Source organism: Chryseobacterium sp. NFX27, assembly GCF_049887855.1.
Taxonomy (GTDB): Bacteria; Bacteroidota; Bacteroidia; order Flavobacteriales; family Weeksellaceae; genus Chryseobacterium.
The window spans coordinates 1-57,671 of record NZ_JAGEKK010000013.1; the positions used below are offsets into that span (position 1 = coordinate 1).

Below are 57,671 nucleotides of genomic sequence, written 5' to 3' on the forward strand. Positions count from 1 at the left end.
TTCTCTTACAATTTGAAGCTTTAAACTTAAATTGTAATCTCTCTGTGTACGTTTGATGTACGCGGTTTCTAAATGTTCTTCCATAACGATTCTTTTTTTGTGTATCGATATTTCAGGACTAGACATTGTAAAATAATAAAACCTCTCGCTTTGAGAGGTTTTTTTGTTTAAAATATATTGATGATCACAGCTCAGTGTCAGTCATGAGCTTCTTTAATTGTCCCCAATCTTAGAATTTATACAAGTAGAATATCATTAGGATAAAATAATCCCTTTTTTGAAAGAAGAAGTAATCTGGAAATTTTGTGCATTTTGTGAAAAAATAAATTCTGGAACTTTTCTTTAAGTTAAGTCAGATTTTATTACAAAATTTGTTTGTAGTATTTTATTTTCTATTTCTCAGTTAGTATTTCAGATTTTGTACTTCAGTTATGATGATATTCAAAATTATCTAAACATTCTCTGTTTCAGAATAACAGCTCGGTGTAATTTAACCTCTTAAAAATATTGGTAACATATGAGTTTTATGGCTGGATTTTAAAATCAAATTACTATTTTTGAATTATGATTAAAGCGAGCAATGTCCATAAATTTTATGGAAATTTAGAAGTACTGAAAGGAGTTGATATTCACATTAAAACAGGTGAAGTGGTTTCTATTGTAGGCGAATCCGGAGCAGGAAAGTCTACGTTGCTTCAAATCTTAGGAACTCTGGATCATCCCAGCAATTCCAATAAATACAATACTGAAATAAGTATTGCAGGAGAATCTTTTATTAATATGAATGATAAGCAGATTTCCAAATTCAGAAACCAGAATATTGGTTTTGTCTTTCAGTTTCACCAGCTTCTTCCTGAATTTACTGCTTTAGAAAATGTTCTGCTTCCGACAAAAATTGGAGGAGCCAACGAAAAAGAAGCTTTAGAAAAAGCATATGCTTTATTTGAAGACCTTAAAATAGAGCAGAGACTGCATCATAAACCCAACCAGTTATCCGGAGGGGAGGCACAAAGGGTAGCCGTAGCAAGAGCCCTGATTAATTCTCCCAAGATTATTTTTGCGGATGAGCCTACAGGAAACTTAGACTCAAAAAATGCAGATGATCTTCACAGGTTATTTTTTGATCTTAGGGATAAATACAACCAAACTTTTGTAATTGTAACCCACAACCCAAACCTTGCCGAGATCACAGACCGTAAACTGGTTATGAAAGACGGAATGATCATCGAATAAAAAAACTTACCCCAATGAAAAGATTTATTTTCCTGTTCCTTTTTATTGTTTCCTGCTCTAAAGCTGAGTCTCAGGAAAATAATGCTTCCGGTAGTCTTCCGGCGGCAAAGGTGCTGGAAATTAAAAATTTTGTAAAAGGGAAGAACTATAACCAGGATATTGCTGTTTTTATCAATTTTAAGATCCATTCCGGGAAATACCGTTACTTTGTTTATGATCTGAAAAATAATAAAATACTGCAGAAAGCAATTGTTTCTCATGGCTCAGGATCAGTTATTAAGAATTCTGATGCCCTGAATTTCAGTAATACAGAAGGCTCATATCAGTCTTCACTTGGGAAATATGAGATATTGAACAGCTATAATGGGAAGTTTGGAAAAGCTTACAGGCTGAAAGGTCTGGATAAAGGTAACAGCAATGCAATGCAAAGGGCAGTAGTACTGCATTCTTTCTGGTGCATCCCAGATCAGGAAACTCCGGCTCCCGCCTGCTTAAGTTTGGGTTGCCCAATGCTCTCCGCCAATGCATTCGTGGAGACTGCAAAATATCTTGACCAATCAAAACATCCGGTGATCATGTATGCATTTTATTAAATTCAGAATCTTTTATAACTTATAACACACAAATGACCATAAAATTCCTTGCCGAAGATGACAGGCCCAGAGAAAAATTTTTGATGAAAGGAAAGAGTTCACTTTCCGATTCTGAACTTCTGGCAATTATTATGGGAAGCGGAAGTAAGGATGAAAGTGCATTGGAACTAGCAAGAAAAATTCTCGCATCAGTAAACAACAGCTGGCATCAGCTGAGCCTTCTTTCCAATAAAGAGCTTATGAAATTTAAAGGGGTTGGCGAAGTAAAAGCTGTTTCCATTATTGCGGCATTAGAAATAGGAAAAAGGAGAACTGTTCAGGAAATACCTGAAAAAACGGTGATCTCCAATAGTGATGATGCCTATTTTATCCTTAGAAACCAATTATCAGATTTAAGGACTGAAGAATTTTGGGCTATATTCCTTAACCAAAGCAATAAGGTACTTCATATTTCACAGCTGACACAAGGGGGTATAAGCCAGTCAATCGTAGATGTAAGAATTCTATTTAAAACGGCCCTGGATCATTTTTCAACAGGAATTATTATTGCTCATAACCATCCGTCGGGAAGCCTGAAGCCCAGCAAAGAAGACCTCAGCATTACCAAGAAAATACATGAGGCAGGAAAAACATTGAGTATACAGCTTTTAGACCATATTATTATTACACAGGATACCTACTTTAGTTTCTCAGATGAAGGATTGTTATGATTAGAAGACTGAAATATAACGAGATAGATTTTATAAAATATGCAGACTGCCTGGAAAAGTCAGAGCAGAGAAAATATTCAGCATCAAAATTTTTTTTGGATGTTACAACTGGTAAGCAATGGGATCTTTTGGTTTATAATAATTATGAGGCTGTAATGCCTGTTCCTTTCATACTCAAAAAAGGTATTAAAATTGTACATAATCCGCTGATATGCCAGCAGCTTGGTGTTTTTTCAGATAAAGATGATAAGAAAATTAATGGAAAATTCCTGTCTTTTCTTCAGAAGAATTATCTGGTGAGAGCTTATCATTTTAATGAAACCAATAGTTTTGATTCAAAGTTAAAGACAAAAAAGAATTTTCTTTTATACCCTGATGAGTATGCTAAGGTGTTTGCGAAATATTCACCCAAAAGAAAAAGAAAACTGAGGCTGGATGATGAAGTAACAGACAATTCAGAACTTAAGGAAATACATTACAAAGACGCAGAAATTTTCATAAAAAGCAATGTGATAGGACTGGATAAGGAAGAGGACACAGACACTTTACTGAAAACGCTTGAGGCATTTCATTCATCAAAACATTTAAAATTTCTGGCCTTTTACTATCATCATGAGATCACCAATATGATTGCTGTTTATTCAGATTACGATACCATTGCTCTTTTAGGAACTTTTAATGATAAAAAATACATTAAAATGGCCGGAGCATCCACACTTATTGATTACGTAATCAAAGAGAATATTGAAAATTTTATTTTTGATTTTGAAGGAGGTAATCTTCCAAGCATTGAAGAGTTTTTCAGAGGCTTCAGACCAGAATTGAAGCCATATGCTGTTATAGAAAATTCTAAAAAAACATTGATCAAGGATTTTGCCCGATTTCTAATGAGAGGCCGATTTTCTTAAGATGAATATCATGTTTATTCGTTATTTAGAATGGTTTTAATTAAATATTATTCCGTACCTTTATAAAGTATTTATCCTAATAATCCAGCCATGCTAAAGCAGATCCGTCATTACAAACTGCCCTATATTATTTATAATTTTTTTAATAAGAAGAAATTACAGCATAATATCCCTTTGTATAGAAAGTATGGCCTCAAAAAAAACTATTTTTCCAGCATTTCCAGTGCTGATTTTGCCCATCTTCCGGAATCAGAAAGAGGAATAGATCAGGAGAAACTTGCTGAAACTGTGTTTTTCAAAGAACTTACTGCCGAAAATAAAGAAAGTGCCCTTCAGTATGATGAAAACGGATACATGATTGTAAGAAATTTCATTACTGCAGATGATGCTGACAGGATCAATAATGAAATTGAAAAATTAATGGAAAAAGGCACGCTGAAGTTTATTTACGGCGGAAAGCTGATGTTTGCCATCCATCATTCCGAGATGATTAAAAATATTGGAAATGATAAGAACCTGATGGATTTTCTGTCTGTCCTTTTAGATGGTAAGGCCAAACTTTTCCAGAGCATCAATTTTATTAATGGCAGCCAGCAGAAAACGCATTCGGACAGTATTCATATGACGACTTATCCTCTGGGAGGGCTTCTGGGAGTCTGGATTGCATTAGAAGATGTGGATGAAACCAATGGTGCGTTACATTACATTCCTAAAAGCCATAAACTTCCTTATTTCCTTAATTCTGATTATGAGAATGAAGGCAGTGCATTTAAAATCGGTAAAAAAAGCTACCGGGCCTACGAAGAATTTTTGGAATCCAAGGTTAAAGAACTTGGTCTGAAAAAAGAAATATTTAAAGCAAAAAAAGGAGATATGTTAATATGGCATGCCAATATTCTCCACGGTGGCGAACCTCATGCAGACAAAAATAAAACCAGAAAAAGCCTGGTTTATCACTTCTTTGATGAAAATAGTGTATGTTATCATGAAGTTACACAAAGACCTGCATTGTTTGAACTGTAATTTACGGATATAAAGACTTTCTGAGACAGAATAAAACACCTTAATAATACCGGCTGAAAGAATAGTTTTTTTACTTTTGCATCCTTAACTACAATGCAAATGAAGAAAACTGAAAATATTCTCGTTTTTATTTTTTCGATCTATTTATGCCTGATGTCCTACTATCTGTATACCCATCAGTATTACAATGCAGATTTGGAGGCCTACATGGGTCTTATTTACAAAACTGAATATTCCGATCTTAAAATAGAAGAAATTCATAAAAAAGTATATACAGAATTAAAAAACATAAACCCAAAACTTTCTGAAATTTCAACCAATGATAAAGAAATTGCAATAGGTGAAAACAGTTATTATTATACGCTGTCAGAAAATCCCAAAGCTTATGAAGAAGAACTTCAGCTGTTTTCTGTAAAACCCTTTTATAACTTTGTGAACCTGATGTTCTTTAAATTAGGCTTTAAAGTGACAACCTCAATATCTTTAACCTCGATATTTGCTTATGTTTTTATTTTAGTCTTAATATTCTGCTTCCTGATTAAGGTTTTAAAAAATTATCCTTTAGCATTCATCCTGACAGTCATTATTTCATTATTCAAACCACTTTTGGAGGCAAGCAGGCATGCTTCGGCAGACAGTTTAGCCTGTTTAATGCTTCTGTTGAGTTTCTATTGTTTTGTAATTAAGAAGAAACACCTTCCAGCAACGGTTTTTGCAATGCTCTGTGTTTTAACAAGACCGGAATATTTTATTTTATATTCATTTCTTTATATTTTAATTTATTTTTACAAAAATACCCTTCAGATTAAGCAGACGGAAGTATTTCTATCTTATGGCTATATTTTCCTTTCCTTTTTTCTGATCCAGTATTTCAACCAGATTTCATGGTCGGTTTTATTCATGAACCAGTTTACAAAAGTTCAGATCTATCCCATATCAAATCCGGATCCGTTCTATTTTCCGGATTATCTGAATTTTATAAAAAAAACAATAATGTTGGATTTTAACGGATCATATTTCCCATTGCTTTTATTGTTTATCGTTGTTATTCTGGCCAACAAATTTTCTTTGAACAGTAAGAAGAGCCAGGCTCAGTGCTTATTTTTTGGAGCTGTTTATGCCACTGTTTTTTTTAGATATCTTGTTTTTCCAAGTCTGGCCAACAGAATGATGATAGGTTTTTATCTGATCATTGTTCTGTCTCTCATCTATATTCAGAATTCTAAGACTGATATATTTAAAAACTCTTTAGAAGCCGGAAAATAATTAGTAATTTTGCGGTCTAAAATTATGGCTAGTTTTTCAGGATATTTACCATATGCTTTTGCATTGATTATCGCAATTCCTTTTTTGGTTTTGCTGAGACAATTTGTACACTCATACATTACCTTAAAAAACCAGGAAATCAAGCTTCTTTCCGTGAAATCGAACTCTGAAAATAAAGCACATTCCTATGAAAGGATGACTCTCTTTTTAGAAAGGATAAAACCATCGAATATCATCCAGAAATTTGATAAAGGTTTGGCAGTACATGAGTTTATTTTCCTTACTGAAAAGACCATCAATGAAGAGTTTGAGTACAATTCTTCACAACAGCTGTATATTACAAAAAGCTCATGGAAGAATATCGTGGATTCAAAAAATGCTTTGATCGATTTACTTCATAAAACATACGACGGACTGAATGGAAATGCAGATCTTGAGGAGTTCAAAACCATTTTCATCATGAACTATATGGAGGGCGATGACTATATTGCGGCTACCATAGAAGACCTTAGAAGAGAAATTTTAATTATAACTTAAAAATAACAGATAAATAATGATTCCAAATTTTAAAGCACATCCATGGCATGGGGTTTCTGCAGGAGAAGATGCGCCAAATGTTGTAAACGTATTCGTGGAAATCGTTCCTTCAGATACTATTAAATATGAAGTAGATAAAGAAACAGGATTCTTGAAGGTAGACAGACCTCAGAAGTTTTCTAATATTATTCCCGCTTTATACGGATTTGTTCCAAGAACATACTGCCATAACGAAGTAATGAAACTGGCTGTAGAAGCTGGTGCTGATGATGTGACAGAAGGTGATCATGATCCGCTTGATATCTGTGTGTTAAGCTCTCACAACATCCATTCAGGAGGATTATTAATGGAAGCTATTCCAATCGGTGGATTCAAAATGATTGATGGTGGGGAAGCAGATGATAAAATCGTTGCAGTAATGATCGGCGACCATGCTTTTGGACATTTCAGAGATATTTCTGAACTTCCTGAAGCTGAAGTGAAAAGATTGATGCACTATTTCTTAACGTATAAAAACTTACCGGACGAACCTGCAAAATGTAGAATTCACGAGGTATACGGAGCTGAGCACGCTAAAAAAGTGATCAAAGCTTCTCAAAAAGACTATGCAGAGAAATTCGGAGGCTAAGAAACAGCATTCCAAAATCATAATAAAGGCAGGTGAATTTTCATCTGCCTTTTTATTTGTTTAAAAAGCACCTTTTGATGGAAAAATAGAAAACTTATATAAATTATACTTTCCTGGAATATTACCTTTTAATGCTGTTTTAAATTTTCAGAAAATATATTACAGAACCAGACTTAATAAAACAATGGATTTTTTGTTATATTTATAAAACTAATTACTATTTATTAATATTAAAATAATAAACTATGGATTTGTTCTATTTAATTCCGGTTTTTGGCGTTGTCGCCTTATTGTATACTTTCCTGCAGAGTAACTGGGTAAGTAAGCAGAATGCCGGAAATGAGAAAATGAAAATAATCAGCGGACACATCGCTGACGGTGCAATGGCTTTTCTAAAGGCAGAGTACAAGATTTTAACCTATTTTGTCGTTGTAGTAGCAATATTACTCGCTGTAATGGGATCCAGTAATTCTAATTCCCACTGGAGCATTGGTGTTGCATTTGCTGTAGGAGCTGTATTTTCTGCACTGGCAGGATTTATCGGAATGAAGATCGCAACAAAAGCCAATGTAAGAACAGCAGAAGCCGCAAAAACTTCACTTTCCAAAGCTCTCAAAGTTTCCTTTACAGGAGGTTCTGTTATGGGAATGGGAGTGGCCGGATTGGCAGTTTTGGGCTTAGGAGCCCTTTTTCTGATCATTAAACAGATCTTTGCTCCTGATGCAACAGTAGATTCCCATGAAATGGAAAGGACAATTGAAATTCTTACAGGATTTTCACTGGGGGCAGAATCCATTGCACTTTTTGCAAGAGTAGGCGGAGGTATTTATACAAAAGCCGCAGACGTTGGAGCTGACCTTGTGGGAAAAGTGGAAGCCGGGATTCCTGAGGATGATCCCAGAAATCCGGCTACTATTGCAGATAATGTGGGTGATAATGTAGGAGATGTGGCAGGAATGGGAGCCGACCTTTTTGGGTCGTATGTTGCAACGGTACTGGCAACAATGGTTTTGGGTAGAGAAACAATGTCTGACGATGCTTTCGGAGGCTTTGCACCTATTCTTCTTCCAATGCTTATTGCCGGAACAGGGATTATTTTCTCTATGATAGGAACCTTGTTTGTAAGAATCAATGACAATGAAGGCTCGTCCACTTCAAGCGTTCAGAATGCCCTGAATCTGGGGAACTGGGGAAGTATTGTCATTACAGCGATCTCTTCTTATTTTCTGGTTACCTATCTTCTTCCCGAAAAAATGACCCTCAGAGGACATGAATTCACCAAAATGGGTGTTTTCGGAGCTATAATGGTAGGTCTTGTCGTAGGAACCTTAATGAGTATTATTACAGAATTTTATACCGCTATGGGTAAAAGACCTGTTTCAAGTATTGTAAGACAGTCTTCTACCGGTCACGCCACAAACATTATCGGAGGTCTGGCAGTAGGGATGGAATCCACACTGCTTCCGATCATTGTATTGGCAGGAGGTATTTATGGGTCTTATTTATGTGCAGGACTTTACGGTGTGGCTATTGCTGCGGCCGGAATGATGGCAACTACCGCCATGCAGCTTGCCATTGATGCCTTCGGACCGATTGCTGATAATGCAGGAGGAATTGCTGAAATGAGTGAGCTTCCAAAAGAAGTCCGCGAAAGAACAGATATCCTGGATGCTGTAGGAAACACTACAGCAGCTACAGGAAAAGGATTTGCCATAGCTTCTGCAGCATTAACGGCGCTGGCTTTATTTGCAGCCTTCGTAGGAATTGCCGGAATCGATGGAATTGATATTTACAGGGCCGATGTTCTGGCTGGCTTATTTGTAGGAGGAATGATACCGTTTATATTCTCCTCTCTTGCCATTACTGCAGTAGGACAGGCGGCAATGGCTATGGTAGAGGAAGTAAGAAGGCAGTTTCGTGAAATTCCGGGGATCCTGGAAGGAAAAGCACAGCCTGAATACGAGAAATGCGTAGCCATATCCACAGATGCATCCATCAGAAAAATGATGCTTCCGGGAGCTATTGCCATTATCTCACCTTTGTTGATAGGTTTTATCTTCGGGCCTGAAGTTTTGGGAGGCTTTTTAGCCGGAGCTACCGTGAGCGGTGTTCTGATGGGAATGTTTCAGAATAATGCTGGCGGTGCCTGGGATAATGCTAAAAAATCATTTGAAAAAGGTGTTGATATCAACGGTCAGACGTATTATAAGGGCTCAGAACCTCATAAAGCTTCCGTGACGGGAGATACTGTGGGAGATCCGTTTAAAGATACTTCAGGGCCATCAATGAATATTCTGATCAAATTGATGTCTATTGTTTCATTAGTGATTGCACCGACACTGGCGGTATTGCATAAAGACAAAATTGAGGCCAACAGAAAAGCTAAACTGGAGAGCCTGACAAGAGCTTATAATGCAACTTCAGCTACGGCACATACAGGTCTTCAAACCGTTCCTTCTTCTCCAAAAGAAATCAAAGGGCATCTTAATGAAAACGGGGATTTTGTTTATGAAACAGGAAATATTCAGGAGATAAAATTGAAAGGCGGAAAAATAATCACTTTAGGAGAAGGAAGCAGGTTGTTCCAGTTATATAATTCAGTCAATCAGAAAGACCAGACTGTCATAGATCCCAATAACTGGTATACTTTGGAAAACCTTTATTTCGAAACCGGATCCAGTGATCTGAAAGCAGGTTCGGATGTTCAGCTTAATAACCTTGCCGAAATTCTGAATGCCTATCCTGATGTGAAAATCAAGCTGGGAGGGTATACAGACAATACCGGCAATGAAGAAAGCAACCAGAAATTATCGAACCTTAGAGCTCAGACTGCAAAATTGAAGCTTTTGGAGCTGGGAATTTCATCAGACAGGGTAGAAGCAGAGGGCTATGGCTCACAGCATCCGGTTTGTGAAGCAAATGACACGGATGAGTGTAAAGCAAAAAACAGAAGAATTGATGTAAGAGTTCTCACTCTTTAAATATTTAATAATAAAATCTTTAAAATTGGATTTCATAATTAATGTTAAAAATTCACATGTTTTTGAATAATTATTTATTTTTAATTTTAAATTAACTCAGGCTCGGGATAGGAATTAATTTTTATTAAGTAAAATTTCTATTAAAAATGGATTAATATTTTTATTTTCTTTTTCATAGGACTGAGAAAATAAATATAAATGTTTGGTTAAACATATTTTATGTAAGATTCTTATTCTGGGCTCAGGTTAATTAAATAATTTATAATAGATTATTTTAATTAAGATTTTATTTTCTATTCATATGAAAAAGTTACTTCTTTTATTTTTTTTTATTTTATATAACATGAATTTTTCTCAAGAATTTGAATACTTTAATTATATTAAAAAAGCTGAAACATTGTATCATCAGAAACAATATGAATCAGCCGGAAAATATTTTGATAAGGCTTATGAGGTTATGAATAAAAAAATAATCCAAAATGATTTATATAATGCTTCATGCAGTTGGAGTATGGCTAAAAATATTGACAAATCCTTTTTTTATTTAAATCAAATTATTGAAAATAAAATGTTACAGGGATGGGACGATCCTGTTGAGTTTTATAAAAATTTAAATAAAGACAGTGATTTTAATAATTTGAAATTAGATCCTAGATGGAAGACTCTTATGATTACTGCATATAATAATCAACAATCATATTTAAAAAATACTGATAATCCTTTAGCGAAAAAAATAAAATTGATTGGTGAAAAAGATCAAGAAATAAGATTAAAATTAGATTCCATTCGAAAAAAAGATGGTTTAAACACGCCATATGAAAAGGAGTTTATGAAAGAAATAGAAAAGCAAGACTCAATTAATATACTTGCTGTAGAAGATATTATCAATGAATATGGCTGGCTGGGGCCTTATAAAATCGGTTATAAAAATAATCAGTATATGTTTCTTGTTATTCAACATGCAAACTTGGCAACTCAAAAAAAATATTTGCCGATACTAGAACAGGCTGTTGAAGATAAACAAGCTCTCCCAAAAGACTTAGCATATTTGCAAGATAGAATAAACAGAAAAGAAGGTCTTCCTCAAATTTATGGTACACAGGTTTATATTGATAAAGAAGTTAATAAGTATTTTTTATATCCTGTTAATGATATTACTAATATTGACAAAAGAAGGGCTTTTGTTGGTTTAGAATCTCTCTCGGTATATTTAAAAAACTCCTTCAATATAAAATGGGATATTAATGAATATTTAAATGAAGTTCAGATTTTGGAAAAAAAGCTTTTAAAAAAATAATCTTATTAAAATCATAATGTTGTAGTTAATCTATTGAATAGCATAAAATTAATTTGTTAAAAATATGTTAAATTAATATTACACTATTGTGTGATATTTTTTATTTTAATAGTTTAGCTAGACATTAATCAACAAATAAGAATTAACATGAAAAAATTAAAAAAATTCGTAGTAAGTGAAGAGAGTCTTAAGAAAATCAAAGGAGGAATTCTTGAGCCAACTTTAGATGATGGTTCATCATCATCATCTTCTTCATCTTCTTCATCTTCTTCATCATCTAGTATTGTTTCTGATTCAGATTCAGATTCAGACTCTGATTCTGATGCAGATTAAGATTTTCTATTTTAACAACAAAAGGGGATATACATATATTGTATATCCTCGTTTTTTTAATCTAATTTAATACTTTCAGCATGGTCTTAATATTATCTAGATCCGATGATGGTTCTACTAATAGAATAATTGATTGGCTGTTTTTTTATGAAAAAAAATACGTACGCCTAAATGGAAATAAAGCCAACTATCAACTAAAGAAAATAAATAATAAGGAAATCATAATATCATTTTATGGAGAGGAAATAAACATTCTTGAAGCTTGTACTGTTTGGTATAGAAGAAATGGTTTTGGTCACAGTTCTTTTGAATATTCATTATCTAAAAATCTTTTAAAGAAAATTTTTAAAAGAGAAATTGATCAATTCTATGTTTATGATCAAATTAAAGATGAATTTAAAGTAATTTTTGAGTATATAAATTTTCTTATTGAAAACACAATACCTAATCAACTTGGCAGTTTTTTTAAAAGAGATATAAATAAACTGGTTACTTTATATCAGGCTGAAAAATTGGGTTTTAAAATTCCCACTTCATTCATATTTCATAAGAAAGAAACATTAATAAATGAAGATAAATTAATTACGAAAGCATTAAAAGATGGAGTTTATTTAATGGGAAAAGACTACGATTATTATTCCTATACAGAACGTGTAACCGAAAATGCTGTTAAAAAAGTATACGAAGATACTTTTTTACCGTCCTTATTCCAAAAAGAAATAAAAAAGAAATATGAGTTACGTGTATTTTATTTGAAAGGTGAAATTTTTAGCACTGTTATATTTTCACAACAGAAAAAAACCGCTTCAGTTGATTTTAGAAGAGAGGGACATTCTATTAGATATCTCCCGTTTTCTTTACCCGAAGAAATAAAATATAAAATCAATATCCTGATGGAGAAACTGAATCATAATATTGGCGCAATCGACTTAATTGTAGATACAGATGATAACTATGTATTTTTAGAAATAAACCCTGGTGGACAATTTTCCTATTATTCAGATATGTGTAATTTCTTTATTGAAAAAAAAATAGCAGAAATTTTATGAAAAAATTAATACTAAACAAAGAACAAAAAAGGTGTCTACCTATTTTTTATAATTATATAAGTTTTAGAAAATTAGATTCTTCTAATTATAGTTTTGAGCTTCCTCAGTCAAATAAATATATGAACTTCACAAATATAAATGTTCCACATACTTTTATTTCAAAAATAATTGATTATTCTAAAATTGATTAATATGGTTCACAAAGAGAATTTCTTACTTATCTATACCAATGTTTTTTTTGTAAAAGGACATACCCGAACTATGATTCTGGATTTATTAAAAAATGATTGGATATTTTTTGATAATGAATATGCTGATTTAATTGATTTATTTGCAAATAACAGTGTTGCAACTATAGCAAAAAGTATTGACCCTGAAAGTCAGGAAGACTTTTATAATTTTATACAGTTTTTATTAAATAACGACTATGCCTGTTATGTGGATGATATTTCTTTGTTTCCAAAAATTGAAGAGGTTTGGCATACACCTTATAAAATAACAAATTGTATTATCGATTTTAGTGATAAAATCCATGAGATGGAAAAAATATCCAATAATCTTTTTTTATTAGGCTGTCAATATATAGAATTAAGATTTTACTCTGATATACAAATAGTAGAATTACAAAATATTTTAAAATATTTAAAAAACAAAGATTTCAGAAATATTCATATAATATTAAAATATAATTCAGGTATATCAAATGATAGTTTATTTAATATATGTAAGGATTATTTAAATTTATCATTTACTTTATATAACGCACCCATAAATGAATACTTCAAAAATGAATTAGAAAATGTACTTCCTTCAGTAGGATACATACATTACATCAAACAAAATATTATTGACTGTACAAGTTGTGGTATAATTAATTCAACCACATTTTTGAATCCGAAAAATATTGGAGTATTTATGTCAAATAAGTTATATAACTCCTGTTTAAACAGAAAAATATCTATAGATATTGATGGTAATATTAAAAATTGTCCTTCAATGAAAGAATCCTATGGAAATATTAATGAAATATCCCTTCTTGATGCTTATAAAAACGAAAGCTTTAGAAATGTTTGGTCTTTAAACAAAGATATGATTAGTACTTGTAAAGATTGTGAATTTAGATATGTCTGTAGCGATTGTAGAGCATACACTGAAGTGCCGGATGATCATAATTCAAAACCTCTGAAGTGTGGATATGATCCCTATACAGGAGAGTGGGAAGACTGGAGTAAAAATCCATTTAAACAGAAGTCAATTAATTATTATAAAATACAAACTTTATAAATTCTTTCTCAGATGTTCCAAAGCCTGGATGATCAGTTCATCCTTTTTGGCAAAACTGAACCGTACATAATCAGAGTTCTGCCGCGAATTATAAAAGGCAGAAAGTGGGAGGCATGCTGTTCCTTTCTCTACTGTTAACCATTTTGAGAATTCTACATCAGTCATTGTTTTAGAAACATCCCTGAAATTAACTATCTGAAATACGCTTCCTTCAGCCTTTTTGATGGCTTCCAGAGGTGTAAATGCAATCATTTCATTAAATATATCTCTTTTTCGCTGCATTACATTCCTGTTTTCGTAGGGATCAAATACTTCCAGATACTTGGCAAGAGCATACTGGGCCGGAGCATTCGCACTATAGGAAATATATTGCTGGTGGCATCTGAATTTTGAGGTAAGACATTCTGAAGCAAGTAAATAGCTCACCTTCCAGCCGGAAGTATGAAACATTTTTCCAAAAGAAAATATACAGAAGGTCCTGTTTCTCAGCTCAGGATGAAGAAAAGAACTGTAATGTTCAAGTCCGTCGTAGCAGTATGTGTCATAGATTTCTTCAGAAATAAGGTAGATTTCCTGATGTTTTATCAGTTCATAAAGCTGGTTCCAGTCATTTTGCTTCCAGATTGTCCCTGTAGGATTTTGAGGTGAGTTGACGATAACAGCTTTTGTTTTTGCGGAAATACATTTTTGAAAATTTTCCCAGTTTATCGTAAAATCATTATCAAGATCATAATAAACAGGAATACCGCCATTTTGAACAACAGAAGGTCCGTAAGTATAATAAGAAGGCTGAATAATAACAACTTCATCTCCTTGATTCAGAATTGATTTAAGGGCTGTATTTAAAGCAAAAGTTGCGCAGGGAACAATAGTTACCTCATTTTCTTTAAGTCTGATGCTGTTTTTACGTGCTTTGTTATAAATAATGATATTGTTAATGAGCAGGGGATTTCCCGCAAGTGGCTCATACTGATGTTTGTTGCTATCTACAGCTTCCTTTAAAAATGATTTTAACCGTTCATCAATATCAAAATCAGGAAGTCCTAAAGACAGGTCAAAACTGTTATGTTTTGCGGCAAGTTCAGACATTCCTGTGAAAAAGGAATAATGTGTAAATCCGTAAACTTTTTCCATCTCTATTGCATTTATATCAAATATAAGAAAAATAGGCATTCGTTGAAGGTTAAATAAAATTTGTTATTTTTAAGCAAATTATTATCAAATGAAAAAAATACTTATCCCGTTGTTGAGCCTGGCTATTGTAGTCAGCTGCGGAACAGTGAAATCTCCTGAAGGTGCTTCAGCTCAATCTACATCTGTAGCAAAAGGTGATAAAACCTTTCTCTCTGCATATAAGACTATTAAGGCTGATGAATTAAAGAAGAACTTATATGTCATTGCTTCTGATGAAATGGGAGGAAGAGATACCGGAAGTCCGGGTCAGAAAAAAGCGGGTGAGTATATGATCAATTATTATAAGAGCTTGGGAATTACTCCTCCAAAAACATTGGGGTCCTATTACCAGAAGGTTCCGGCCGAATTTATGCAGAAAAGAGGCGGAGGAAATCTTCCGGACTCTGAAAATATTCTTGCTTTCATTGAAGGAAGTGAGAAACCTGAAGAAATTATAGTGATTTCCGCACATTATGATCATGTTGGGACTAAAAACGGAGTTGTTTATAACGGGGCCGATGATGACGGAAGTGGAACGGTAGCCGTTATGCAGATTGCCAAAGCTTTTCAGGAAGCTAAAAAGGCAGGAAACGGGCCAAAAAGATCAATTCTGTTCTTACATGTAACGGGAGAAGAGCATGGTCTGTTCGGATCTGAATACTATACAAGCAATCCGGTATTTCCGCTTGCGAATACTGTAGTTGACCTTAATATTGATATGATTGGACGTGATGATGCTGCCAACAGAGGAAAGCAGTATGTATATGTAATTGGTTCTGAAATGCTTAGTTCTCAGCTTAAGGTCATCAATGAAGCAGCCAATAAAAAGACGAATAATTTAGAATTAAACTATAAATATGATGATCCGGCTGATCCGGAACAGCTGTACTACCGTTCAGATCACTATAATTTTGCTAAGAATAATGTTCCGGTAGCCTTTTTCTTCGACGGTATTCATGAAGATTATCATAAACCAACCGATGATCCTGAAAAAATCGATTATCCATTGCTGGAAAAAAGAGCTCAGCTGGTTTTTGCTACTGCCTGGGAAATTGCCAACAGAGCAGAAAGAATTGTAGTAGATAAAAAATAGATTATTGGTTAGTTCAACGCAGAGGAGTAAAGGAAATTACTTTAAATAATAAGCGATAAAGTAAATTAAAACAATTGTTTATGAAATTTACGCAGGTGTTTAGTAATATGTTATTTCTGATAAAATCATTTACACAGTACGGAAATAAAGTGTTGCCTTTGCGTTGACCAATCTTATCAAAATTTATATTCAATAGGAACGGAATTTAGCCCGCTTTATAAAAAACACCATAAAAACAATCAGATGACAACAGCAATTCGTGAAGCAAAACAGGAAGATATTCCACAGATCCAGATCGTCAGAAACTCTGTAAAAGAGAATATGCTTTCTGATCCCACGTTGGTAACCGACGCAGACTGTGAAGAGTTTCTGTTTCAAAGAGGAAAAGGCTGGGTAGGTGAGATAGAATCCCGGATCGTAGGCTTTTCTATTGTAGATCTGAAGGAAAATAATATCTGGGCCCTTTTTATGCATCCTGATTTTGAGAATCTCGGGATCGGAAAACAACTTCACGATAGTATGCTTGATTGGTATTTTGAACAGACTAAAGAAAATGTCTGGCTGGGAACTGCACCGGGGACCAGAGCTGAAACATTCTACAGAAAGTCCGGATGGCAGGAAACTGGCATGCACGGAAAAGGTGAAATCAAATTTGAAATGACCTATACTCACTGGAAAAACAGAAAACAATGAACCAGCAAGTAAAATCCATCAGGCCGTTTATCGGGGCAGAAAATTTTGAAATAAGCAGAAACTTTTACAGAGATCTGGGTTTTGAAGAAGTGATCCTTGAACCTAAATTGTCCCTTTTTAAAAGGCAGGAAACCGGATTCTATCTTCAGGATTATTATGCTAAAGACTGGATAGACAATACCATGGTCTTTATGGAAGTAGAGAACACGGACAACTTCTGGAAGGAGCTTCAGACTTTGGATCTTACGGGAAAATATGAAAGAGTAAAGCTTACACCTGTAAGAACGATGGATTGGGGAAAAGAATGTTTTGTACATGATCCGTCGGGGATTCTGTGGCATTTCGGTGAATTTTTTTAATAGAAAGAAAATATGATTTACGCTTTTGATACTTATTATGATGAGGACCATGCAAATACCGTATGTATTGCATTTGAGGACTGGACCTCAGAAAATGAGTCTGATATTTATACTGAAAAAACTGAAGTCTCCTCCGGATATGAAAGTGGTGCTTTCTACAAGAGGGAGCTGCCCTGCATATTAAGTTTATTAAAGAAAATTGAATTAAAAGAAGGAGACATTATTATAGTAGATGGTTATGTTACCCTTGATGATGACGGTAAAATAGGTCTTGGAGGATATCTCTATGAAGCCTTAGATCAAAAATATACAATCATTGGAATTGCAAAGAACAATTTTGCTTTGCCGGATTCCCAAAGAAGAAGTGTTCTAAGAGGAGAAAGCAAAACTCCGTTATTTCTCACGGCAAAAGGAACGGATGTAGATGAAGTACTGCCTAAAGTAGAGCAGATGTCCGGAGCTCACAGGATACCAACACTGCTGAAAAAGCTGGATCAGCTTTCCCGGGCTTAACGTTTTGCTTACAGGTTCTGTAAATTTCACAGATATTTCTCACATAATCAAATATCTATATCATTAGTTTTCAGAAGCTTCAGTTTAAATGCCTTCCTGAATTTTAAATTATTCTGCAAAAGGTGACAAATGTCATTCGTTTCTTATTTTTATTGATTCTAAATAAATATAAATTTGTCTCAAGAAAATAAAGGAATAATGAAGAAATTATCTACCCTTTCTGCCGTAGTATTCTATATGATGATGAATGCACAGTACTGTACTCCGGTATTCCAATATGGAGCAGACAGCAACATGATCACCAATGTTAGTTTTGGTAATATCAACAATACATCCACTTCTCAATCAGGAAGTGCTCAGGTTTATGAAGACTTTACCTCAATGTCTGCTGATCTTCAGACCGGAAACAGCTACCAGATCTCTGTAAAAGGGCCTTCCAGTACTTTTCCGAGCGATGTCATGGTATTTGTTGATTTCAACAGGAACGGTAATTTTTACGATGCAGGAGAGAGCTTTTATATTGGCAGGCTGGCCGCAGCTAATCCTTTTGATGCTTTTACAGTAAACGGAACGATTACAGTTCCTGCGAATGCAGTGTCCGGAGCCACAAGAATGAGAGTGCTGAAAAATACAAATACAGCTGCCTATTCAGACCCGAATGCAGCCAATTCCATCAATACAGCATGTGATGCCGGGTTACGGGCAGGGCAGACCGAGGATTATACTGTCAATATTGCAGGTAACAACTTGGCTTTCCCATCACCATACTGTGGAGCTGAAAATGTTACGACTTTAACTGTCAGCGAAATTACAAAAGTAGAATTTACAGGAATTTCCAACGAAAGTCATATAAACGGGACTTCAGATGCAGTGGAAAATTTTACAGCTACGGTTTTCAACGTGAACAGAGGCCATTCATATCCGATAACCGTGACGGGGGGAACTCAGGGGCAGACAACCGTATCAGCTTATGCTTACATTGATCTTAATCACAATAATGTTTTTGATCCGAACGAGGTATTTAATTTAGGGTATCTGGATAATTCTGATCCTGTTCCCGGCAAACAGTCGGGAATAACGTCCGGAACAATTACAATTCCTGCGGATGCCATGCTGGGAGAGACCCGATTCAGAATTGTGAAAGCTTACGAATCCAGTTCATGGATGGGAACACTGGAAAATCTGCCATGTCCTTCAGGATGGTTTATTGGTCAGGTGGAGGACTATACTTTAAATGTACAGGCATCAAACCTGGCTACATCGGAGGTAACGAAGAAATCTTCTGCAATACTATACCCCAATCCTACATCAGGTTCCGTAATGTTAAAAACAGAAGAAGGGGTCGAAAAATATGAAGTTTACAGTATATCAGGACAGAAACTTTTGGAAGGGATATCCGGAGTTGTTAATATGAACGGCTTTACTCCTGGAACTTATTTCATAAGAATCTACACCAAAGATAAAAAAAGCATCACCGAAAAGATCATCAAAAAATAAGAACACTTATCTAATCATATCCATATCAATTTTTGTTTTTTTAACCGGCAGATTCTATCTGTCGGTTTTGTTTTTTGAGCAGATATAGCTGAATATTGTATGACGAAATTTCCTATAACGGTTTGGATTCCAGTATTTCTAATAAATCATGTTTTGACAGTTTCTGAAGGCCCGTTCCGTCAGTCTGAAGCAGATTTTGGGCCAGCTCATTTTTCTTTTTCTGAAGACTTAAAATTTTCTCTTCCACAGTATTTGAACAGATGAGCCGGACTGCAATCACATTCTTAGTCTGGCCGATCCGGTAACTGCGGTCTATCGCCTGGTTTTCCGCTGCAGGATTCCACCATGGGTCTACCAGATAAATATAATCTGCCTGCGTAAGATTAAGGCCTACACCGCCGGCTTTTAAACTGATCAGGAATACCCGGATTTCTTCATTCTCCTGGAAATTGTTAACGGTTTTGCCCCTGTTTTTGGTTTGCCCGGTAAGATATTCAAAAGGAATCTTTTTATGCTCAAGTTCAGCTTTTAGTAAATCCAGCATCTCTACAAATTGGGAGAATACTAGGATTTTATGATCTTTGGATTTACTTTGGATCTGCTCCATCAGTATTTCTATTTTCACGGCATGATCGCCGGAATATCCTTCTTTTAAAAGGACAGGAGAATTACAGATCTGTCTGAGTCTGGTAAGCCCAGTCAGAACATGCATGCTGTTTTTATTCAGATCATCGTCATCGTTGGCGGCAATAAATTCACGAAGCTCTTTTTCATAAGCATCATAGATTTTACGCTGTTCAGTATCCATCTCACAGTAGATGACCATCTCCGTTTTTTCAGGAAGCTCTTTGGCAACCTGTTTTTTTGTCCTGCGGAGAATAAAAGGTCTTATTTTCTGCTGAAGTTCCTGAGCACGCTTACCATATTCAAATTTATCAATAGGAACAGCATAAATGTCCTTAAAATACTGCTTGCTTCCCAAAAGTCCCGGACATGCAAAAGAAAGCTGGCTGTAAAGATCGAAAGTATTGTTTTCAATAGGAGTTCCTGTAAGAACAACTCTGTTTCTTGAATTCAGCAGACGGGCTGCTTTATATCTTTCTGAATTAGGATTTTTAATCGTTTGGGATTCATCAAGGAAAACATAACTGAAACGGAAATCTTTCAGAAAACGGATATCCGAAAGTAGCATTCCATAGCTGGTAAGTACCACCTCGTATTCAGAAAAGTGGACTGTTGTTTTCAGCCTTTCAGCTCCATAATGAGTCATTAGCTTTATTGAAGGAGCAAATTTGCTGATCTCTTCCTGCCAGTTGAAGAGCAGGGAAGTAGGAACCACCACAAGATGGGTAATATGGCCTCGCTTTTCCCGTTGAGACAGAATGAATGCGATCACCTGAAGTGTTTTCCCAAGCCCCATATCATCTGCCAGGCACCCGCCGAAATTAAAGCTGTCCAAAAAGCTCAGCCAGTTCAGTCCGTCATGCTGATAGTCTCTTAACTCAGCATTTAAGCCGGAAGGTATATCGATTCGGGGAATGTCTTTAACAGAGGAAAACTGCAGCGAATAAGAAGAGAGCTCTTCCTGTACCTCACTGCTTAAAATATCTTTTTCAAACAGTGAAGACACTTCCGTAAAATTGATTTTCGGAATTTTAAGGTCTTCGGCATCAATTTCCCCGATCCGGAAAAATTCATTCATCCTGCTGATCCATTCTTCCGGAAGAACTCCAAGCGTGCCGTCGTCCAGCTGTACAAATTTACTTCTGTTGCGGATGGCACGGTGAAGCTGTTTCAGAGCCGCATCTTTCTGTCCGAAGCTTACCTTTAATTGAGCATTGAACCAATCCAGCCCGCTGGTAATCTGGATATTGACCTTTGCTTTGTATGAGCTGAGTTTGGTGTTTTTGAGCTCATTGAATCCAAGAATGACCACCCCTTCACGTCTCCATATTTCAAAAGCGTCAAGAAACCAGTCCTGATCCAGAAACTTATCTTTATGCAGATAAAAATAATCATAGCCGTCCATCTGTGCCTCAAAGTCGGGGTGCTGCTTCATGATGAGAGACGTAAAACGGGCCTCTTCCGCATCACTTCTGTCAATTTTAAATACATTTCCATTCTGATCTGTTCCGAAAAGCTGTTTTCTGGAATAGACGGCAACTTCCGCCTGCCCATACTTCATAACCGGCGTTAAAACCACATAATTTCGCTGTTGGCGAAGATAAATGATCCGTTCATTACGGTGGCGTTGCTCTTCAAGCTGTACTGGTGTTGCAGGCTGTATATAGCTATAATTGATATGAATACGCTCTTCCAGCGAAGAGAGGATATTCTTCATGAATGCTTCATACTTTGAGGAATGAACAAGCAGGATCTCATTATTGGCTTTAAAAAACTTAATGACCCTCAGCATATCAGGATCATTTACAAAGCTGAACGTATTCCGGCTGTAGACAAAGTACTCATTCCTGATCGCTACATTTTTAAAAGGAACAGAAATATCATTGAACTCAAGTTCACCTGTAACTTCATAAAAAGGTTCTTTTTTAAATACACTAAGCTGAATTTCAGCCCGTAAAACTTCAAGATGTACAGGAACAAGGGATTTTGATGAAACAGTTTCGGACAGTTCACGGTCATGATAATAAGTTTCCAGCCCAAGCGGATTCTGCACGATCAGCTTTAGGGCTTCCAGCTCTGCAGTATTGTAATCCTCATTATAATTATTCTGAAACGCCGAAACAGCAGTATAGAACTTAATATGTTGTGGTTCTTCAGCTTTCCAGATAAGCTGCATGGCATCAACAGGATGTACAGGATTTTTGAGCTTTCCTGCCTGTGTAGTTTCAGCTTCCATAAGGGAAAAATTCAGATGACTGTAATAACGGTGTCTTCCGATAACCAGTATTTTCCTTTTTCCACTGTCCTGTAATGCCAATTCATCAATTACTGAGGAACGCTGGGGAAGAAGCTGCTGTTTAAAAATATCCTCATCTATAGGTAACATTTCCCTGATCTTAGGCTGTACTTCGATGTTGTTATTAACGTACCCAAGTTCAAAATAGATATCAAGATCAGATTCATTTTCTAAGCCGTAGCTTTTGGCTTTGGCAATAAATAGTTTCTTACGGAGGAACGGATCAAAAAAAGTCCTGAATTTTTTCTCTTCTAGAATACAGTGGATGATTTCTGCCTGATGCTCACAAAGCTTGTCCTTAGGACTGCGGCAGGTGCATGTGCTTACTATAGAACTGCCTATCTGGCTGACGGAAACCTCCGGAAAATCTTTTAAAGGAGATCTTTTGGTGAAAACTCCAATATTGTTTTCAATGGCAGCAGGGTATATATCATGAAAATCTCTGCTCTCCAGAAATGCACTGCCGGAAGTATGTTTCAGAAGATCATACACAGAAAGTATACTGATGCTTGTATTTTCAAGAATATAGGCTGTCATAAGCACGCGAATTTACAAAAAATGACCCGAACAATTTAAGATATTAATGATGAAGTAAAAAACTAATGGTAGACGGCAATCTGAGGAATGTTGCCGTTTCATTTTATGCTTTGAATACCAATATAAATATTCAATTGTATTTTATCATACGATTAATAGATATTTTATCGTTATTATTGTACAATATTTGAATTCATGAAAAAAACCAAATGAATTTAAGAAGATTATAATTATTTTTTTAATGACAAGCAAGATTATAGGAGTCGGCAATTATATTCCGCCGGAAACAATTACAAATTTATTTTTTGACAAGCATCATTTTATTAATAAAAACGGGGAGTCATTAAAGGAAGCGAATGATATTATTGCCAGAAAACTCAAGGAAATTACCGGCATAGAAGAAAGAAGATATGCATCTGAGCAACAGGTGACTTCAGATCTGGGACTGATTGCAGCACAGAGAGCGATAGAAAATTCAAAAATTGATCCGGAAACACTGGATTACATTATATTTGCCCACAATTTTGGAGATGTCCGCTTTGGCACTGTTCAGTCGGACAGTGTTCCAAGTCTGGCTTCAAGAGTAAAGCATCTTCTGAAAATCAAAAATAATTTCTGTGTAGCTTATGATGTTCTTTTCGGATGTCCGGGCTGGATAGAAGGAGTGATACAGGCTAATGCCTTCATCAGATCAGGAATTGCAAAACGCTGCCTTGTTATTGGTGCAGAAACACTTTCCAGAGTAGTTGATATTCACGACAGAGACAGTATGATCTATGCGGACGGTGCAGGAGCCGTTATCATGGAAATCAGTGAAGATGATGATCAAGGGATACAGTCCCATTTATCGGCTTCATATACTCTGAATGAAAAAGACTACCTTTTCTTTGGTAAATCCTACAATAACGAAAGCTGCCCTGATACGAAATATATCAAAATGGAAGGCAGGAAAATCTATGAATTTGCTCTTGTCAATGTGGCGGATGCCATGAAGAAGTGTCTGGAAGCAAGCGGATATTCTATAGATCAGCTCGATAAAATTATCATCCATCAGGCTAATGAGAAAATGGATGAAGCCATTGTAAAACGTTTTTATCAGCTTTATGATCTGCCAATGCCTGAGAATATCATGCCGATGGTGATTGATAAATTAGGGAACAGCAGTGTGGCTACCATTCCAACGCTGCTTACAATGATCCTGAACGGAGAACTTCCTTCCCACGAAATAAAAGAAGGACATGTGGTTTTATTTGCCTCTGTGGGAGCAGGGATGAATATCAATTCATTTGTCTATAAATTTTAAGATAACTTACTGAAGGAGAAGTAGCAGTTTCAATATTTAGCTGCTTAATCTTTTTCTTTTTTGAAAAAAGGCTCAGATTTTTATGATCTGGGCCTTATTATTTATTTGAGATTATCTTTTGTATTTCTTCCCAAAAAATTAAAATCCATTTTGGATACACGTTCATCCAATTTGGCAACTCCCGCCTTTATTCTAATGCTGACCTTTGTCCTGTTAATTTAATACAGAACAAAATGAAAACAATTTTTATAACAGGCGCTTCTACAGGATTAGGAAAAGCGACTGCCCAATTATTTCAAAGCAGAGGCTGGAACGTTATTGCAACGATGAGAAATCCTGAAGCTGCTTCAGAACTTGCTGCTTTGGAAAATGTAACCCTGCTTCCTTTGGATGTTACCAATCTGGAGCAGATAAAATCAACCATTAATAAGGCTCTTGAGCTAAGTCATGTGGACGTAGTCTTTAATAATGCAGGATACGGGCTTATTGGTCCTCTGGAAGCCTTAAAAGATGAACAGATCTTAAAACAGCTGGATACCAATCTTCTCGGGGTGATCCGTGTAACACAGACTTTTATTCCCTATTTCAGAGAGAAAAAGAACGGGATGTTTATTACCACCACTTCAATCGGAGGTTTGATTGCATTTCCTTTGGGTTCAACTTATCATGCTACCAAATGGGCTCTGGAAGGGTGGAGTGAAAGTTTAGCTTATGAATTGAACAAATTCGGGATCGATATAAAAACAGTATCTCCCGGAGGTATTAAAACTGATTTTGTAAGCCGTTCATTAGATTCAGCAACAAGTCCGGCCTACGAAGAAATTTCCAATTCACTTTTTTCCAGCATGGAAGGAATGATGGAAGCGGCTTCTACACCGGAACAGATTGCAGAAGTTGTTTATGAAGCAGCTACAGACGGTAAGAAACAGTTGAGATATGTAGCCGGAGAAGATGCAAAAGCATTATATGCACAGCGTCTTGAACTGGGAGATGAAAATTTCAGAGAGCAGTTCGGGAAACAGTTCATCTAAGATAATTTAAAATATTAGGACAGCATGAATAGCCTTATTTGTGCTGTTTTGTTCTTTAAGCTAAATATTTAATACATTTATATCATGGAAAAGAAAGATAATACACCGATGAAAATTTCGTCCATATCAGAGCTTCATGACCTACTGAAACTTCCCAAACCGCTTCATCCATTGGTAAGCCTGGTAGATAACACAAAAATGATTGTTAAAAAAGAATTGCTGAACAGAAGCTTTCATCTGAATTTTTATAAGATTTCGTATAAATTTTCTGAACATGGAAAGATGGGATATGGGCAGGGATATTACGATTTCAATGAAGGAGGCATGATGTTCACGGCGCCGGGACAGATTCTTTCTACAGATTCGGATGCAGAATATTGTGGCTATACACTTCTGGTACATCCGGATTTTATACGGACTTATCCGTTGGCCAGGAATATCAGAAAATTCGGTTTCTTTTCCTATGACACCAATGAGGCGCTGCATCTGTCTGACCAGGAAAAAACCACCATAACCGGATTGCTGGACAATATCCGAAATGAACTGAATACAGCGATTGATGAAATCAGCCAGGATGTTATTGTTTCCTATATCGAGGTTCTGCTGAATTACAGCAACCGTTTTTATAAAAGACAGTTTATCACAAGAAAAGCAGTGAACAGTGATCTTTTATCTAAAATGGAGCTGATACTGGACAATTATTTCAACAGGCAGGAAACATTAACCAAAGGACTTCCCACTGTAGAATTCCTGGCCTCACAAATGAACCTTTCACCCCATTACCTGAGTGATATGCTCCGGAATCTTACGGGACAGAATGCCCAGCAGCATATTCATGAAAAACTGATCGAAAAAGCTAAGGAATATCTTACCGCAACAAGCTTTTCGGTGTCAGAAGTAGCGTATGCTTTAGGATTTGAGCATCCGCAGTCCTTTAATAAACTGTTTAAAAAGAAAACAGAAAAAACTCCTTTAAGTTACAGGCAGCTGTTTAACTGAGGTATATTTCAGAGGTGATTAATATGCCGTAATTATAAATAATTCGGGCTGACTAATCTAATTCTAATAGGAGAAAAAACAGACTAACCATTAAGCTAATTAAAAAATGAATTTCGAATCGGAAGTGAACAGCTATGAGGATATTTGTAAAATACTGAACATAGATCCTGACCTGAAACCAGATGTATCTGCGTATGATGAAGAGGATCAAAAGGCTGCTGTTTCCCTCTTCAGATTGTGGAACGCAAATAAGGCGGCATGGAATGGTGAAATGATTGATTTCAATAATGATAATCAGGAGAAGTTCGAGATTTTGTTTGATCTGGGTGATGAAGTTGATCCGGACTCGGGTTTCATGTACTTTACCTACCGTCCTGTCAGCAGCAGAAGCCATGCCGGTGCCCGTCTCCTTTGGCCTGGCGTTACCATAGCTCAACACGTTACTAAGGTCATGCAGCTGGATTTTATGAATACGATGAAAATACCTGAGAAAATAATAAAAACGGATAATGAGTCATTAAAACTAAGTGCAGTGAATTTTAAGTCAGAAATCAACAGCTACGAGGATATCTGTAACATCCTTACTGTAGATCCTGATCTGGAACCTGATGTATCCGCATACGCTAAGGAAGATAGAGAGGCCGCCATCTCTATGTTCAGATTATGGAAAGCAAATAAAGCTGTATGGAATGGTGAAATAATTGACTTCAATAACTATGACCGGAATGTATATCAGCACAAATATGAAGCAATGTGTCATCTAAGTGATGAAGCTGGCGGGGGAGAAGGTTTTGCATACTCAAGTTGCAGTAGTGCCGGAGATTATTCTGCTGTCGGCGCCCGTCTCCTCTGGCCTGACACTACAATCGCAAAACACATGACTAAAGTAATGCGGAAGGATTTTATAAATGTAATGAAAATACCTGAAAAATAATAAAGTCGGACGAGCAACTACTTGCCAGGCTTTAAGGTTTACATACAATTACGGCAAATATAGCAGGGCTGCCGGTATTATATATTGTTTATTTGCACTTGTGGCCTCACCAGGAATCGAACCTGGATCTAAAGTTTAGGAAACTTCTATTCTATCCGTTGAACTATGAGGCCTTTGGAAGAAATAAAAATACTAATTAATTTAAATAAATAAAAATTTTCTAATAATTACGGTTTTTAAAATAATTTATTAAGAATCATTCATGACAGGAACTGAATAGAGGCAAAAAAAGAATCCGCTCTTTAGAAGCGGATCCAGTAGATAAATACATCTCATTTTTTTAATTAGACAACAATAAAAAAGCACAGCCGACAATGCTGTGCTTAAATTTTTATTTCAAATTTAATTGCAATTTCAAAGCTGAAAAAAGCAAAAAATGATTTCATTTCAGTTGTATTACATAGTAAATGTAGCACAATTTTTAATACGAAACATGAATTTAATGTTAAAATTCACAACTTATCCACAATTTAATGTGGATAAGTTTGTAAGTGATTGTTATTCAGTATATTTTAAGATGGTGTTTTTCAGCGTAGTTTTCTCTTTTTCGCTTCCTTTATTGTCCATATGCCCGTGGTTGATATCGGTAGATTGTACTGTGATGTGGTATTTTACCTGTTCTTCAGGTGATGGAAGAACGCCTTTATCAGCGGGATAATCATTAGAACGCAGGGTGTATATTTTAGGATGGGAAGTTCTTGGAAGATACATTCTCCGGTTGTCCATGGTAATAATTTTATAGACAAGTTCAGGATGCTTGCTGGCAAATAAAGCGGTCATATCTCCACCGTTGGAATGGCCAATCAATGTCAGATGTTTATAGTCAAGATCCGGCCTGGTCTTTTTAAGCTCGTTCAAAACAAATAAAATATTTTCGGCCCCTCTTTCCCAGAAAGGCATCCTTACAATCTGCGGTTTTCCTTCCATTGGAATCAGTTCATCGGTTGGAAGTTCATGCTGAATGCTTACTGTAAAATATCCTTTTGATGCCAGTGCTTCAGTTAAATAAGAATAAAGAAAATAATCACCGCCTTTATTGGCACCATAGCCATGACTGAAAATAACCACCTTTTGCCCGGGAATACCTTTCTCTGTTTTAGGCGTGTACAAGGCAACAGGGATCTTCCGGTTCCGGCTTTTATCAAATAAGGTCAGCGTATCCCGTTTTGTTTCATAAGCTTGATCTGAATTGATCATTTTTTTAGATGTACAGCTGAATAATGACAGAATAAGAAGAAGAGCAGATAGAATTTTATAGTTCATGTTGTTTAATCAGATTGAAAAGGTGAAAAATCAGCGAATGAAGTGAATAGCATTTGATTCCAAAGTTTTAGAGATTCAATACAAAAATCTTTGATTTTTATTAAAACTTAAGGGAACTCCTTATTCACAAAGTAGCAATATTAAATCACTTAAGTGTCAAAAACTTTTATTTCTTTTGTGGTTAAAAAAAATAGAGAGCCAATAAACGACTCTCTATTATTATTAGCTTTCAAGTTTTTCCTTGATGTATTTCGCGGTGTGCGATTTTTTATCTTTGGCAAGATCTTCCGGAGTACCTGCAAAAACAACTTCACCACCATATTTCCCGGCTTCAGGGCCAATATCTATAATATAATCCGCAGATTTGATAATATCCGGCTGATGTTCAATAACAATTACCGAATGGCCAAGATCAATCAGTGCCTGCAGGGATTTCAGTAACTTCTGGATATCATGAAAATGAAGTCCTGTAGAAGGTTCATCAAAAATAAACAGGGTTTTGTCAGTAGTAACTCCTTTCACAAGGAATGAAGCCAGTTTTACACGCTGTGCTTCACCGCCGGAAAGGGTAGAAGAGCTTTGTCCCAGCTGCAGATAGCCTAATCCAACTTCCTGAAGCGGTCTCAGTTTTGTAACGATCTTTTCTTCATTATTGTCTTTAAAGAATTCCAAAGCTTCATCCACCGTCATATGAAGAATATCGGAAATGCTTTTTTCATCAAATTTCACTTCCAGGATCTCGTTTTTAAAACGCGTTCCTTTACACACTTCACATTCAAGCTCAATGTCTGCCATGAACTGCATGGAAACATTGATCACGCCTTCCCCTTTACATTCATCACATCTTCCGCCATCTACGTTAAAAGAGAAGTGCTTGGGCTTATAACCCATCATTTTTGAAACTTTCTGCTTGGCAAAAAGATCCCTGATGTCATCATACGCTTTCAGGTAGGTTACCGGATTGGAACGTGAAGATTTACCGATTGGGTTCTGGTCGATCAGTTCAATATTTTTAATCAGTTTTTTTGGAAATTCTACAGAATCATAATCTCCTTTTTTTCCACCCATTCCAAGTTGAATCTGGATGTCATTGGTTAAAATTTCCTTCATCAGTGTAGACTTTCCGCTTCCGGAAACACCAGAGATTACGGTAAGGCTTTCCAAAGGAACATCTACATCTATATTTTTCAGATTATTCTGTCTTGCCCCCTTGATATGGATCCATTCCTTAGCTTTTCTGCGCTTTTTAGGAACTTCAATTTCCATTCTTCCGGTTAAATATTTTGAAGTAAGGGTATCCGCATTTTTAAGATCATTATAATCTCCGGCAAATACCAGTTCACCACCAAGATAACCTGCTTCCGGACCAATATCGATGATGTAGTCAGCAGCTTTCATAACATCCTCATCGTGTTCAACGACAATCACGGTATTTCCCAGATCACGGAGGTTTTTTAAAACTCCGATCAGGTTTTCCGTATCTCTTGAGTGAAGTCCGATAGAAGGTTCATCCAGGATATAGATGGAGCCTACCAGGGAACTTCCTAAGCTTGTAGCAAGATTAATTCTCTGGCTTTCACCACCGGAAAGGGTATTGGAGGTCCTGTTCAGGGTTAAATAGCCTAAACCTACTTTTAGTAAAAACTCGATACGTGTTTTGATTTCGTACAATAATCTTTTGGCAACATCCTGATCATGTTCGGAAAGCTTCAGCCCGTCTATTAAAGGATATAATTCATCCAATGGAAGCTCGATCATGGACTGGATATTGTGTCCGTTCACTTTTACCCAGCTTGTTTCTTCCCGCAGTCTCAGGCCTTCACAGGTAGGGCATAGTGTTTTCCCTCTGTATCGGGAAAGCATAACGCGGTACTGGATCTTATACAGGTTTTCTTCAAGCATTTTGAAGAAATTATTGATAGAAGGAAAACTGCTTTTACCGTCTCCTTTCCACAGGAAGTTTTTCTGTTCTTTGGTCAGCTGATGGTAAGGTTTGTGGATAGGGAAGTCTCCAGCTTTTTTAATGAATGCTTTTTTCCACTCACTCATGCTTTCACCTCTCCAGGCAACCACTCCATCCTCATAAACGGATAGTGTTTTATTGGGAATAACCAGATCTTCATCTATTCCGATCACTTTTCCGTATCCTTCACATGCCGGACATGCTCCGTATGGGTTGTTGAAACTGAAAAAATGAACATTCGGTTCAAGGAACTCCATGCCATCCAGCTCAAATTTATTGGAAAATTCTTTTACTTTTCCGGTATCCGGATTTTTCAGTGAACAATAGCCATGACCTTCATAAAATGCCATTTGGATAGAATCTGCCAGCCTTTGAAGGAAACTTTCGTCTTCTTCATAAGAAAAACGGTCGATTACAAGATTAATGATCATCCCCTTTTCAGGAGTAAAACCGAAGCTTTCCAGGTCTTCAATACCGGCTACATTACCGTTGATCTCAAGTCTTGTGAAACCTGCAAGCTTTAAAACATTCAGCGCTTCCTTAAAATTATCTGCATCATATTCCAAAGGAGCTGTCAATAAAAACGAAGTGTCTTTTTTTGAAGCCTTAATAAAATCGATCACGTCAGAAACGGAATCCTTTTTCACTTCTTCACCTGAAACCGGAGAAAAAGTTTTCCCGATTCTTGCAAAAAGAAGTTTCATATAATCATAGATTTCCGTGGAAGTTCCCACCGTAGAACGGGGATTGGAAGAAATTACTTTCTGCTGAATGGCAATAGAAGGAGCAAGCCCTTTAATGTCATCCACTTTGGGTTTTTCCAGTTTGCCCAAAAACTGACGTGCATAGGAACTTAAACTTTCTACATACCTTCTCTGTCCTTCTGCATAAATAGTGTCAAATGCCAGGGAAGATTTTCCGCTTCCGGAAACTCCCGTAATGACGATCAGTTTGTTTTTCGGAATCAGAACATCTATATGTTTCAGATTGTTAAGATGGGCATTCTTAACGAAAATCTGTTTTTTTATATCTATTTCTACTGTTTTAGTCATGTTTTATTTCATAAAAAGTATATACTGACTGAGAGAATTATCTGTGGTCAGTGTGGCAGTCTCTTGCCGTAAATTCTGCTGTCTGACAAACTGTTTTATATCCGTCCAGGAATTCAGCATATAAAATGCCTGTAAAGTATGGAAAGAGAGATTATTTTCATCGCAAAATTAAGACCCACAAAATTACAAAATTTTACTGAAAATAAGATGTTTAAATATTTGCTGTGATAGAATTATATTAACTATATAAAACAAAAAAAGAAAAATATTTCCTCATTATAGCCGGAAAAAAACAAGAGCGTAAGCCATTAGCAGCCATGAGATTATATTAATCATTTCATAATTATAAAATTGAAAAATAATTTATGATTTTCATTATGTTTTTTCATTTTGCTCTTGTTTTGTATTTTAAAATTAGTTAAAATTGTATTCATAAATATGTAATATAGAAATGAGAAAGTTATTCAGAGATCTTGTTACACATTTAATGAGAAAAAGATGAAGTTACTCCCCTCAAAAGATGCAGTATATCCCTACTGCATCTTTTTTTATGATAACTATCATTTGTCTTTCTTCAGGAACTCCCTTACTTTTGGGCTCGATATTAAGAAACTGACTCAAAACAAAACGGGAACGATTATGATCAAAAAGATTGGAAGTATATTTTTATTAGGTTCAATGCTCTGCGCTCATGCACAGGAAAAGACTACGGATATTGAAAGTATTGAATTTCAGGGAAAGTTTATTTCTACACCTTATAAAAATGCCAATCAGAATATTACGGTTATTACAAAAGAAGATATTGCCAATTCTCCTGCAAAAAGTATTGACGAGGTTCTTCAGCAGGTTCCGGGAATGGACATCAGAAGGAGAGGCGCCAATGGTGTACAAAGTGATATAGGCTTCCGGGGAAGTTCATTTGAGCAGGTATTGCTGTTGCTGAACGGCATCAGAATGAATGATTCCCAGACCGGACACAACTCTATGAATATACCGGTAGATATGGATGATGTGGAAAGAATAGAGATCATCAAAGGTCCGGCCGCCCGAAGATTCGGCCAGAATGCTTATGCCGGTGTCATTAATATCATTACCAAGACAACTCCCGGAAAGCGGGTGAAGATAAGTGCTGAAGGCGGAGATTACGAAACCTACGGCTTCGGATTCAATGCGCAGCTGGGAAATGAAAAATTCTCTAATTCACTTCAGGCTAATTCTGCCTCATCACAAGGATACATGCACAATACGGATTATGAGATCCGGAATGTTTTCTACCAAAGCAAACTGAACATTAAAAACGGTGATTTGAAGCTGCAGGCCGGCTTTTCTGAAAAGAAATTTGGAGCTAACGGTTTTTATGCGTCTAAAAGTGCTACTGAACAATATGAAGAAACGCAGGCTTCCATTGTAAGTTTATCACATCAGCAAAAGTTTGGTCATTTGAACCTTAGTTCGAATGTATATTGGAGAAGAGGGCAGGACATGTATCTATATGACAGGAATAAGCCGGATGGTTACAGAAATATGCATATCGGGAACAATGCAGGCGGGGAAGTGAATTCCAGCTACCAGTGGGGATTGGGGACTACAGGAGTAGGTGTTGAGCTAAGGAAAGAATTTCTGGCCAGTAATAATCTGGGAGAAAGAAACCGTTTTGTCTCACAGGTTTTCTTTGAGCATCATTTTTCATTACTGAATAAAAAGCTGAACATCAGTCCTGGGATTTCCTGGGCTAATTACTCCAAAGAAGGAAATTTTTTCTATCCTGGTCTGGATGTAGGATATAATTTCAATCAGAATAATAAAATTTATGGAAATATTGCCAGAGTTCACAGAGTTCCCACATTTACAGATCTTTATTATGTAAGCAAAACAGAACAGGGAAATCCAGATCTGCTTCCTGAAAATGCAGTTTCATCTGAAATTGGATATCAGTATCAAAACAGCAGGATATTGGCCAAGATCAGTGGATTTATGAGGAATTCTGAAAATTCCATCGACTGGACGAAGAAGGATGTTAATGCTCCTGTATGGTATGCCCAGAATGTAGGAAAAATAGATACCAAAGGAATTGAGGCGGAATTGAGCCACAGGCTTTTTGACTGGCTGAAATATACAGCAGGATATACCTATCTGGACAGTAAAATAAGTGAGTCTAATGAGTTCGTTTCAAGGTATATTCTTGATAATCTGAAACATCAGGTTGTTGCGAAGCTTGAAACCAGATTTTTAAATTATTTCACCAATGAGCTGGTTTACAGGTATAATGAAAGACTGAATCTCGGAAGTTATAATCTCCTTGATGAGAAACTGAGCTTCGCGAAAAAAGACTTTTCAGTATATGTGCTGATCAATAACTTGACGAATACAAAATATACGGAAGCTTTTGGAGTTGAAATGCCTCAGCGTTGGTTCCATTTAGGCTTCTCCTATACGATCAATATTAAATAAACGTTAATTTTAAATGAATGAAAGTTAATATTAACAAATTGTTAAATGATTTATTTTTGCAAAAATTTTTTATGAAACTTTTTTTAAGTCTGAGTTTACTTGTAAGTATGACCTTTTTCAAAGCACAGGAACACGTTTCCAGCTTCAATGCAGTGACTTTAACCTACAAGTTTCATCCTAAGTTTTTCCTTTATGCGGAAGGCCAGCTCAGAGGAAATGAAGATTATACTTACCCGGATTATTACGAGATCAAAGGAGGGGTGGGATACAATCTGACCAAAAATCACAAACCTTTTGTAGGTCTTGGGAGATATGTGAACTATAAGGAACACAGCCTGAGCAGAGAGGAATTCAGGGTATGGCTGCAGGACGTGATTGATTTCAAAAAAGGGATCGTTAAGTTCGAAAACCGTTTCCGTGCAGAGAAAAGCTGGTTCTATGAGCCTAAAATAGATAAAAGCTCCCAAAGAATGCGTTACAGATACCGATTGAACATAAGCGTTCCATTGAATGCAAAAACTGTCAAAAAGGGAACTGTTTTCGCAAATGCTTATGATGAAATCTTCCTGGTAAGCCCAATGAAGCCTACTTTCGCCAGAAACAGGGTGTATGGCGGTTTCGGATATCAGATCGATGACCATTTCGGAATTCTGACAGGTTATCTGTGGCAGCGTGAATTTGAAGCAAAAGGCAATAAAAACCTTCACTTTATCTATTTGGCCTTAAACATCAATATCGACGGTACGGACCATCCTACAAAAACATATGATTTCCCTGGGGCGGATTAAGATGCTTTGTCTAAATCTGCCTGAAAACTTAATAAATCTTTTTTCAATTCCAGATAATAATCATTGAGGATTTTCTGAAATTCATTAACCACCTTGAATACGGATTCAACTTCTGGTTCCAGGTATTTATCATGATTAAAGTAAATGTAAGAAGCGTCTGCATATGATTTCAGGAGTGATCTGCTTTCTTCTGTCAACGATTCTTTATAACTTGAGTTTACTATAAAATCATTCAGATTTTTTTTGAAAGAGGCTTCTGCTTTTAACAGTTTGGCTCTATGCTTACGAATTTCTTCAAAAGGTAAAGTCACGGTCATAAACTGAAGGTATCCAACAAACTCAGTCAATGCTTGCTGAAATCTGTCGAAGTCTTTGTCTATGGCTCCAAATTTTTTATATTTTTCCAATAAGATTGATTGCTCGTATTGATCAGCCTTGCTGAAATAATAGCGGTAGATATTTTCATCATTTTTTGTAAGTGCTGCTTTTACTTTTAAAAGCTCACCTTCAAGCTCAGGGATCAGTTTGGAGGCATCTTTAGCCTTGTACAGGTTTTCTCCGTACCTGAATGTTTTAATCTCTTTAGGGTTGGCTTTTAAATAAGCCAGTGTTTGTAAATCACTTTCAATTCCAGCTTTCTCATAAATTAAAGAAACTTTTCTGTCACTGAACAGATCTTCACCATCAATTACGGTATCAGAATCTGTTATAATAGTTTCGATATTCTCTAATAGTGGATTGTAAGATTCATAATATCCGTTAAAATTTGAGTTCCAACACTGATAGGGATATTTTTCGATATAAAGTTCGATGAATTTTTCATTGTCTATCACTTCACCCACATTTTTTACCTGATGCAGAGTCAGATATTTTCGGGTCATCACCTCACAGATCTCATTATATCCTCTAATGATATTTTTTGCCAGTTCGTGATTTTCCTGAATATTTCTGGTTTTATTGTTCCTGATTCTTTCAACTCTTTTTAATGTATCTGGATGGGAGGCCCACTGATCCTGGATTTCTATTTTTGTTTTATTATAACGGGTTAAATCCTCTTCATCTACTTTTGGAAGCCCGTTGATATATGGGTGGTTGTTTCTTTCACTGAAAATTTTCAGTAATGAGGTGTGATCTTTATAAAGATTTTGAGGAAGGTATTTCTGCTCACTTTGGATATAGAAATTAAAGGAATACTGAAAAGCGGAATCACTTAGTTCTATTCTCAATAACGAAGAAATCTGCTCCTGAGGATTGGTGAGAAAAGTAGAAACGGCATCCGCGTGATATTCCATTTCCCTGCTAAGGGAGGCATGTTTTTGAAATAGAAAAGATGAAACTTTTTTCAGAATAAATTGAAATACATTGATGAAGCCCACTGAAATCGCTCCAAATAAAGTAAAAAACGTATTTCCCGAAAAAGTCATGATCATGTTTTCATATTCTTTATTATTGTAAACCGTTTCGTACACGATTTTTTGTGCATGGTGAACATATCCACCCACTTTCATGCTTCTTTGGGAAAAATGCCCGAATTCATGGGCGAGAATTGTTTTTAATTCGCCGGTGCTTGTAGAATTGATTAATCCCAAACCTATGGTAAGATTTTTTCTCACCGGAAAAAACATACTCCAGAAAACGGAATTATAACTTACACTGGCGTTAACATCAGGAGAAAAGAAAACCTTTTTAGGGGCTTTTACCTGAGTGTCTTTAACAATTTCATCGATGATGCTGAATAATTCCGGCTGCTGGGATCTTGTGATTTCTACCAAATGTCTTGTAGTATAGGTGTTTTCATTGAAAATGAATTTAATCATAAAATAAAAAACAAAAATACCGATGCTGGCAAGACCTGCGGCGGCTATAAGTGTATAGTAACTTATTTTGAATGCAAGAATAGAATATGCTCCGTATCCTAAAAGTACAATGAGAAAGAGGGAAACGGCGATGAGGATAAGATATACGGTAAAAAATATAGAAATAGATACAATAGCGGAAGTCAGCTTAGACCTGTAAGCTGCCGACATTTTAGGAAGGTTATTCATTTTTTGTGTTTTTTATACTTTTAATATTTATCTATTAAATAATGATAGGCTTTCAGGTATTTGTTGAACCTCTTGATATCTTTAGGGCTAAGTTCCCTGTTTACCCTTCTGAGGTCCATATTATCACGGAGATCATTAAGCTTTACTGCGACAGCCAGAGAAGATCTTTCTGTTCTTTTAACGAATTCATCATAATCTTCTTCAGGATCAAATTTGGTAAGGCAGCTGATGGCAAAAATAATGTATTCGGGAAAGCCTTCGGTTCTTAAATAATCCAGGCTGAATTCTTCCGGATGATCCTCCACTACGTCATGCAGTACACCGACGATCTTTTCGTCCATTGTTTTACCGTATTCCATCACGCGCATGACATGGGCAATGTAGGGAGCATGGTATTTGTCGGTTTGGCCTTTGTGTGCTTTATCAGCTATTTTTATGGCTCTGTTGAGCATTTCTTCTTTTGTCATTTCAAATAGAAAATAGAATACAAAAATAAAAAATGCCTTAAAAAATAAGACATTTTTATTGAGAATATTTTACATAATATTAAAGCAGGGTTTCATCCTCTACTGAAGCACCTGGCGCATTGGTTTTTACAGATTCTATGCCGTTTTCCATTCCGTTTTCAGATTCATACATCTGGCTGGTTCCTATAACCTGTCCGTTTCCGGCTTTTAAATTGAAATAGCAGCGGTCATCTTTAGCTGTATTTCTTTCAAATTTTGAGTCATCCTGTGAATTGGTGCGTACAGATTCTATTCCGTTTTCACAGGAGGATTTTGAGCCGTATCCCTGGCTGATTAAGATCACCTGTCCGTTTCCGGCTTTCAGATTGAATTTGAAGTCGCTGTCGGTTCTCTTCGAGATAATAAATTTTCCCATAGTAATTGGTTTTGTGGTTTGGTTAGTTTTTAATTATTTGGAAGGCTGAGCCTTTTTTGTGTCTGCAATTTTTTCAGAAATATCAGGATTCAGTATCCTGTATTTTGTATGATCTTTTTTAGGTTCCTTTAAAGCCATATAGGCCGCTGTATCTTTTGGCGTTACAGTAAGTATTTTATACAGTTCCTTCCGGTCTGTATCGGTTTTTTCCTGAATTTCTTTAAGATCATTAGGCTTGAGAATCTTTGTAGTATCTGTCTTCGGCAGGATCAGCTTTCTCTCTTTTTTCTGGGCAGTCAGGGTAATAGAAATAAGAAGGAAAGGAAATAATAAAATCTTCATGTTTTTAATTTAAAATAAAAATATAAAAAATATTGGAATTTAAGTTCACAAGCCCATAGATTTTACACATCGGTTTGCAATCCTGTCTGTTATGTCTTAATATAAGCTAAAAAAGCGCCTCAAAAAAAATGAGACGCTTCAATCAAATTTATGTTATAAAGACTAATAAGCTCCTTTAGCGATATAGTGTGCTGCCACTTTTTCAGTTAAAGCCACTACATTTGGGTGGTTGGTATACTTCGTGAATCTTCTCAGCCCTGAAAGCATCATTCTCTGCTCATCGCCCTCAGCGAAAGAGATAATTCCTTCTTTAGCTGCTGCAATGACCTTTTCAACAGCTTTGTAAAGGTTAAGCTGTGCCATCGCTGCTTCCACAGACTCAGGAGAGAAATGTTTCTCAGCTCTCAGTACAGCAGATTCTGCCATATAAAGCTGGTTAAGGATCTCAGATGCATTTAATAATAAGTGCTGCTGCTTTTCGATATCCATCATGAATTTTTGAAGAGCGGCTCCGGAAACCATAAGAAATACCTTCTTAAGGTTAGCGATAATCGACTTCTCCTCACTCATAAATGCTGAATAATCAGGAACATCAAATGATGGAATTCCCATTAATTCTTTGCTGATTGCCATTGCCGGAGAAAGCAGATCCAATTCTCCTTTCATCGCTCTCTTAATCAGCATTCCAACTGCTAAAAGACGGTTGATTTCGTTGGTCCCTTCATAGATTCTTGCAATTCTTGAATCTCTCCAAGCTGCTTCCATAGGCATATCTTCAGAGAATCCCATTCCTCCGTACACCTGGATTCCTTCATCAGCAGTATGCTGTGTTAAATCTGAAACGAAAACTTTCAAAATAGAAGCTTCCACTGCAAATTCCTCAACTCCTTTTAATTCAGCCTGCTGGTGGTTCATTCCGCCGGCAACCAATTCATTGATTTTATCTTCAACATCTTTAGCCGCTCTGTAAGAACCGGCCTCCGCAACGAAAATTCCGGTTGCCATTTCTGCCAGTTTCTTTCTGATCGCTCCGAAAGTGGAGATAGAAACTCCGAACTGTTTTCTTTCGTTAGAATACTGAAGAGAATGGTTTAAGATTCTTCTCTGTCCGTCAAGGTTGGCAGCTGCCAGTTTAATTCTTCCTACGTTCAAAGCATTTAACGCGATTTTGAAACCGTTGTTTCTTTCACCTAAAAGATTCTCAGCAGGAACTTTCATATCATTGAAGAAAACCTGTCTTGTAGAAGACGAACGGATGCCCAGTTTATGTTCTTCTTCACCGAAAGAAAGTCCTTCAGTTCCTTCTTTTTCTACGATGAAACCTGTAATGTTCTTATCATCATCAATTTTTGCAAAGACAATGAAGATTTCTGCAAAACCTGCATTGGAAATCCACATTTTTTGTCCGTTGATGATGTAATGTTTCCCATCTTCAGAAAGTTTAGCTCTTGTTTTTCCGGAGTTGGCATCAGAACCGGCATCAGGTTCAGTAAGACAGTATGCTCCGAATTTTGTTCCTGTAGCCAGATCCGGAAGGTATTTTTTCTTTTGCTCTTCCGTACCGTACAACAGGATAGGGAGTGTCCCGATTCCCGTATGAGCTCCATAAGCTGTAGCCAATGAACCATTTGCTCCCGAACAGTAATCACATGCCAGCATGGTATTTACGAATCCCATTCCAAGGCCGCCGTACTCTTCAGGAACAGCAACTCCCAGAAGGCCCATTTCACCCAACTGACGCATTTTTTCTTCAGTTAAAGCATAATCTTTTTTCTCAAATCTTTCTTTTTGAGGAATTACTTCTCTGTCGATAAATTCTTTTGCAGAATCACGAAGCATTTTTTGTTCTTCACTCAGTTCTTCAAGAGTGAAAATATCGTTTGCAGGAATTTCCTTGATCAGGAATTCACCTCCTTTTAATGTAGCCATATATTATTTTGTTTTTTAATAGATTATAGAATAAAGAGAAAAGAATAAAGACTTACAACTTCAAGTTTTTTTGAAAGCCTGAGATCATTCTCTGTAATTCTGTGATTTTATTTTCTAGATCTTCAAGTTTAGACATTTCAAAATAATTCCTATTAGCAGAAATTATAATCTGAGTTTGTAATTCATAAAGAGAACCAAGACTTATTTCCAAAAAACGGTTGAAATCTTTATCAGAGCTTCTGCTTGAACCTTCTGCAATATTGGAAGCAACAGAAACGGAACACCTGCGGATTTGAGACTTCAATCCAAATTCTTCATTTTTTGGATAAGTATCGGTAAGAATATAAATATGATTGGCAAGCTCAATTGCTAACTTCCAAATATTTAAATTCTTAAAATTGTGTTTCATTCTGGTCTTTTCTCTTTATTCTTTACTCTTTTAGTCTATTTATTTAAAGAAGTTCAAAGATTGAAGCGGCTCCCTGTCCCGTACCCACGCACATAGATACCATTCCGTACTTATTGCCGCGTCTTCTCATTTCGTCAAGAAGCTGAACGGTCAGTTTTGTTCCGGTACATCCAAGCGGGTGGCCAAGAGCGATTGCACCTCCGTTGACGTTAAGGATGTCAGGGTTTAACCCTAATTCCTTTTTGATCGCCACAGACTGTGATGCAAAGGCTTCGTTCAGTTCAATCAATTCAATATCTTTTAATTCAAGACCTGCTTGTTTTAAAGCTTTTGGAATCGCATAGATCGGGCCCATACCCATAATTCTAGGCTCAAGACCTGCTGCAGCATAAGCTACTAATCTTGCTTCCGGCTCAAGACCTAATTCTTTTACCATTTCTTCGCTCATTACCATAACGAAAGCAGCTCCGTCGCTCATCTGAGATGAGTTTCCGGCTGTTACGCTTCCTCCGTTAGCGAATACGGGTCTCAGTTTAGCCAAACCTTCCAAAGAAGTATCTTTTCTAGGGCCTTCATCTACGGAGAAGTCGAACTTTTTAGACTGCATCTTCTGATTTTCATCTAAGAAATTATATTCCACAGGAATAGAAACGATCTGACTGGCAAATTTCCCTTCTGCATTAGCTTTCAAAGCTTTCATATGAGACTCAAATGCGAACTGATCCTGTTCTTCTCTTGTAATATTATATTGTTTGGCTACTTCTTCAGCCGTGTAACCCATTCCCCAGTAATAATCAGGGTTTGTTTTTGCGATATCCGTTTCCGGAACCGGCTTGTATCCACCCATCGGAATGTAAGACATCGATTCTGTACCTCCTGCGATGATACAGTCTGCCATTCCTGCCTGGATCTTGGCCGAAGCAATAGCGATCGCTTCACTTCCAGATGCACAGTATCTGTTTACGGTAACTCCCGGAACTTTGTCTGTATTTAATCCCATTAAGGAAATTAAACGGGCAACATTCAGCCCCTGTTCAGCTTCCGGCATTGCGTTTCCTACAATAAGGTCGTCAATTCTGTTTTTGTCTAATTGTGGAAGCTCAGCCATCAATTTTTCAATAACTGTAGCCGCCATCACGTCTGGACGAGTAAAGCGAAGGGAGCCTTTAGGCGCTTTTCCTACCGCTGTTCTGAATCCTTTTACTATATATGCTTGTTTCATTAGATTAGAGATTTTTAGACAAGAGATTTGAGACTCTTGTCGCTTAAATTATTCTTTTATTAATATTATCTTTAAAAACGTAAATCATTTTTTGAACATCATTAAGCTTATCTAGCAACGGTTTATTTATTTCTTCAGAAATAAAGTTTAGTTTTTCGCATAAGATAAGCTGAGTTTGAAGTTCATAAGAAGACCCATATGCAATATTTAAAAAATAATAAAATTCTTTTTCTCTCTCTCTTCCGGCACCTTCTGCTATATTGGAAGAAATTGAAACAGCCGATCTTTTGATTTGTGAAGAAAGTCCATACTTTTCATCATTTGGCATATTTGCTAATGCTTTATAGACGTCAACACATAAATCAATTGAATCATTCCAAATTTTCAATTTTTTAATATTATGCATAATCTTACTCTCAATTTAGTTTCTTATTGGTCTCCCAGTCTCGAGTCTTTAAGTCTCAAGTCTAATTCCTCAGCGGTTTCCCATTCTGCAACATGTATTGAATTCTTTCAAGCGTTTTTCTTTCGCCGCAGAGCTGAAGGAATGTTTCTCTTTCAAGATTCAATAAATATTGTTCGGTAACTACGGTTGGTTCGGAAAGATTTCCTCCTACCATTACGTTGGCTAATTTGTCAGCAATTTTCTTGTCGTGGGCAGAGATGAAGTTTCCGGTAAGCATCTGGTCTGTTCCTACGTAGAACATTCCTAAGGCATCTTTTCCTAAAACTTTTACTTTTTGCTCAATAGGCTGTGTATATCCTTGCTCTGCCAGTAGTTTTGCTACTTTTTTAGCTTCGGCGATCTGTCTGTTTTTGCTTACGGATACAATATCTTTTCCTTTTTCAAGAATTCCCATATCGTAGGCTTCATAAGCGGAAGTCGCTACTTTACCCATGGCGATATTCATGAATGCTTCACGAAGTCTGTTGTTTTTAACGTCATCGCTGTGGAATTCTCTGGAAGTTCTCAAAGTAAGTTCTTTGGTCCCACCACCGCCAGGAATTACCCCAACTCCGGTTTCTACCAATCCGATATAGGTTTCTGCTGCAGCAACCACTCTGTCTGCGTGCATAGTCATTTCGCAACCGCCACCAAGGGTCATTCCGTGAGGGGCAACTACTACAGGAATAGAGGAGTAGCGTACTCTCATCATGGATTTTTGGAAATAGGCAATAGCCATATTCAGATCATCCCAGTCCTGTTCAATGGCCATCATCAGGATCATGGCAAGGTTGGCTCCCACAGAGAAATTGGTTCCCTGGTTTCCAACAACCAATCCGTCATATTCTTTTTCAGCTAAATCAATGGCTCTGTTTAAACCGTCAAGAACTTCGCCTCCAAGAGAGTTCATTTTTGAGCGGATCTCAAAATTGATGATTCCGTCACCAAGATATTCGATCGCTGCACCTGAATTGCTCCAAAGTGTTTTATTCTTTCTGATATTATCCAGGATAATAAAGGCATCCTGACCAGGAATTGTATTGTATTCTCCAGAGTTTTTATCAACGAAAATACTTTGACCTTCATCATTTACCTTATAAAAAGCTTCTACATTTTTAACCCAGTCTGAAACTTCATAGCCTGCATCTTTTGCCAGTTCGATACCTTTCTGAACGCCTACAGCATCCCAGATTTCAAACGGACCGTTTTCCCATCCGAAACCTGCTCTCATCGCATCGTCTATTTTATAAACTTCGTCAGAGATTTCCGGAACTTTATGAGAAACGTAAGCGAATAGTGCTCCTAACGATTTTCTGTATAATTCGCCGGCTTTATCTTTTCCACCAATTAGAACTTTAAATCGGTCAATTGGTTTGTCTATATTTTTAGTTAATTCTAAAGTAGGGAAAGAAGATTTTCCCTGAAGTTCATATGCTAATGTATCAAGGTTCAATGCGTGAATTTCAGATTTCCCTTCTGCATTTTTTACTTTTTTGTAGAAACCTTGCTCAGTCTTAGAACCTAGCCATTTATTATCCATCATTTTCTGGATATAATCAGGAAGGGCAAAAACGTCATTAAAGTTATTGGCTTCTGCACCGCTCTGGCGAACGCCGTTAGCAACCATTACCAAGGTGTCAAGCCCCACTACATCAGCCGTTCTGAATGTCGCTGATTTTGGACGTCCGATAACAGGACCGGTTAATTTATCAACTTCAGAAACCGTCAAACCTAATTTCTGTACGTTATGAAGAAGATCCATCATAGAGAAGACTCCGATTCTGTTGGCAATGAATGCTGGAGTATCTTTAGCTAAAACGGTAGTTTTTCCTAAGAATTTAGCTCCAAAATCCATATAGAAATCTACCACTTCCGGCAGTGTGTCCTGAGTAGGGATGATCTCTAAAAGAGGCAGATATCTTACCGGGTTGAAAAAGTGCGTTCCCGCAAAATATTTTTTGAAATCATCGCTTCTTCCTTCAATTAGAAAATGAATAGGGATTCCCGAAGTATTAGAAGAAATTAATGTTCCCGGTTTTCTGAACTGTTCAATTTTTTCGTAAACAGATTTCTTAATGTCAAGCTTTTCTACGACTACTTCAATGATCCAGTCTGTATTTTTAATTTTCTGAAGATCATCATCGAAGTTTCCTACTTTAATTCTATCCGCAAATTTTGGTGAATAGAGAAGGGCAGGACTCGCTTTTTTCAGTTTTTCAAAGTTTTCAGAAGCAATTCTGTTTCTCACAACCTTGTCATCTTTGGTCAAACCTTTTTTCTGTTCAGCTTCCGTCAGTTCAAAAGGGACAATATCCAAAAGAGACACTTCCACGCCAATGTTGGCGAAATGTGCCGCAATACCGCTGCCCATAATTCCTGAACCAAGAACCGTTACATGTTTGATTCTTCTTTTCATTATAATTTATTTTCTGTTATTTAATAATTCGTTTGCAATTTTCATGATCTCGGACATCACTTCTTTAAAGGTTTCAATTTTCTCAGGAGCGATTTTTTCCATCACTTTCTTATTAAAATTGACGACCACTTCTTTGGACATATTCCTTGAATTCAGACCTTTATCTGTAAGTTTAATAATCACTTCCCTTTTGTCGGCAGTGGTCTTTTCCTTATAGATGTATCCGTTGTCCTCCAGAAGCTTGATGATTCTGGTCAGAGAGGTGGGTTCAATCGCCATTTTAGGACCGAGGTTGGTACTTCGGGTGCCCTCTTTGGGATCAATTTTAAGAAGGGTGAGGGCCTGTACAGCGGTAGAATCATGCTCCTGGGCAAGTTCTGTGTACATTTTAGAAACAGCCAGCCAGGTCTGCTTCAAAACTAAATCTACGTTTTCTATTTTTTCTTTATTATTATCCATCATTTATCCACTAATGGTGTTACCCAAATTTAGTAAATATTATGCATGCATAGTATTTATTAACGTTAAATTTTGTTAATAAGCTGATAATAAACAGATTAAATTGTATGACTAGCATAATACTATGCATGCATAGTATGTGAAATATACAACAGAAATGTAGTATTAATGAATGTTTTTAATGAAATTAACTATTTCTTCGAAAGATTCATATTGTTGTTTCGAGGAGCCAATGAGAATTTCCCAAAAGCTGTTCTTATATTCAAAATGTAGAGCAGAAAGGTCTTTTTCGAAATTTTTCTGCAGCAAAGAATAAAGCATTTCTTTGTGAACCTGGGGTGCATTAATAGAAGGTGGAACAAAGTTCTCATTCACCTGAAACAGTGAAACGTTGGTAAGTTCATCATGCTGAAGCAGTAGATCTTCCACAAGGCCGGAGAAAAGCTGGTTGTCTTTTACATACCAGATCTTGTCTGCGAATTCTTTGGCCAGTCTCCAGTCATGGGAGGAGAATAGTATAATTTTATGTTGCTCTTTAGCCAGTCTGCGAAGAGTCTTTAAGATAATGAGTTTGTTTTTTTCATCCAGATGGGTCGTTGGTTCATCCAGAATAATAACCGGAGAATTCTGAGCGATAGCCCGGCCTATAAATGCTTTCTGTAAATTCCCGTCTGAAAGGTTTTTAAGAAGAGTATGTCTGTATTGGGCAAGATCCAGTTCATCTATAATGTGGGAAATTTCATCTCTGTCTTCTCTTTTAAGCTCGAAATAAAAAGGGTAATAGATGTATTTCCCCAATGAAATAAGGTCTTCAACAGTATAATGCTGCGGCACATTCGATTTTGAGAAAACAACAGCGATATTTTCCGCAGTTTCCTTAACGGAAAGATCTTTTATATTTTTTTGATTAATTAAAATCTCACCGTTTAAAAGCGAAGCCTGTTGTAGGATGGATTTGATAAGCGTAGTTTTTCCAACACCGTTATTGCCAATCAATAGGCATACGTCACCCAGTTTCAGATCTGCATGAGCATTTGAAATTAAAGTTTTGTCGTAGCCTATATTGGCTTGTCTGATTTCCAGGTGCATGGGCTCGTTGGTTAATTGTAAAGGTGAATTTTTTATAAAAATACTATTTTTAAGGCGTAAGGAATTTGGTTTTGCTCAAATTTTATATTGTTCTAATTCTTAAAGCTATAAATGATTGAAAATTCTAATCATCCTGTTCTGAAAACAGTAACACTTTTTAATCTGCGTCATCTGCGAACGTATAATTTTTTCCTCTCGCAGATTTAGCAGATGACGCAGATCTTATTTACGGTTTAGTTATTCACATTTGACTATTAACCATCCACTCATTCTCTCTTAAACCTTATTCTGTTTCAGAAGCATCAGCAAAATCACAGGTATTCCAAAGACAGAACTTATTACGTTCATGGGAATCTGGGTTTTTTCTGCTGTGATAGAGAATACCAACATGATCAGCATTCCGAGAAACATATTCAGAATCCACTGCTGCCATAATTTGGACGGATTATAGATCAGTCTGCAAAAATGTGGAACAATAATCCCGATAAATAAAATAGGTCCGAGAAATGCCGTTATAGAAGCTGAAAGTAGGGAAGAGGCGGCAATGATAAGAATCTTCAACTGATTGAGATTAACACCTAAACTCTGTGCATAAGAAGTTCCCAGAGAATTTCCTATCAATGGTTTTATTGTTTTAAAACAGAAAAACATGCCTATAAAAACCAGGATAGATAATACGTAGATCTGGTTTCTTGTCACCATATTATTGGCTCCAAAAGACCATAAAATATAGTTTTTCAGGCTCTGGTTTTCTGCATAGAACTGTAATAATGAAACTACAGCACCTGCAAATGCCGAAATAAGGAAACCAAAAATAATAAGATAGGATTTATCCTGAAATTTATTCGACATGGAAAGAAGTACCAGCATCAGGACAAGGCTTCCTGCAATGGCTGAAAGGCTGAGAAAACTGTTCTGCAGAAATTCCGGGATTAAAAAATCGTGGGAAAAGAAAATATAAAAAGCTACTGATAAACTGGCTACTGAAGTAATGCCCAGGATATCCGGACCAGCCAATGGATTTTGAAAGTATTCCTGCATCAGAAAACCGGATGTGGGAATTGAAATTCCTGCCAGAAGAATAACCAGTACCCGGTTAATCCGGATCTCCGCAATTTGGCTTTGGGCAGAATCCTGAAAAAAATCCTGGAGGTTTAGTGTTAAAAATCCTGTGTTCAGGTTGATTACTGCAGTAAAAATAATAGCAGCCGTCAGCAGTAAACACAGGATTTTGAATTTTTTCGACATGATCAGAAAAGAATCTGGATGTTTTATTTTAAAAGAGCATCAACCTTGGAGTTCAATACTTCCTCGGTCATCATTCCTAAATATTCGTCGGTTTTATCTCCTTTTCTCAAATAGGTAAAAGGAATTGAGCCACCGTCCCACTGTTGGAAATTATTAGTAAAAAAATTAGCATCCAGTTTCTGGCCATCCAAGAGGATGATATTGGATGCAAGATTATTTTCCTGTGCAAATTTTTTCACAGAAGTATTCCATTCAGATTTATCATCAAGGTTGATAAAAGTAAACTTTACCGGCTTATCTTTTAATTCCTCCATTTTGTTCTTAAAATGAGGGATTTCTCTCATACACGGTCCACACCATGTTGCAAAAAAATTGGTAACATATAAAGTGTCATTTTTCTGAGCCAAATATTTTCCCAGATTATCAGGAGAAAGCTCCTTTGAAGTATAAGCACCCGCAGCAGAGACTGTATTGTCTGTTACTGAAACTGAATCTACAGCCGTATCCTCTATTTTCTGGCCCTCTTTTTTGCAGCTGTAAAGAGCCGTAAGAATAAGCGTGGATAAAATTATCTTCTTCATAAATTATTTTTTGACTATTTTTGAATTGAAGTATGGAACAACAAATCTATAAAGGGAAACTGATACAGTTTCATCCGTTAAAAATAGCGAAAAAGGAACAACTGACCAAAAATACTTTTTCTCTGGAATTCGAGATTCCCGGGAATCTGAAGGAAAATTTCAAGTTTGAAGCGGGACAATTTGTAAGCATAAAATTTATCGCTCACGGTGAAGAAGTCATTAATGATTATTCAATGACCTCGGCTCCTTATGAGAAAAAAATCTGTCTTGGAATAAAAGTGAATTCTCCCAGTGGAGCCACTTCGGAGCTGTTCAAAAACTATAATGTTGGAGATGAGCTGATGGTAGGAGAACCTTCCGGTAGGTTTACCTTAGTTTCCAAGCCGAGCGAATTCCGGACAATTGTTGCCTTTGCAGCCGGAATAGGAATTACTCCGGTACTGAGTCATTTTAAGAATATCCTTCATACAGAACCGCGTACCAGACTTTTTTTATTTTTTGGAAACAAAAGTTCGGAAGAAGTTATTTACAGAGAACAATTGGATAATCTTGCCAGAATGCATGGGGAAAGACTTCAGATTTTTTACTTTTTTTCAAAAGAAAAGACGGCAGATCAGTTTTTCTATGGAAGGCTGGATGAAAAAAAACTGAACTTAATTATTAACCAGATTCTCCATCTCGATGATACAGATGAAGAGTCTACCATTTGGGATGCGGTAGATGAAGTGTTAATATGTGGAAAAGGAGAAATGATCAAATCGCTGGCCAATGCCTGTTATCACCACGGAATTCCGAAAAAGAATATTCATTTTGAACTTTTTGAAGAGTACAATGATGATATTTATCCTGTAGAAAAAGAATTTCCACTGATTGAAAATGTGGAAGTTAAATTTAAAATACTTGGAAAAGAATATGAAACCCATCTTCCTGATAACAGAGAGAAAATCCTACAGCAGCTTCTGATCCAGAATTTTCCGGTTCCTTATTCATGCAAATCCGGAATATGCGGGAGTTGCGAATGCTATCTTGAAGAAGGAGAAGTGGAACTGCTTGAAAATGAATATCTGACTGAAAAAGAAGAAGCACAGGGTAAAATACTGGCATGCATGTCCATTGTAAAAAGTAAGAAAATAAAGCTTAACTTTGACCTTAGTTGAGAATTATCAGGAACATATTTAACTTGGGGTTTGTATCGGCAGAAATAGGAATTCTGCTGATATGTCTTTGTAATGCATGGGTTTTCGGGCTTACGAACGGACGTACCTATACCAAGATTTCTAAAATTCCGCCACGGGAAATTGCCCTGGTATTGGGAACTTCTCCAAAGATGAGATCTGGCCTCTCCAATCCGTATTTTACGAAAAGAATGGATGCTGCAGCACTTCTTTATCATCATGGTAAAATCAAGCAGATTATTGTAAGCGGAGAAAAAAGCAGGGGATATAACGAGCCTGCTGCCATGAAAAATTACCTGGTTAATCAGGAAGGGGTTCCGGGAGACATCATCATAGAAGATCCGAAAGGATTCAACACCTATAAAAGCATTCTGCGCTGTAAAGATGTTTACAAAAAGAAAGATGTGATTATTGTATCACAGGGCTTTCATAATCTACGTGCCTTGTTTTTTGCAAGGAACAACACGATGAACGCCCTGGGTTTTGATGCGCAGGATGTCAACAAGCCGGAAAGTTACTACAGAAACCAATTCAGGGAAGTACTCGCCAGAGTGATTGCTGTAGTTTATTTCATACTGGGAATTTCTCCGGATTAGAAAGGATATCCAAACGCGATGTTCAATGTAGGTTTGAAAGGCTGGAAATTCTTAAACCTCCATCGGTCTCCATCAGGCTTATTCGGATCATAGATCTTATAGGCAAGATCAAGTCTGAAAGTAATGTAAGCTACATTTACCCTTAAACCAAACCCGCTTCCGATTCCCATTTGTCCCAAGAATTTATTGAATTTGAATTCATCACCGTAGCCGTCATTATAGTTTTTAAGGCTCCACGTATTCCCGATATCTGTAAATATAGCTCCTTCATACATTTCATTGAAAGGAATTCTATATTCAATGTTGGTAGTAAGCTTTACGTTGTCCGTCATATATGTACGCACTCTTTCATCCACCTGAGAATCTGCCGGACCCAATCCTCCGAATGCAACCCATGCTCTTATATCATTAGATCCACCGTTGAAATAAGACTTAATTACAGGCATATTCGTGGAGTTTCCGAAAGGAATACCCACCCCGATGAACTGGCGTAAAACCAGAGTCTGATTGCCGTTGAATTTAAAATATTTTCTGGTATCAATATCAAATTTCACGAACTGTGCGTAAGGAATCCCGAAAATAGTTCTTTGTGGGCTTGTTACAACACCACCTTCGTCCCTTTTTTGATTGAAGATGCTTAAAATGTTACCCGCAAGCTCCACTTTACCGTTAAAATAGAACGCATTCGGATAATCTTTTTTACCGATCTCATTGTAAACGAAATTATAGATCATTGACGAAATAAGGACATCCTGGGTCTGTCTGTCTTTATTGACCAGGGATCCCGTAAATGCTAAAATAAGATCCTGACCTTTTTTATCCAGTGTCTGTATGTATTCCGTATCTTGCAGAATCATTTGGGAGACATCATCAATACTGAGCTGTCCGGAAGTAAACTGCTGTTCAAGTCCGGGAGGTTTATAGGCAAAGTAGCTTGCAAACATATCTTTTCTTACAAGCTCATCATTACTGAAATAGTCATAATAAGCATCTTTGTTTTTTGTAAGACTCACCTGCGTATTGAAAAGGGTAAGTCTGTGTGAAACCTGATCATTGACGTTCGCCTGATAATTCAGTCCAGTATTGAAATTCACTCTTCCCAATCCAATATTATTCTGTATCGAAGCTCCTAAAAGAATAGAGGAGGTCGGGGTATATCTTTTAGGAAGGAGCTTATAATAGTTGAAAGGAAGCAGAAGTCTTGGGAAGTTAAGAGAAGCCTGCGCCGAAATTTCGTAAGCAAGATCCCTCTTATCAATATCTTTTGTACTTCTGATTGATCCGAATGTTCCGGAAATGCTTGTAGAAAGGTTTTCTGCCCCTCTGAAAACATTCCTTGTGGTAAGGTCTACAGAAGGGGATATCCCAAGGTTCAGAATTTGAGAATAATTGATATCTGTTCCCAGTTTCAACTCATATTTCGGAAGCGGTTTCAATAAATACAGAACGTCAACAATGCTGTCATTGGGTGAAATGCCACCTCCTCTTCTTAGAGAGTCTCTTGCCTTCAGAATACTGAAGTTATTCATCGCGATGAAGTTTCTCTTTGTAAGATCCAGAGCTTTCTGATCATACACCTTTTTACTGTCTACAATTACGGCTCTCCATAAAGAAGATGTTTTGTAGCTTTCGTCCATTTTATGGAACCTTATTCTTCTTAAACTGTCCTTAATGGTGTTTTTCGGAAAATCGCCGGCTTCGTTCACAATGGCCACATCAATATTTCCGATGGTTGCCACCTTATAAGGATGGTCCGCAGAATCTTTATGGATCTCCAGGGTAAGGGGAACCTGTTTTCTGCTTTTCAGGGAGTCTGCTACGAAGTAGATTTCTTCATTGGAATTATTAAACCTATAATATCCGTTTTCCCGCATCATCTCGGTAATTCTTGTCACTTCTTTTTCAAGAACGGTCTGGTCAAGTCTTTGCCCGGACCTTATCAGACTCTTGTCAAGTTTCTGCCAGTAGAGGCCTTTAACAGAGGGATCCGTAATATTGTAATAATAATCTTTAATATAGGTAGGATCATTATGCCTGATGAAATAATTTACGGCTGCTTTCTTGGAAGCAGAATCCATAGAATGTTTGAAAGTAACATCAGCATCCCAAAATCCCCTGTAAACAAGTCTCTTTTCAATAGACTCAGCACTTTTTTCACTTCTCGTCTGATCCAGAAGTACAGGCGGGGTTCCCCAGCTGTGAAGCAAACGGTCCAAAAACAATGTTTTTCCCACACTGCTTTTCATATCATATTTAATGAAAAGAGAATCTCTCAGCTTCTGATTTCTCATTTCACTGGGATAGGTCATATATTCGTTGAGTAAGGTATCATATTTAGGATTGGCCATATTATAAAATCCTAAACCCAACGGCATGAAAAGAAGTTGCTTTTTATTGGGCTTCTGCTGTACATAATCTTTCAGTTCCTCATCGAAAGATTCTTTCTTATCTTCAAACTTAAAGTTGTTCCTGGTAAGCAGATATTCACCGTCCGGAACTTTTTTAGTCGTACTGCAGGCATAAAGGAGACCAACAAATGTTGCAAATGAGATAATTTTATAATATTTTTGAGGAGAATTCATATAATGCTTACAGCTCATACAATAAAAATTTTACAGTCTTTAGATAAAAAGAAGTTCAGACAAAAATACAATTTGTTTTTGGTTGAAGGTAATAAAATCATTTGTGAACTTTCTGAATCTAATTTTAAAGTTAAAGAAATATTTTCTACCGATCCGCAAAAACTGGACCGGACAGATGTTCCGGTTATCCAGATCACTGAAAATGAGCTGAAAAAAATCAGTTTTCTTAAAACACCTAAAGATTCTGTAGCGGTTTGTTATCTTCCCGAAGAAGAAAAAATGCCGGACAGGGATGTCCAGTTGGTCCTGGATGGTATTCAGGATCCGGGTAATCTCGGAACCATTATCCGTCTGGCAGACTGGTTCGGGATAGAACAGATTATCTGCAGCGAAGATACCGTAGATGTTTACAATCCAAAAGTGATTCAGGCCACAATGGGCTCTTTCACCAGGGTCAATATCATTTATACAGATCTTGTTGAATATCTTTCGGAAACGGAAAATATCAATATCGGAACGGATATGGAAGGGGAAAATATCTATACTTTTGAAAAACCTGAAAAGCTCAATCTTATCCTTGGTAATGAAGGAAACGGAATGAGACCGGAGACGGAGAAACTTCTGCAAAAGTGCCTCACGATTCCTAGGTTTGGTAAATCCCAGTCTACAGAAAGCCTGAATGTTTCTATGGCAGCAGGAATTATTCTGGGGCAACTGTTTAGCAAATAGAAATTAGAAGTTAGAAGTTAGATATTAGAAATTAGTTGATGAAGCCTAAAGTATCACTATTAGCTTTTAAATAGCTGAAACTTCTAACCTCTACTATCTAACTTCTAGTTTTTATATCAACTGTTCCAGGCTGGAAACACTCTTGTTTTTTTGGTATACCTCCATCTTCTTTCTGACATATTTAAGGGCAATAGGAGCGAGGTAAATCATGGCCGCACCCAGAAGTTTTTTCTTCCAGTTGGGACTCCTCATGTTCTTTTTGGCGTAATTGCCGACCAGAGCAGTAATTCCCAGCTTTATCAGACTGTCTGTTATGTTACCGCCTAATGCAGTACTGGCAATTCCCACAGCCGTTTGTTTGTTGATGAACATATCTTTTACCTCGGAAGTCAGATGCCTGGCAATAACATCTTTTCGGAGAACTACTTTTTCATCACCGTCATCATCCACTTTTTCCTGCAGATACTGATCTGTAAGGCCATTGGTAAATGCACTCAGGCTTTCTTTTGTATTTTTAAAGGTAAGAAGGTTTTCCAGATCATTGATCTCGCTTTTAAGCAGTTTTTTCTTTCTTCTTAGTTCTTCGATGCTTTCGTAATTTCTGCCCATAGCTTAATGATTTAAAAATTTAATAACCTGATCCGCCACCATATTGACAATCTTATTTTTGAAAGCAATGATAAAGCCCATTACCACAACATAAAATCCGGCAACGATAAGAAAACCGTAAGAGGTATTATCCAGTGCTTTGCCGATAAGAAATGCCATTCCAAAATTAAAAAGGATAATAAAAAAAGTAAAAGCAACTAGCAGCACTACAAAGTAGGTAATGAGCCCTGCAGAAAGAGAGGATTTTTCAGTAGCTTCAATTTTCAGAAGATCTATTCTCTTTGATGCATATTCTTTAATAGTCTCTATCATTGTTTTTTTTTAAAGTTACAAAAAAAGGAACTTTTGCGCAAAAAGTTCCTTCCATAATTTACTCAAAAAATAAACTATTTATTTTTTAAGATCATTCAGTTCTGCTTCTACATCCTTTACTACGTCTGCAGTTTTGGAAACAATCTGATCTTTATATTTATCATATCCGTCCTTCACCGTATGGGCTACACTGTTGGCCGTTTCTTTGAAAGTAGAAGAGATATTACTATACTGATCTTTTACTTTTTCAGACACCTCACCATATTTGTTTTTAGCCTGGTCTTTTAGGTCACCTGCTTTATCTTTGATTTTTTTTCTTGTTTCTTTACCTTCTTCAGGCGCATAAAGCATTCCTAAGATTACACCTGCTGCAGCACCTGCAAGAAGTCCTGCCAATATACCTGCTGTATTTTTTCCGTTTTTCGACATTTTTAGCTTTTTTAATAGTTAATAAATATTAGTTTTCTGTGTTAAAATGTACAATTTGTATACCAAAGGAGGCGTTGTACTATTAAAAATTGTTAAATCTTTCGGATATAAGATAGGATAAGATCTATAGTTTCTTCTTTTGTAAGTTCCGTATTGTCGATAACAATAGCATCTTCAGCCTGTTTTAAAGGGGCTATTTCCCTTTCGCTGTCGATCTTGTCGCGATCTGTAAGGTTTTGTTTTACCTGTTCCCTGTCTGCCTGGATTCCCATTCCCGCCAACTCAAAATACCTTCTGTTGGTTCTTTCGTCAATACTGGCAGTAAGAAAGAATTTATAGTCCGCATTTGGCAGAACTACTGTCCCTATGTCACGTCCGTCCATGATAATGCCGCCTTTTTCTGCCAGCGAACGCTGTGAGTGAAGAAGAAAATCTCTTACTTCTTTCTGTTTTGCGACAATACTTACATTATCAGAAACTTCTGTGGTACGGATCTGTTTAGAAATATCGATATGATTCAGGTAAAGGATCAGTTCATTATCACTGTTCCTGAATTCAAGTTCGATCTGATGTAAAGAAGAAAAAAGTTTCTGAAGATCGATGGAGCCGTCCTCATTCATGCAGTTCTGTATGGCAAACCATGTAATTCCCCTGTAAAGTGCGCCGGTATCCAGATGTATAAGACCCAGTTTATCGGCAATGACTTTGGAGATTGAACTTTTTCCGGTAGACGAGTACCCATCGATAGCTATTACAGGTTTTTTCATACCGCAAATTTCAAGAATTTTTTTAAAAAATCAAGGTTGTACAGAAAAAAATCTATATTGTTATGTAAATTTTGTATTGAAATTATTCTCCTGCGTGGCTGCTAAGGTCCATAGAAACACCTATCTGGTTCACATTGGATGAGTTGTGATAACGGATATGGGCATAATCTATGCGGAACCTTCTTAGCTTAATTCCAAACCCGCCTGAAAGTCCGGAAAAGTTTCTTTGATCTGCTACAGCAAGCTCATTACCTCTTTTGGCATTATATCCAAGCCGGATATTGAACCCTTTCTCAGGGAAAAGTTCGGCTCCTATAGAAAAATGATCAGCCAGCTTTCTTCCGAAACCTACTTCCTGACCGTTCACATTATATTCCGAAGAAATATCAAACTGCTGAAGATCGTGGGCCGTAATGGTCACAGCAAGCGGAATGGCTTTTAGGATTCTGGTATATCCGAGATCTATTCTGAACGGAAGATTTTCTCTTGTTCCATTGAATGATTTGAGCTGAAAGCCAAAATTTCTCATGACAAGGGAAAGAACCTCTTTGTTTTTTTTATTATGGTAGGTGACTCCTGCAGTTCCGGAGATCGCAGAAGAAGTGTAATTATCAATCTTTGAAGTAATGAAATTGATGCCACCGCCAATGGTCCAGTCCTCTTCGAACTGGTAGGCATAGCCTGCGCCGATGGCTACATCTGAAGCTTTAAACTCGCCGTTTTGTTCACCGCTTTCATCGGTTCTGGGAATGCTTCCGTAGGTCATGTATCTGGCATTCACTGTAGCCATATGTCCATTATCAAAGTCTCTGGCATAAGCAACAGTTCCATATTTTGAGTCAGCAAGATAAGCTGCGGCATTTACTGAAAGCTGTTGGTCTGAATCTTTATTTAAGAGGGCCGGGTTTGCAATAGCAAAGGAAACATCATGATCTCTGATGGAAATTGCATCGCCACCTAGGGCAGCCTGTCTGGCAGATACAGGGATGTTTAAGAAAGGATAAACATTTGTTCCTGTTTGCGCATAAGAAACAATTCCTGACAGAAATAATGAAAAAATGACAATTTTCTTCAATTCAATTTATAATTAATGCAAAAATAATCCTTTTTCGTACTTATCAAAATATTTCTGACATTATTTCTGCGTAAATATTTTTCTTTATTCAATATTTTTAATGATTATATTTGCAAAATCAAATTTCGGAGAAAATTACTCCGGTAAAGCTTATTAAAAATTAAAGATGAAATATAAAAGAATCCTTCTGAAACTGAGTGGTGAGGCCTTAATGGGGAACAGACAATATGGTATAGACAATGAAAGACTGCAGGAATATGCTGCAGAAATCAAGAAAGTAGTAAAAAAAGGCTGCGAAGTTGCGATTGTTATTGGAGGAGGAAATATTTTCCGTGGAGTAGCAGGGGCTGCAAAAGGAATGGATAGAGTGCAGGGAGACTATATGGGAATGCTGGCAACAGTGATCAACGGAATGGCCCTTCAGGGAGCGTTGGAAGATGCAGGAATCAAAACCAGACTTCAGTCTGCAATTGAAATGGATAAAGTAGCTGAGCCTTTCATCAAAAGAAGAGCAGTAAGACACCTTGAAAAGGGCAGAGTAGTGATCTTCGGGGCAGGGACAGGAAACCCTTATTTTACAACGGATACGGCAGCAACTTTGAGAGCTATCGAGATCGGTGCAGATGTCATTTTAAAAGGAACGAGAGTAGACGGAATCTATGATATGGATCCTGAAAAGAATGCGGATGCTGTAAAATATAACTCACTGTCATTTGACGAGGTATATGCTAAAAATCTTAAGGTAATGGATATGACTGCCTTCACTTTAAGTCACGAAAATAAATTGCCGATCATTGTATTCGATATGAATAAGGACGGGAATTTAGAAAAAATCGTGGATGGTGAAAATGTAGGAACTTTAGTGGATTTGTAGGTGGCGGTTAGGTAATTTGAAAAATTTAAATATTTAATCATTTAAAGATTATTCATTACTAATCATTTATCACTTATAACTCATCATTTATAATAATGTGTAATTTATCAAATTTTAACTATATAATGGAAGAATTAGATCTTATATTAGAATCTGTAAAGCACGACATGGACGCCGCTGTAAAGCACTTGGATCATGCATTTCAAAGAATTAGAGCAGGACGTGCTTCTACGTCAATGGTTCAGGATGTAATGGTGGAATATTACGGGGCTCCGACTCCTCTGAACCAGGTTGCGAACGTTTCTGTACCGGATGCCATGACTATTTCTATTCAGCCTTGGGACAGAACTGCTATTGGTGCTATTGAGAAAGCGATCATCAATTCAAATTTAGGTTTTGCACCTTCTAATAACGGGGAAAATATTATTCTTAACGTTCCGCCTTTAACAGAGGAAAGAAGAAGAGAACTGGCTAAACAGGCTAAAGGAGAAACTGAAGACACTAAAATCGTTGTAAGAAACGCAAGACAAAACGGGATCAAAGAACTGAAGAAACTTGAAGGAGTTTCTGAAGATGTAATCAAAGGCGTTGAAGAAGAAATTCAGGCACTGACAGACAAGCATGTAAAACTTTGTGACGAGCATCTTAAGACGAAAGAAGCTGAAATTATGAAAGTATAATTTTGGATTTAAAAATAAAAAAGAGGTTTCTTATGAAGCCTCTTTTTGTTTTAAAGACATTGTATTTTTCCTTTCTCATCCTTATGTTTCCATAAAGACTGATAAGTTTTCAACAGTTCATCTGTCTTGCATTTAATTTCTTTTCCGGAGATTTGATCGGCAATATTTTTTTCTTTGTTATCCGATCTTATACTGTATTTCTTTTCAAGGCATTTCAGCGGTTTATTATCCTGAAGATAGATGCGTGTTTCTGTAATATCATCTTTAGTAATAGGTTTTTCCGGAGTTCCGCCATCAAAGTTCCA

53 protein-coding genes and 1 tRNA gene (1 of these 54 running past the window's edge) are annotated in these 57,671 nt (G+C 36.7%); 29 read left to right on the forward strand and 25 right to left on the reverse strand.

Features of this window, described 5'->3' with window-relative positions; all coding sequences use genetic code 11:
* Window positions 1-564 precede the first annotated feature (564 nt).
* From J4Q03_RS14575 to gwsS, 13 genes are all read left to right on the forward strand, one after another.
* A complete protein-coding gene (locus J4Q03_RS14575; protein WP_426048869.1) occupies window positions 565-1,233 on the forward strand; it encodes an ABC transporter ATP-binding protein in 669 nt (222 codons plus the stop codon).
* A gap of 14 nt (window positions 1,234-1,247) precedes the next feature.
* Window positions 1,248-1,826: a murein L,D-transpeptidase catalytic domain-containing protein gene (locus J4Q03_RS14580; protein ID WP_426048870.1), complete on the forward strand. Its 579-nt coding sequence runs from the start codon at window positions 1,248-1,250 to the stop codon at window positions 1,824-1,826.
* Between the two features lie 32 nt (window positions 1,827-1,858).
* Window positions 1,859-2,536, forward strand: a complete 678-nt coding sequence (radC, locus tag J4Q03_RS14585; protein WP_426048871.1) for a RadC family protein — start codon at window positions 1,859-1,861, stop codon at window positions 2,534-2,536.
* A complete protein-coding gene (locus J4Q03_RS14590; RefSeq protein WP_426048872.1) occupies window positions 2,533-3,444 on the forward strand; it encodes a hypothetical protein in 912 nt (303 codons plus the stop codon). Before radC ends, J4Q03_RS14590 begins: the two co-directional genes overlap by 4 nt.
* 90 nt (window positions 3,445-3,534) lie before the next feature.
* The gene (locus J4Q03_RS14595; protein WP_426048873.1) at window positions 3,535-4,467 is read left to right on the forward strand and encodes a phytanoyl-CoA dioxygenase family protein; all 933 of its coding nucleotides are present in this window, start codon (window positions 3,535-3,537) and stop codon (window positions 4,465-4,467) included.
* 99 nt (window positions 4,468-4,566) lie between these two features.
* A complete protein-coding gene (locus tag J4Q03_RS14600; protein WP_426048874.1) occupies window positions 4,567-5,733 on the forward strand; it encodes a hypothetical protein in 1,167 nt (388 codons plus the stop codon).
* A 24-nt stretch (window positions 5,734-5,757) separates the two neighbouring features.
* Entirely contained in the window at window positions 5,758-6,270 is a 513-nt protein-coding gene (locus J4Q03_RS14605) for a hypothetical protein (protein ID WP_426048875.1), read from the forward strand.
* Window positions 6,271-6,286: 16 nt separating this feature from the next.
* A complete protein-coding gene (locus J4Q03_RS14610; protein ID WP_111953138.1) occupies window positions 6,287-6,898 on the forward strand; it encodes an inorganic pyrophosphatase in 612 nt (203 codons plus the stop codon).
* Window positions 6,899-7,143: 245 nt separating this feature from the next.
* A complete protein-coding gene (locus tag J4Q03_RS14615) occupies window positions 7,144-9,879 on the forward strand; it encodes a sodium-translocating pyrophosphatase (RefSeq protein ID WP_426048876.1) in 2,736 nt (911 codons plus the stop codon).
* Between the two features lie 301 nt (window positions 9,880-10,180).
* Window positions 10,181-11,176 carry a DUF6624 domain-containing protein gene (locus J4Q03_RS14620; RefSeq protein WP_426048877.1) on the forward strand — a complete coding sequence of 332 codons (996 nt, stop codon included), beginning with the start codon at window positions 10,181-10,183 and terminating at the stop codon, window positions 11,174-11,176.
* 147 nt (window positions 11,177-11,323) lie between these two features.
* Entirely contained in the window at window positions 11,324-11,509 is a 186-nt protein-coding gene (locus tag J4Q03_RS14625) for a hypothetical protein (protein ID WP_426048878.1), read from the forward strand.
* 80 nt (window positions 11,510-11,589) lie between these two features.
* Window positions 11,590-12,558: a grasp-with-spasm system ATP-grasp peptide maturase gene (gene gwsG / locus J4Q03_RS14630; protein ID WP_426048879.1), complete on the forward strand. Its 969-nt coding sequence runs from the start codon at window positions 11,590-11,592 to the stop codon at window positions 12,556-12,558.
* A 192-nt stretch (window positions 12,559-12,750) separates the two neighbouring features.
* Window positions 12,751-13,842 carry a grasp-with-spasm system SPASM domain peptide maturase gene (gwsS, locus tag J4Q03_RS14635; RefSeq protein ID WP_426048880.1) on the forward strand — a complete coding sequence of 364 codons (1,092 nt, stop codon included), beginning with the start codon at window positions 12,751-12,753 and terminating at the stop codon, window positions 13,840-13,842.
* Here the strand turns inward: gwsS and J4Q03_RS14640 are convergent.
* Window positions 13,837-14,976 (reverse strand): aminotransferase class I/II-fold pyridoxal phosphate-dependent enzyme, encoded by a 1,140-nt coding sequence (locus J4Q03_RS14640; protein ID WP_426048881.1) that lies wholly within the window; start codon window positions 14,974-14,976, stop codon window positions 13,837-13,839. The two genes, gwsS and J4Q03_RS14640, sit on opposite strands and share 6 nt — an antisense overlap.
* An 88-nt stretch (window positions 14,977-15,064) precedes the next feature.
* On the opposite strand from J4Q03_RS14640, the gene J4Q03_RS14645 reads away from it, so the two are divergent.
* The 5 genes from J4Q03_RS14645 to J4Q03_RS14665 all read left to right on the forward strand — a co-directional run bounded on the left by J4Q03_RS14645 (window position 15,065) and on the right by J4Q03_RS14665 (window position 19,170).
* Window positions 15,065-16,108, forward strand: a complete 1,044-nt coding sequence (locus J4Q03_RS14645; protein WP_426048882.1) for a M28 family metallopeptidase — start codon at window positions 15,065-15,067, stop codon at window positions 16,106-16,108.
* A gap of 243 nt (window positions 16,109-16,351) precedes the next feature.
* Window positions 16,352-16,801 carry a GNAT family N-acetyltransferase gene (locus J4Q03_RS14650; RefSeq protein WP_426048883.1) on the forward strand — a complete coding sequence of 150 codons (450 nt, stop codon included), beginning with the start codon at window positions 16,352-16,354 and terminating at the stop codon, window positions 16,799-16,801.
* The gene (locus J4Q03_RS14655; protein WP_426048884.1) at window positions 16,798-17,160 is read left to right on the forward strand and encodes a glyoxalase; all 363 of its coding nucleotides are present in this window, start codon (window positions 16,798-16,800) and stop codon (window positions 17,158-17,160) included. Before J4Q03_RS14650 ends, J4Q03_RS14655 begins: the two co-directional genes overlap by 4 nt.
* A 12-nt stretch (window positions 17,161-17,172) precedes the next feature.
* On the forward strand, window positions 17,173-17,673 hold the full coding sequence (locus J4Q03_RS14660) for an endonuclease V (protein WP_426048885.1): 501 nt from the start codon (window positions 17,173-17,175) through the stop codon (window positions 17,671-17,673).
* Window positions 17,674-17,871: 198 nt separating this feature from the next.
* Window positions 17,872-19,170 carry a T9SS type A sorting domain-containing protein gene (locus J4Q03_RS14665; RefSeq protein ID WP_426048886.1) on the forward strand — a complete coding sequence of 433 codons (1,299 nt, stop codon included), beginning with the start codon at window positions 17,872-17,874 and terminating at the stop codon, window positions 19,168-19,170.
* 112 nt (window positions 19,171-19,282) lie between these two features.
* Here the strand turns inward: J4Q03_RS14665 and J4Q03_RS14670 are convergent, their stop codons facing one another.
* Window positions 19,283-22,627, reverse strand: a complete 3,345-nt coding sequence (locus tag J4Q03_RS14670) for a DEAD/DEAH box helicase (RefSeq protein ID WP_426048887.1) — start codon at window positions 22,625-22,627, stop codon at window positions 19,283-19,285.
* A 241-nt stretch (window positions 22,628-22,868) separates the two neighbouring features.
* On the opposite strand from J4Q03_RS14670, the gene J4Q03_RS14675 reads away from it, so the two are divergent.
* From J4Q03_RS14675 to J4Q03_RS14690, 4 genes are all read left to right on the forward strand, one after another.
* Window positions 22,869-23,930, forward strand: coding sequence for a 3-oxoacyl-ACP synthase III family protein (locus J4Q03_RS14675; protein WP_426048888.1), 1,062 nt, complete (start codon window positions 22,869-22,871; stop codon window positions 23,928-23,930).
* Between the two features lie 233 nt (window positions 23,931-24,163).
* The gene (locus J4Q03_RS14680) at window positions 24,164-24,961 is read left to right on the forward strand and encodes an SDR family oxidoreductase (protein ID WP_426048889.1); all 798 of its coding nucleotides are present in this window, start codon (window positions 24,164-24,166) and stop codon (window positions 24,959-24,961) included.
* An 84-nt stretch (window positions 24,962-25,045) separates the two neighbouring features.
* Window positions 25,046-25,960 carry a helix-turn-helix domain-containing protein gene (locus tag J4Q03_RS14685; protein ID WP_426048890.1) on the forward strand — a complete coding sequence of 305 codons (915 nt, stop codon included), beginning with the start codon at window positions 25,046-25,048 and terminating at the stop codon, window positions 25,958-25,960.
* A gap of 106 nt (window positions 25,961-26,066) precedes the next feature.
* A complete protein-coding gene (locus J4Q03_RS14690; protein WP_426048891.1) occupies window positions 26,067-26,894 on the forward strand; it encodes a hypothetical protein in 828 nt (275 codons plus the stop codon).
* Between the two features lie 101 nt (window positions 26,895-26,995).
* Here J4Q03_RS14690 and J4Q03_RS14695 read toward each other — a convergent pair.
* The 3 genes from J4Q03_RS14695 to uvrA form a co-directional block, all read right to left on the reverse strand.
* A tRNA-Arg gene (locus J4Q03_RS14695) sits at window positions 26,996-27,067 on the reverse strand.
* A 385-nt stretch (window positions 27,068-27,452) separates the two neighbouring features.
* The gene (locus J4Q03_RS14700; RefSeq protein WP_426048892.1) at window positions 27,453-28,217 is read right to left on the reverse strand and encodes an alpha/beta hydrolase family protein; all 765 of its coding nucleotides are present in this window, start codon (window positions 28,215-28,217) and stop codon (window positions 27,453-27,455) included.
* Between the two features lie 222 nt (window positions 28,218-28,439).
* Window positions 28,440-31,232, reverse strand: coding sequence for an excinuclease ABC subunit UvrA (uvrA, locus tag J4Q03_RS14705; RefSeq protein ID WP_426048893.1), 2,793 nt, complete (start codon window positions 31,230-31,232; stop codon window positions 28,440-28,442).
* A 498-nt stretch (window positions 31,233-31,730) separates the two neighbouring features.
* Between uvrA and J4Q03_RS14710 the strand changes: the two genes are divergently transcribed.
* Entirely contained in the window at window positions 31,731-33,683 is a 1,953-nt protein-coding gene (locus J4Q03_RS14710) for a TonB-dependent receptor plug domain-containing protein (protein ID WP_426048894.1), read from the forward strand.
* A gap of 71 nt (window positions 33,684-33,754) precedes the next feature.
* Window positions 33,755-34,471 (forward strand): DUF2490 domain-containing protein, encoded by a 717-nt coding sequence (locus J4Q03_RS14715; protein ID WP_426048895.1) that lies wholly within the window; start codon window positions 33,755-33,757, stop codon window positions 34,469-34,471.
* On the opposite strand, the gene J4Q03_RS14720 is transcribed toward J4Q03_RS14715, so the two are convergent.
* From J4Q03_RS14720 to J4Q03_RS14780, 13 genes are all read right to left on the reverse strand, one after another.
* Window positions 34,468-36,516 (reverse strand): M48 family metalloprotease, encoded by a 2,049-nt coding sequence (locus J4Q03_RS14720; RefSeq protein ID WP_426048896.1) that lies wholly within the window; start codon window positions 36,514-36,516, stop codon window positions 34,468-34,470. The two genes, J4Q03_RS14715 and J4Q03_RS14720, sit on opposite strands and share 4 nt — an antisense overlap.
* 20 nt (window positions 36,517-36,536) lie before the next feature.
* On the reverse strand, window positions 36,537-36,983 hold the full coding sequence (locus tag J4Q03_RS14725) for a phosphohydrolase (protein ID WP_426048897.1): 447 nt from the start codon (window positions 36,981-36,983) through the stop codon (window positions 36,537-36,539).
* A 79-nt stretch (window positions 36,984-37,062) separates the two neighbouring features.
* Complete coding sequence (locus J4Q03_RS14730; RefSeq protein ID WP_426048898.1) at window positions 37,063-37,398, reverse strand: YegP family protein; 336 nt, start codon at window positions 37,396-37,398, stop codon at window positions 37,063-37,065.
* 33 nt (window positions 37,399-37,431) lie between these two features.
* Entirely contained in the window at window positions 37,432-37,740 is a 309-nt protein-coding gene (locus tag J4Q03_RS14735) for a hypothetical protein (protein WP_426048899.1), read from the reverse strand.
* A 162-nt stretch (window positions 37,741-37,902) separates the two neighbouring features.
* Window positions 37,903-39,669 carry an acyl-CoA dehydrogenase family protein gene (locus tag J4Q03_RS14740; RefSeq protein ID WP_426048900.1) on the reverse strand — a complete coding sequence of 589 codons (1,767 nt, stop codon included), beginning with the start codon at window positions 39,667-39,669 and terminating at the stop codon, window positions 37,903-37,905.
* A 52-nt stretch (window positions 39,670-39,721) separates the two neighbouring features.
* Window positions 39,722-40,078, reverse strand: coding sequence for a four helix bundle protein (locus tag J4Q03_RS14745; protein WP_426048901.1), 357 nt, complete (start codon window positions 40,076-40,078; stop codon window positions 39,722-39,724).
* Between the two features lie 43 nt (window positions 40,079-40,121).
* Window positions 40,122-41,300 carry a thiolase family protein gene (locus J4Q03_RS14750; RefSeq protein WP_426048902.1) on the reverse strand — a complete coding sequence of 393 codons (1,179 nt, stop codon included), beginning with the start codon at window positions 41,298-41,300 and terminating at the stop codon, window positions 40,122-40,124.
* Window positions 41,301-41,343: 43 nt separating this feature from the next.
* Window positions 41,344-41,706: a four helix bundle protein gene (locus tag J4Q03_RS14755; protein WP_426048903.1), complete on the reverse strand. Its 363-nt coding sequence runs from the start codon at window positions 41,704-41,706 to the stop codon at window positions 41,344-41,346.
* Window positions 41,707-41,767: 61 nt separating this feature from the next.
* Window positions 41,768-44,161, reverse strand: a complete 2,394-nt coding sequence (locus J4Q03_RS14760; RefSeq protein ID WP_426048904.1) for a 3-hydroxyacyl-CoA dehydrogenase/enoyl-CoA hydratase family protein — start codon at window positions 44,159-44,161, stop codon at window positions 41,768-41,770.
* 6 nt (window positions 44,162-44,167) lie between these two features.
* On the reverse strand, window positions 44,168-44,620 hold the full coding sequence (locus tag J4Q03_RS14765) for a MarR family winged helix-turn-helix transcriptional regulator (RefSeq protein WP_034727924.1): 453 nt from the start codon (window positions 44,618-44,620) through the stop codon (window positions 44,168-44,170).
* 165 nt (window positions 44,621-44,785) lie between these two features.
* Window positions 44,786-45,709, reverse strand: coding sequence for an ABC transporter ATP-binding protein (locus tag J4Q03_RS14770; RefSeq protein WP_426048905.1), 924 nt, complete (start codon window positions 45,707-45,709; stop codon window positions 44,786-44,788).
* Window positions 45,710-45,985: 276 nt separating this feature from the next.
* Complete coding sequence (locus tag J4Q03_RS14775) at window positions 45,986-46,957, reverse strand: iron chelate uptake ABC transporter family permease subunit (RefSeq protein WP_426048906.1); 972 nt, start codon at window positions 46,955-46,957, stop codon at window positions 45,986-45,988.
* Between the two features lie 23 nt (window positions 46,958-46,980).
* Window positions 46,981-47,538, reverse strand: a complete 558-nt coding sequence (locus tag J4Q03_RS14780) for a TlpA family protein disulfide reductase (RefSeq protein WP_426048907.1) — start codon at window positions 47,536-47,538, stop codon at window positions 46,981-46,983.
* A 32-nt stretch (window positions 47,539-47,570) separates the two neighbouring features.
* Between J4Q03_RS14780 and J4Q03_RS14785 the strand changes: the two genes are divergently transcribed.
* Together J4Q03_RS14785 and J4Q03_RS14790 are read left to right on the forward strand one after the other, a co-directional pair.
* Window positions 47,571-48,695, forward strand: coding sequence for a ferredoxin--NADP reductase (locus J4Q03_RS14785; protein ID WP_426048908.1), 1,125 nt, complete (start codon window positions 47,571-47,573; stop codon window positions 48,693-48,695).
* Window positions 48,696-48,718: 23 nt separating this feature from the next.
* Window positions 48,719-49,309, forward strand: a complete 591-nt coding sequence (locus tag J4Q03_RS14790) for a SanA/YdcF family protein (RefSeq protein WP_426048909.1) — start codon at window positions 48,719-48,721, stop codon at window positions 49,307-49,309.
* On the opposite strand, the gene J4Q03_RS14795 is transcribed toward J4Q03_RS14790, so the two are convergent.
* Window positions 49,306-51,909, reverse strand: coding sequence for a BamA/TamA family outer membrane protein (locus J4Q03_RS14795; protein WP_426048910.1), 2,604 nt, complete (start codon window positions 51,907-51,909; stop codon window positions 49,306-49,308). The two genes, J4Q03_RS14790 and J4Q03_RS14795, sit on opposite strands and share 4 nt — an antisense overlap.
* Here J4Q03_RS14795 and J4Q03_RS14800 point away from each other — a divergent pair.
* Entirely contained in the window at window positions 51,895-52,620 is a 726-nt protein-coding gene (locus tag J4Q03_RS14800; protein ID WP_426048911.1) for a TrmH family RNA methyltransferase, read from the forward strand. The two genes, J4Q03_RS14795 and J4Q03_RS14800, sit on opposite strands and share 15 nt — an antisense overlap.
* Window positions 52,621-52,731: 111 nt before the next feature.
* On the opposite strand, the gene J4Q03_RS14805 is transcribed toward J4Q03_RS14800, so the two are convergent.
* The 5 genes from J4Q03_RS14805 to porQ all read right to left on the reverse strand — a co-directional run bounded on the left by J4Q03_RS14805 (window position 52,732) and on the right by porQ (window position 55,812).
* Entirely contained in the window at window positions 52,732-53,229 is a 498-nt protein-coding gene (locus J4Q03_RS14805) for a phosphoribosyl-ATP pyrophosphatase (protein WP_426048912.1), read from the reverse strand.
* A gap of 3 nt (window positions 53,230-53,232) precedes the next feature.
* Window positions 53,233-53,541, reverse strand: a complete 309-nt coding sequence (locus J4Q03_RS14810) for a phage holin family protein (RefSeq protein ID WP_111953196.1) — start codon at window positions 53,539-53,541, stop codon at window positions 53,233-53,235.
* Between the two features lie 78 nt (window positions 53,542-53,619).
* Window positions 53,620-53,970, reverse strand: coding sequence for a YtxH domain-containing protein (locus J4Q03_RS14815; protein ID WP_034707904.1), 351 nt, complete (start codon window positions 53,968-53,970; stop codon window positions 53,620-53,622).
* Between the two features lie 92 nt (window positions 53,971-54,062).
* Complete coding sequence (cmk, locus tag J4Q03_RS14820) at window positions 54,063-54,737, reverse strand: (d)CMP kinase (protein ID WP_426048913.1); 675 nt, start codon at window positions 54,735-54,737, stop codon at window positions 54,063-54,065.
* A gap of 82 nt (window positions 54,738-54,819) precedes the next feature.
* Window positions 54,820-55,812, reverse strand: coding sequence for a type IX secretion system protein PorQ (porQ, locus tag J4Q03_RS14825; protein WP_426048914.1), 993 nt, complete (start codon window positions 55,810-55,812; stop codon window positions 54,820-54,822).
* Window positions 55,813-55,978: 166 nt separating this feature from the next.
* Here porQ and pyrH point away from each other — a divergent pair, with 166 nt between their 5' ends.
* Complete coding sequence (pyrH, locus tag J4Q03_RS14830; protein ID WP_111953202.1) at window positions 55,979-56,686, forward strand: UMP kinase; 708 nt, start codon at window positions 55,979-55,981, stop codon at window positions 56,684-56,686.
* 125 nt (window positions 56,687-56,811) lie between these two features.
* Complete coding sequence (frr, locus tag J4Q03_RS14835) at window positions 56,812-57,366, forward strand: ribosome recycling factor (RefSeq protein ID WP_426048915.1); 555 nt, start codon at window positions 56,812-56,814, stop codon at window positions 57,364-57,366.
* 50 nt (window positions 57,367-57,416) lie between these two features.
* Here frr and J4Q03_RS14840 read toward each other — a convergent pair whose 3' ends face one another.
* On the reverse strand, window positions 57,417-57,671 hold the 3' portion of the coding sequence (locus tag J4Q03_RS14840) for a hypothetical protein (RefSeq protein WP_426048916.1). Its footprint extends 387 nt past the window's final position; only the last 255 of its 642 coding nucleotides appear in the window; its start codon lies beyond the right edge, outside the window; it ends in the stop codon at window positions 57,417-57,419.

What these genes read in the sequence shown, in the direction of transcription:
- J4Q03_RS14575 (WP_426048869.1), top strand. Translation starts at nt 565, where the DNA reads ATGATTAAAGCGAGCAATGTCCATAAATTTTATGGAAATTTAGAAGTA.
- J4Q03_RS14580 (WP_426048870.1), top strand. Translation starts at nt 1,248, where the DNA reads ATGAAAAGATTTATTTTCCTGTTCCTTTTTATTGTTTCCTGCTCTAAA.
- radC (WP_426048871.1), top strand. Translation starts at nt 1,859, where the DNA reads ATGACCATAAAATTCCTTGCCGAAGATGACAGGCCCAGAGAAAAATTT.
- J4Q03_RS14590 (WP_426048872.1), top strand. Translation starts at nt 2,533, where the DNA reads ATGATTAGAAGACTGAAATATAACGAGATAGATTTTATAAAATATGCA.
- J4Q03_RS14595 (WP_426048873.1), top strand. Translation starts at nt 3,535, where the DNA reads ATGCTAAAGCAGATCCGTCATTACAAACTGCCCTATATTATTTATAAT.
- J4Q03_RS14600 (WP_426048874.1), top strand. Translation starts at nt 4,567, where the DNA reads ATGAAGAAAACTGAAAATATTCTCGTTTTTATTTTTTCGATCTATTTA.
- J4Q03_RS14605 (WP_426048875.1), top strand. Translation starts at nt 5,758, where the DNA reads ATGGCTAGTTTTTCAGGATATTTACCATATGCTTTTGCATTGATTATC.
- J4Q03_RS14610 (WP_111953138.1), top strand. Translation starts at nt 6,287, where the DNA reads ATGATTCCAAATTTTAAAGCACATCCATGGCATGGGGTTTCTGCAGGA.
- J4Q03_RS14615 (WP_426048876.1), top strand. Translation starts at nt 7,144, where the DNA reads ATGGATTTGTTCTATTTAATTCCGGTTTTTGGCGTTGTCGCCTTATTG.
- J4Q03_RS14620 (WP_426048877.1), top strand. Translation starts at nt 10,181, where the DNA reads ATGAAAAAGTTACTTCTTTTATTTTTTTTTATTTTATATAACATGAAT.
- J4Q03_RS14625 (WP_426048878.1), top strand. Translation starts at nt 11,324, where the DNA reads ATGAAAAAATTAAAAAAATTCGTAGTAAGTGAAGAGAGTCTTAAGAAA.
- gwsG (WP_426048879.1), top strand. Translation starts at nt 11,590, where the DNA reads ATGGTCTTAATATTATCTAGATCCGATGATGGTTCTACTAATAGAATA.
- gwsS (WP_426048880.1), top strand. Translation starts at nt 12,751, where the DNA reads ATGGTTCACAAAGAGAATTTCTTACTTATCTATACCAATGTTTTTTTT.
- J4Q03_RS14640 (WP_426048881.1), bottom strand. Translation starts at nt 14,976, where the DNA reads ATGGAAAAAGTTTACGGATTTACACATTATTCCTTTTTCACAGGAATG.
- J4Q03_RS14645 (WP_426048882.1), top strand. Translation starts at nt 15,065, where the DNA reads ATGAAAAAAATACTTATCCCGTTGTTGAGCCTGGCTATTGTAGTCAGC.
- J4Q03_RS14650 (WP_426048883.1), top strand. Translation starts at nt 16,352, where the DNA reads ATGACAACAGCAATTCGTGAAGCAAAACAGGAAGATATTCCACAGATC.
- J4Q03_RS14655 (WP_426048884.1), top strand. Translation starts at nt 16,798, where the DNA reads ATGAACCAGCAAGTAAAATCCATCAGGCCGTTTATCGGGGCAGAAAAT.
- J4Q03_RS14660 (WP_426048885.1), top strand. Translation starts at nt 17,173, where the DNA reads ATGATTTACGCTTTTGATACTTATTATGATGAGGACCATGCAAATACC.
- J4Q03_RS14665 (WP_426048886.1), top strand. Translation starts at nt 17,872, where the DNA reads ATGAAGAAATTATCTACCCTTTCTGCCGTAGTATTCTATATGATGATG.
- J4Q03_RS14670 (WP_426048887.1), bottom strand. Translation starts at nt 22,627, where the DNA reads ATGACAGCCTATATTCTTGAAAATACAAGCATCAGTATACTTTCTGTG.
- J4Q03_RS14675 (WP_426048888.1), top strand. Translation starts at nt 22,869, where the DNA reads ATGACAAGCAAGATTATAGGAGTCGGCAATTATATTCCGCCGGAAACA.
- J4Q03_RS14680 (WP_426048889.1), top strand. Translation starts at nt 24,164, where the DNA reads ATGAAAACAATTTTTATAACAGGCGCTTCTACAGGATTAGGAAAAGCG.
- J4Q03_RS14685 (WP_426048890.1), top strand. Translation starts at nt 25,046, where the DNA reads ATGGAAAAGAAAGATAATACACCGATGAAAATTTCGTCCATATCAGAG.
- J4Q03_RS14690 (WP_426048891.1), top strand. Translation starts at nt 26,067, where the DNA reads ATGAATTTCGAATCGGAAGTGAACAGCTATGAGGATATTTGTAAAATA.
- J4Q03_RS14700 (WP_426048892.1), bottom strand. Translation starts at nt 28,217, where the DNA reads ATGAACTATAAAATTCTATCTGCTCTTCTTCTTATTCTGTCATTATTC.
- uvrA (WP_426048893.1), bottom strand. Translation starts at nt 31,232, where the DNA reads ATGACTAAAACAGTAGAAATAGATATAAAAAAACAGATTTTCGTTAAG.
- J4Q03_RS14710 (WP_426048894.1), top strand. Translation starts at nt 31,731, where the DNA reads ATGAAGTTACTCCCCTCAAAAGATGCAGTATATCCCTACTGCATCTTT.
- J4Q03_RS14715 (WP_426048895.1), top strand. Translation starts at nt 33,755, where the DNA reads ATGAAACTTTTTTTAAGTCTGAGTTTACTTGTAAGTATGACCTTTTTC.
- J4Q03_RS14720 (WP_426048896.1), bottom strand. Translation starts at nt 36,516, where the DNA reads ATGAATAACCTTCCTAAAATGTCGGCAGCTTACAGGTCTAAGCTGACT.
- J4Q03_RS14725 (WP_426048897.1), bottom strand. Translation starts at nt 36,983, where the DNA reads ATGACAAAAGAAGAAATGCTCAACAGAGCCATAAAAATAGCTGATAAA.
- J4Q03_RS14730 (WP_426048898.1), bottom strand. Translation starts at nt 37,398, where the DNA reads ATGGGAAAATTTATTATCTCGAAGAGAACCGACAGCGACTTCAAATTC.
- J4Q03_RS14735 (WP_426048899.1), bottom strand. Translation starts at nt 37,740, where the DNA reads ATGAAGATTTTATTATTTCCTTTCCTTCTTATTTCTATTACCCTGACT.
- J4Q03_RS14740 (WP_426048900.1), bottom strand. Translation starts at nt 39,669, where the DNA reads ATGGCTACATTAAAAGGAGGTGAATTCCTGATCAAGGAAATTCCTGCA.
- J4Q03_RS14745 (WP_426048901.1), bottom strand. Translation starts at nt 40,078, where the DNA reads ATGAAACACAATTTTAAGAATTTAAATATTTGGAAGTTAGCAATTGAG.
- J4Q03_RS14750 (WP_426048902.1), bottom strand. Translation starts at nt 41,300, where the DNA reads ATGAAACAAGCATATATAGTAAAAGGATTCAGAACAGCGGTAGGAAAA.
- J4Q03_RS14755 (WP_426048903.1), bottom strand. Translation starts at nt 41,706, where the DNA reads ATGCATAATATTAAAAAATTGAAAATTTGGAATGATTCAATTGATTTA.
- J4Q03_RS14760 (WP_426048904.1), bottom strand. Translation starts at nt 44,161, where the DNA reads ATGAAAAGAAGAATCAAACATGTAACGGTTCTTGGTTCAGGAATTATG.
- J4Q03_RS14765 (WP_034727924.1), bottom strand. Translation starts at nt 44,620, where the DNA reads ATGGATAATAATAAAGAAAAAATAGAAAACGTAGATTTAGTTTTGAAG.
- J4Q03_RS14770 (WP_426048905.1), bottom strand. Translation starts at nt 45,709, where the DNA reads ATGCACCTGGAAATCAGACAAGCCAATATAGGCTACGACAAAACTTTA.
- J4Q03_RS14775 (WP_426048906.1), bottom strand. Translation starts at nt 46,957, where the DNA reads ATGTCGAAAAAATTCAAAATCCTGTGTTTACTGCTGACGGCTGCTATT.
- J4Q03_RS14780 (WP_426048907.1), bottom strand. Translation starts at nt 47,538, where the DNA reads ATGAAGAAGATAATTTTATCCACGCTTATTCTTACGGCTCTTTACAGC.
- J4Q03_RS14785 (WP_426048908.1), top strand. Translation starts at nt 47,571, where the DNA reads ATGGAACAACAAATCTATAAAGGGAAACTGATACAGTTTCATCCGTTA.
- J4Q03_RS14800 (WP_426048911.1), top strand. Translation starts at nt 51,895, where the DNA reads ATGCTTACAGCTCATACAATAAAAATTTTACAGTCTTTAGATAAAAAG.
- J4Q03_RS14795 (WP_426048910.1), bottom strand. Translation starts at nt 51,909, where the DNA reads ATGAGCTGTAAGCATTATATGAATTCTCCTCAAAAATATTATAAAATT.
- J4Q03_RS14805 (WP_426048912.1), bottom strand. Translation starts at nt 53,229, where the DNA reads ATGGGCAGAAATTACGAAAGCATCGAAGAACTAAGAAGAAAGAAAAAA.
- J4Q03_RS14810 (WP_111953196.1), bottom strand. Translation starts at nt 53,541, where the DNA reads ATGATAGAGACTATTAAAGAATATGCATCAAAGAGAATAGATCTTCTG.
- J4Q03_RS14815 (WP_034707904.1), bottom strand. Translation starts at nt 53,970, where the DNA reads ATGTCGAAAAACGGAAAAAATACAGCAGGTATATTGGCAGGACTTCTT.
- cmk (WP_426048913.1), bottom strand. Translation starts at nt 54,737, where the DNA reads ATGAAAAAACCTGTAATAGCTATCGATGGGTACTCGTCTACCGGAAAA.
- pyrH (WP_111953202.1), top strand. Translation starts at nt 55,979, where the DNA reads ATGAAATATAAAAGAATCCTTCTGAAACTGAGTGGTGAGGCCTTAATG.
- frr (WP_426048915.1), top strand. Translation starts at nt 56,812, where the DNA reads ATGGAAGAATTAGATCTTATATTAGAATCTGTAAAGCACGACATGGAC.